This is a genomic window from Pantoea sp. X-Soil-ISGK-259 (genome assembly GCF_059730705.1).
In genome coordinates, this window is sequence record NZ_AP035986.1 from 57,672 (window position 1) to 115,342 (window position 57,671).

The window sequence follows — 57,671 nt, forward strand, 5'->3', positions numbered from 1 at the left end:
GTACCGTCATCGGTATCGCCGATATACATGCCCGGGCGTTTGCGTACCGCATCAAGTCCTTTCAGGACTTTAATACTTGAGGAGTCATAAGAATTCGACATCAACGTTTCTCGCTCATTTTAATCTTCAGGTTGAACCGCTATTTTACCCTGTTCCACGCGGAACATCTTGCCCTTTTCGTCAGTCATGTCGATTACATGCCCGGCAGAAATAGCGCTGACAAACACCTGCGCCTGAGTGGCTTTTAACCGGTCCGCCAGCAGGCGTCGTCGGCTCTCATCCAGCTCAGAAGCAAAGTCATCAATGAGGTAAATACAGCGGCGTCCGCTCTGGCTTGTCAGGAACTCGCCCTGTGCCAGACGCAATGCACACATCAGCAGTTTTAACTGCCCGCGTGAGAGTAAATCTTCCACCGGCGTCCCTTCAGCCCGAATACGAAAATCGGCTTTATGGGGGCCGCTGGCGGTATAGGTCAGCGCACGATCGCGCTCGAAGTTACGTTCCAGCAGTTCGCCGTAATCACTCTCTTTGTCCCAGCCACGCTGGAAGGAGAAGCGCAGTTCAAACTCTGGCAGAAACTGGCTACAGGTGGCGGTGATCTCTGCAGATATTGCCGCACTGTATTCCGCCCGCCACTGGCTAATCTGTTCAGCCAGCGGAACCAGCTCCTGATCCCAGGGACGAATCTGGCTGTAACGTGAGACCTGGCGAAGCGCCGCATTCCGCTGTTTAAGCAGGCGACGCATATTGTTCCATGCGTTGAAAAAGCCGGGCGTGTTATGGAAACAGCCCCAGTCGACATAGGCCCGGCGGTATTTGGGACCGCCATTCAGCAGACTAAAACCTTCAGGCGTGATTAACTGCATCGGCAGCAGCTGCGCCAGCTCTGCGACTTTATGACCATCGCTGCCATCAATACGCACTTTGCTGTCACCGGCCCGGTTTTTGGTCAGCCCGACAGAAATTTCCCGCTCTGCGTTTTCCAGACGCCCGTGCAACACGAACGCCGCCTCGTCGTGACGAATGACGCGACCCGCCTGCAAACTGCGAAACGATCGACCATGCCCCAGCGTATGAATCGCCTCTAAAACGCTGGTTTTCCCACTGCCATTGGCACCCACCAGGAAATTAAATCCGGGGGCCAGTTGCAGGTCGGCCTGCTCGATATTACGAAAATCTTTGATAAGAAGGCGGGTTAAAGCCATGAATCAATCCAGCGTGAAGGGCAATAAAGTTTTTGGACCTGGCGATCAAGTGCGTTAACGGCAAAGCAGGTTTGGCCGACATCCCAGTCACGAGGCCGTCGGCGTCGCCGCTACGTTGCGCCTCGCCAGCGCACAGCCACCGGAGCGTACTGAAGTACGTGAGGATGGCGAGCACTGCCGGGGCACAACATAGCAAGTAAGCCAGGCCGATATATCACACCTACAAGCGCATGGGCATGACGACGTAAGCTGCTGCAGGACTCGCCACATCTTCGATCTGCACGCTCGACACTGAATCCGTCAGCAGCAGGCGGACGTTTTCGCACTTCAGCGCGTTCAGCACATCCAGCACGTAACTGACGTTAAAACCGATCTCCAGTTCCGTGCCGTTATAGCTGACATCCAGCATCTCTTCCGCTTCTTCCTGTTCAGGGTTATTGGCGGTAATTTTTAGCTGATTTTCGGTGATATAGAGGCGAACACCGCGGAACTTCTCGTTAGAAAGGATGGCAGCACGGGCAAAGGCCTGTTTGAGCAGATCGCAGCCCGCTTCCAGCACTTTATCGGGATTCTTCGGCAATACGCGGCGATAGTCAGGGAAGCGACCATCAACCAGCTTAGAGGTAAAGATATAGTCGCCGACGTGCGCGCGGATATTGCTGCCGCCAATCCGGACCTGCAGAGGCGTATCGCCGCCATCCAGCAGACGCAGCAGCTCAATGACGCCTTTACGTGGCACAATCACGGAATGACTCGGCAGTGCCTGACCAATCGGCATGGAGCAAACGGCCAGACGGTGACCATCAGTGGCTACAGTGCGCAGCTCTTCCCCTTCGGTTTCAAACATCATGCCGTTGAGGTAGTAACGCACATCCTGATGGGCCATCGAGAACTGAGTCGCTTCGATCAGCCGTTTCAGGGTCGCCTGCGGCAGGGTGAATTCAACTTCACTCTGCCAGTCATCGAGATTCGGGAAGTCACTGGCGGGCAGGGTCGACAGCGAAAAACGGCTGCGGCCAGAGCGAACCAGCATACGATCGCCTTCCAGCGCCAGCGTGATTTCTGCACCATCCGGCAATCCGCGACAGATATCCAAAAATTTTCGCGCCGGAACGGTGGTGGAGCCAGGCTCATGCGCCTGCGTCAGCGCCACACGTGCGACCATCTCCATTTCCAGATCGGTACCGGTCAGCAGCAGCGAACCTTCTGTAACCTGCAGCAGCAGGTTTCCGAGAATCGGCAGCGTCGGACGACCACCCAGTGGGCCACTAACTTGTTGCAGCGGCTTCAGCAGCTGCTCACGTTCAACAATAAATTTCATAGCGTCAGGAAGATAATGTTCTGATGAGATTAGAGAAATCTTCTTTGATATCGTGGCTCTCTTCACGCAGCTGCTCAATCTTGCGGCAGGCATGAAGCACCGTTGTGTGGTCGCGACCCCCAAAAGCGTCGCCAATTTCTGGCAAGCTGTGGTTCGTCAACTCTTTCGCCATCGCCATCGCCATCTGGCGCGGACGCGCTACCGAGCGCGAACGGCGTTTGGAAAGCAGATCTGCCACCTTAATCTTGTAGTACTCAGCCACGGTCTTCTGAATATTATCGATGGTGACCAGCTTTTCCTGCAGCGCCAGCAGATCGCGCAGCGCTTCACGCACGAAGTCGATGGTGATCGCCCGACCGGTAAAGTTAGCATTGGCGATGACGCGGTTCAGTGCACCTTCCAGTTCACGCACGTTAGAGCGCAAACGCTTGGCAATAAAGAAAGCAACTTCACCCGGCAGACGGATGTCGTTCTCATCCGCTTTTTTCATCAGGATCGCCACACGCGTTTCCAGCTCAGGCGGCTCGATCGCCACCGTTAAACCCCAGCCGAAGCGCGATTTAAGACGATCCTCTACACCGTTGATCTCTTTGGGATAGCGATCCGAGGTGAGGATGATCTGCTGATTGCCTTCTAATAAGGCATTAAAGGTGTGGAAGAACTCTTCCTGTGAGCGCTCTTTATTCGCAAAGAACTGAATGTCATCGATTAATAGCGCATCCACAGAACGGTAGTAGCGTTTGAACTCTTCAATTGCATTGTTCTGCAGCGCTTTAACCATATCCTGTACAAAACGCTCGGAGTGCATGTAAACCACTTTTGCATTGGGTTTGCGGGCAATAATGCCGTTGCCCACCGCATGCAACAGGTGCGTTTTACCGAGACCCGTGCCGCCATACAGAAAAAGTGGGTTATAAGCGCCGCCTGGATTATCCGCCACCTGACGTGCCGCCGCGCGCGCCAGCTGGTTGGATTTACCTTCAACGAAGTTATCGAAGTTATGACGGTTATTCACATTCGAGCGGTAAGTGACGTCGGCCGGAGCCGGGACATTATCCCAGCTGGGACGCATGATCTGCGCCGGGGCCGGACGAATATGGCTCTGTACGGGCATCACGGGCGCGCTGACGCTGGCCATGACGGGCTGGCTGACCGCTGCCGCTTGCTGCTGAACCGGGCGCGTACCTACTTCAAAACGCAGTGCAGGCACGTTTGGACCACAAAATTCATTTAGCAGTGCGTTGATGCTATTAAGGTATTTGTCCCGAACCCAGTCGAGTACGAAGCGATTTGGAGCATACAAGGCAAGCGTATTGTCGTTTAACTCAGCCTGGAGTGGACGGATCCACATGCTGAATTCGGTGGCAGGAAGCTCATCCTGCAAACGGGCAAGACACTGTTGCCAAAGCGTAAGTGACACGGCGGACTCCACTCGTACAAATTCGAAAAGAATAGTAGGCGTTACTCTAAGAAACGTTCATTTTTGACACAGACACTAAGAAAGCGCCTGCGACCGCTATCAGCGGTTTTCCGTCCTGCAATCACCGGAGGATCGTCAGCGGAAGGGCGGATCATAGCGCAAAGCGAGGCAGAGATCTCCCCTTTCTACACAGTTTTGATCCTTTTTATCCACAGGCCAGAGGCGCGCAAAGAAGTTTACGCCAGTTGCGGGAAAAACCAGCAGAGATCTGACGCAATAGATGAAAATTTCGGACGTTATCTCATTTTATCCCCAGGATCCGGTGAGCCGATCGCAATAAGATCCCGCGCGATCCTTGCGCTTTAGTGCGGAGCCCGTATAATTCTCCACCCGACAATGAGCCATCAGGCGCAAAGTCGGGACTCTGCGGGCTGTATGCGGGTTTTCAGGCACTATGACACGCGAAGTAAATTGACTCGGGACTGTACAATTATTACAATCCCGCCTCTTTATTAAAGACACATTGAGGCGTAGGTCGATTTTCTGGCCCGAAACGCGTCACCCAGTGAAAATTTTCAAGTTTAGGTAGAAACCGCCATGAAACGCACTTTTCAACCGTCCGTACTGAAGCGCAACCGTTCACACGGTTTCCGTGCTCGTATGGCAACAAAAAATGGTCGTCAGGTTCTGGCACGTCGTCGTGCTAAAGGCCGTTCTCGTCTGACCGTTTCTAAGTAATAAAGCAAGCCCTGATGGGTAAGCTCGCATTTCCCAGGGAGTTACGTTTGTTAACTCCCACTCATTTCACTTTCGTCTTCCAGCAGCCACAACGGGCTGGCACGCCGCAAATTACTATTCTCGGCCGCCTTAACGCGCTGGGGCATCCCCGCATCGGTCTCACCGTCGCTAAAAAACATGTGAAACGCGCTCATGAACGCAACCGGATCAAGCGATTGACCCGCGAAAGCTTTCGTCTGCGTCAACATGAACTGCCGTCGATGGACTTCGTGGTGGTCGCGAAGAAGGGGGTTGCCGATCTGGATAACCGTATGCTGGCGGAAGCGTTGGAGAAATTATGGCGTCGTCACTGTCGCCTGGCGCGCGGCTCCTGATCGTCCTGATACGCGTCTATCAACGCGGTATCAGTCCATTACTGGGACCACACTGTCGGTTTCACCCGACCTGCTCTCATTACGGAATTGAGGCATTACGCAGGTTCGGCCTGATAAAAGGCAGTTGGTTGACATTAAAACGCGTATTAAAATGCCACCCCTTGAACCCGGGTGGTGACGATCCTGTGCCGCCAAAAACCTTTGATACCAGAGAACATTAACGATGGATTCGCAACGCAATCTCTTTCTCATCGCTTTTCTGTTCGTGACCTTTATGATCTGGCAAGCCTGGCAGACGGACCACGCTCCGCAGCCACAGCAGACGCAGACCACACAGGGCACCAACAGCGTAGCGGGTGATGCCGCCAGTCAGGGTGTACCGGCCAGCGGTCAGGGCCAGACGATCACCGTTAAGACTGATGTCCTGTCATTGAATATCAACACCCGAGGCGGTGATGTTGAACAAGCACAGCTGCTGACTTTCCCGGACAAACTGGGTTCAGACCAGCCGTTCCAGCTGCTTGAAACAACGCCAGCATTCCTTTATCAGGCTCAGAGCGGTTTAACCGGTCGTAATGGCCCGGATAACCCGAACAACGGTGCACGTCCGCTGTTCAACGCTGCACAGAATCACTTCGAGATGGCTGATGGCCAGTCCGAACTGCGTGTGCCGATGACCTATACCGCTGAAAATGGCGTGGTTTATACCAAAACCTTCATCTTCAAGCGTGGCGAATATGCCGTTAATGTCGATTATCATGTCAACAACACCACGCAGCAGCCGCTGGAAGTGTCGTTGTTTGGCCAGTTGAAGCAGACGATTGATCTGCCAAAGCATCGTGATACCGGCAGCAACAACTTTGCGCTGCACACCTTCCGTGGTGCGGCCTACTCCACCAGCGAGTCGAAATATGAGAAGTATAAATTCGACACTATCGCGGACAACGAGAACCTGAACGCGACCACCAGCAATGGCTGGGTGGCGATGCTGCAACAGTACTTTGCGACGGCATGGGTTCCGCGTACCGAAGGCACCAACACCCTTTACACCAGCAACCTGGGTAACGGCGTTGCGGCAATTGGCTATAAATCTGCACCGGTCACCATTGCCGCAGGCGCACAGCAGAATCTGGGTGCAACGCTGTGGGTCGGCCCGGAAATTCAGGACAAGATGGCCGCGATTGCGCCGCACCTTGATCTGACCGTGGATTACGGCTGGTTGTGGTTTATCTCTCAGCCGCTGTTCAAACTGCTGAAATTCATCCACAGCTTCATCGGTAACTGGGGCTTCTCCATTATCGTGATCACCTTCATCGTGCGCGGCATCATGTACCCGCTGACTAAAGCGCAGTACACCTCGATGGCCAAGATGCGCATGCTGCAGCCGAAAATTCAGGCGATGCGTGAGCGTCTGGGTGATGACAAGCAGAAGCAGAGCCAGGAAATGATGGCGCTGTATAAAGCAGAGAAAGTGAATCCGCTGGGTGGCTGTCTGCCGCTGGTGATTCAGATGCCAATCTTCCTGGCGCTCTACTATATGCTGTCAGGCTCGGTTGAACTGCGTCATGCCCCATTCGTTCTGTGGATCCATGACCTGTCAGCGCAGGACCCGTACTACATCCTGCCGATTCTGATGGGCATCACCATGTTCTTCATTCAGAAGATGTCACCGACCACCGTGACCGATCCGATGCAGCAGAAGATCATGACTTACATGCCGGTGATTTTCACCGTGTTCTTCCTGTGGTTCCCGTCAGGTCTGGTGCTGTACTACATCGTCAGCAACCTGGTCACCATTCTCCAGCAGCAGCTGATTTATCGCGGCCTGGAAAAACGTGGTCTGCATAGCCGCGACAAGAAGAAAGCGTAAGCGATTCAGCGCGGGAGTCATCCCGCCCTTAAATAGTCTATTCTCAGGCGGTCAAAGCGACCGCCTGTGTTTTTTGTAGCGAGAGAAAATTTATGAGCCACAGCGATACCATTGTTGCCCAGGCAACACCGCCTGGACGCGGCGGCGTAGGCATTCTGCGCGTCTCTGGCGCCCAGGCGGCAGAGGTTGCCCGCCAGCTGCTGGGTAAACTGCCTAAGCCGCGTTACGCCGATTATCTGCCGTTTACCGATAGTGACGGCAGCGTGCTGGATCAGGGCATTGCGCTGTGGTTTCCTGGCCCCAACTCCTTTACCGGCGAAGATGTGCTGGAGCTGCAGGGGCACGGCGGTCCGGTTATTCTTGACCTGCTGCTGAAGCGCATCGTGGCGCTGCCTGGCGTGCGTATTGCCCAGCCGGGTGAGTTTTCTGAGCGGGCGTTTCTGAATGACAAGCTCGATCTGGCGCAGGCCGAAGCGATTGCCGACCTGATTGATGCCAGCTCTGAGCAGGCGGCACGGTCAGCGGTCAACTCGCTGCAGGGCGCGTTCTCCACCCGCATCAATCATCTTGTGGAAGCCCTTACTCATCTGCGGATTTATGTCGAAGCGGCTATCGACTTCCCGGATGAGGAGATCGATTTCCTTTCTGACGGCAGAATCGAAGCACAGTTGAATACGGTGATCGGCGACCTGGATGCGGTCCGCGCCGAAGCGCGTCAGGGCAGCCTGCTGCGTGAAGGGATGAAAGTGGTGATTGCGGGCCGGCCTAATGCGGGTAAATCGAGCCTGCTGAATGCGCTGGCGGGCCGTGATGCCGCCATCGTTACAGACATTGCGGGCACCACCCGGGACGTCTTACGTGAGCATATTCATATCGATGGCATGCCGCTGCATATCATCGACACCGCCGGTCTGCGTGAGGCCAGCGATGAAGTTGAACGTATCGGGATTGAGCGTGCCTGGCAGGAGATCGAGCAGGCTGACCGCGTGCTGTTTATGGTCGATGGCACCACCACCGATGCCACCGAAGCAGCGGCTATCTGGCCCGATTTTGTCTCCCGTCTGCCGCCGGAACTGCCGATTACCGTGGTCCGCAACAAAGCAGACGTCACCGGTGAGCCTCCCGGTCTGACAGAAATAAACGGTCATTCACTGATTCGTCTGTCGGCACGTACCAGTGAAGGCGTTGATGAACTGCGTGATCACCTGAAGCAGAGCATGGGATTTGCAGGCAACATGGAAGGCGGCTTCCTGGCACGCCGTCGTCATCTCCAGGCGCTGGAGCTGGCGGCAATGCACTTACAGCAGGGCCGAGCACAGCTGCTCGGTGCCCGGGCGGGTGAGTTACTGGCCGAAGAGCTGCGTGTTGCTCAGCAGGCGCTGAGTGAAATCACCGGCGAGTTCACCTCTGACGATCTGCTGGGTCGTATCTTCTCCAGCTTCTGTATTGGTAAATAGCCTCACTGGCCTGATGGCGATACGCTGTCAGGCCTGATTTCCCGCCTCGCGCTATCTTCTGCTATTCCCGCCTCTGCGTTCATTCTTGCTGATAAGTTATTTTGCGACGGCACCGCGTTGTCGTATAACGGTAGACGCGCCGATCTGACGGCGGCTACAGATTGCGGTGAATGATCCCCGCCTCATCCAGCCGCGTCGGGCCGGGCGCAAATCCACAACGTGAACACCCTTGGGCGAAGCTTTTCGCCTGTAACAGGAGAGTTACATGAGTACACCGCTCGACACTGCCGCACTGGACACGCTGTTTAATGACGCCCGCACTCACAGTTACTGGCAGGATAAGCCTGTCGATAACGCCCTGCTGGAACAGCTCTATGCCTTAACGGCACTGGGCCCGACCTCGGCGAACTGCTCGCCAGCGCGTTTTGTTTTCGTAACGTCTGCGGAAGGCAAAGAGAAGCTGAAACCGGCACTCTCTTCCGGCAATCTGGACAAAACCATGAGCGCGCCGGTCACGGTGATAGTGGCCTGGGATCGCGAGTTCTATGAACAACTGCCCGCGCTGTTCCCGCATGCGGATGCGCGTAGCTGGTTTACCGGCAGCCCGGAAGCGGCGAAAGAGACGGCTTTCCGTAACAGCAGCCTGCAGGCAGGTTATCTGATTCTGGCGGCTCGCTCGCTGGGTCTGGATGCCGGTCCGATGTCCGGTTTTGATCCGGCCAAAGTCAATGACGCGTTTTTCCCGGACGGTCAGTATCAGGTTAACCTGCTGATCAACCTCGGATATGGTGACGCATCAAAACTGCATCCGCGTCTGCCGCGACTGAGCTTTGATCAGGCGAGCCGCTTCGCCTGATGCTCTCCGCGTCGCGATTCAGTTCGTGACGCGGATCACCGCATTAACGGCGCAGCATTTTCTGCAGGCGCTTTTGCTGCCAGCGCTGCGTCAGACCATGAAACACAAAGGTCCGCATCGCCCGGACAATCAGCAGCGCTCCCCAGATTGCCGCAACCCAGAGCGACCAGTGATCATCCGGCGCCGTCACATGATTCAGGACGAACAGCAGTCCGCAAACCACCACCGCAGTAATCAGTGAACGGTAAAAGCGTGCTTCACCGGCGATCCTGCTGCGCGCATCAGTAATCCGCTGATCCAGCGCCAGATCCTCGCCGTTCTGCGGACCGGTCAGATCAGCAACGTTCACCTCAAAGACGGCAGCCAGCGCACTCAGGGTTTCCAGTCCCGGCCGCTCACCATTTTCAATACGCTGCACGGTGCGGGTGCTCAGTCCCGCCATTTCTGCCAGCTGTTCCTGTGACCACGCCCGTGCCAGGCGATGTTCTTTAAATCTGTTGATGCTGCTCATTCTTATTCTCCGAAGTAACAGACAGGAAGGAAAAGTGTGCGGCGGAACGTCCGGCAGTAACACGATCCTGACCCGACAGCAGCCTGACACCCGCATGACAGCAGTGTCGCAGCTACGCTGGCTGCCCGCGGGATGGCTAACCAGGCACGCGCATCAAACCCGGTTCTGCTGAGGGTGTCCCCTGATGAAACACCATTCGCCAGTTCTGACCCTCACGACGCCGCTCATCCTATTCTGAATTTAAACTAATGTTCGCGTTGACGGATGCAATGTGTTAAGAAAATTCCTACAATGCTTCTGATGATTATCTGACCATTTTCACGGAGCGACAGATGGCTGGTCATTTTGTACGCTGGACGGGCGACCCCGGCTTCCCGGCGAAAGATATGTGTATTCCCCAGGCGATTACCGACACGGCACAGCAGTTTGCTGACAAACGCCGTGGGCGATTTCTTGCCGCACGAACCCTGCTGGCACAGCTTATGCTGCGGGTTTATGGCATTCAGACACTGCCGCGCCTGATTATCCAGAGCAATGGACGTCCGGTGTTTGCTGACAGCGAACTGCCCGATTTCAGTATCGCCTATGCGGGAAATACGGTGGGCGTCCTGTTGGCCGAAGAAGGAGGACGTGCCGGTCTGGATATGGAGATCGTTCATGCGCGGAGCCGTCAGACGCAGGAGCAGCTGATTCAGGGATTCACCTCGGGCGAGATCGCCTGGATTAATGCCCAGCAGGATGCCATGGAAGCGGTGACGCAGATCTGGACGTTGCGGCAGAGCATTCTCAAGCTGACGGGAGAGGGTGATCGGGGACTGGATTCGCTGCGCCTGTTGCCGGGAGCGGGTCGGCTGCGATCGTCACTTTATCCTGATATCCAGGTGGTGTGCGATGCGGAGCCTGTGCTGGTCTGGTCGTGCGCGCTGTCGTCTGCGACCCAGCGTCTGCACCTGTGGGAGATGGATAGCGACTTTCAGTGGCGCGGATTACGCGAAATCGAGATGGGTAAGCCCAACATCGGGCCTCTTGCCCTGCGGCTGACCAGCCTGCCCAGCGAGCGCAGCCTGCATCCTGAAATGTAAAAAGCCGCAACCCGAAGGTTGCGGCCCTGAATGTGCTTAGTGCCCGTCCACAAAAACAATCTTCAGAACAAACAGCAGCGCAACAATCACTACGCAGGGGCTGATTTCACGCCAGCGTCCGGTGCCCAGCTTCATTACGCAGTAAGCGATAAACCCCAGCGCAATGCCTTCGGTGATGGAAAAGCTGAAGGGCATCATGGCAGCGGTCACAAAGGCCGGAACGGCCTCGGTCAGATCATCCCAGCGCACGCGCGACAGGCTGGCGGTCATTAACACGCCTACGTAAATCAGCGCGCCCGCCGCAGCGTAGGATGGCACCATTGCGGCCAGCGGTGACAGGAAGGTTACCAGCAGAAACAGCAGGCCGGTCACCACGGCCATCAGCCCGGTACGACCCCCAATCGCCACGCCCGACGTGCTCTCGATATAGGCGGTCACGGATGAGGTGCCCGCCAGCGCGCCACTCACCGAACTAATGCTGTCGACATAAAGCGCCTGCTGCATGCGCGGGAAGGTGCCGGTTTCATCGGTCAGTCCCGCTTTATCGGTAACGCCGATCAGTGTGCCGGAGGAGTCGAACAGATTGACCAGCATAAAGGAGAAGATCACCCCCGCCATGCCAATGTTGAATGCGCCTTTAATATCGACCTGACCGACTACAGACGTTATCGATGGGGGTGCTGAAAACAGGCCGACAAACTTCACGTCGCCCAGCATCCAGCCGATGCCGGTGGTGATCACCATTGAGATCAACACCGCTGCGTGGATATTGCGTGATGCCAGAATGGCGATAATAAAGAAGCCGAGTGCGCCCAGCAGGACGCTGTGCGAGGTCAGATTCCCTACCGCCACCAGGGTATCGGGATTTGGTACGATAATGCCGGCATTTTTCAGCCCCATCATCGCGATAAACAGACCGATACCGGCGGTGATGCCAACGCGCAGGCTCAGCGGGATATTGGCAATCATCCAGTAGCGCACCCGCAGCAGCGTCAGGATCAGCAGGCCAACCGCGCCCCAGAAAATCGCGCCCATACCGACCTGCCACGAATAGCCCATCGCCCCGACCACTACAAAGGCGAAGAAGGCATTCAGCCCCATTGCGGGTGCCAGCGCCACCGGCAGATTAGCAAACAGTCCCATCAGAATGCTGCCGAAGGCGGCGATCAGACAGGTGGTCACAAACACCGCCTGGGTATCCATGCCGGCGACGCCGAGGATCTGCGGATTGACGAAGACGATATAGACCATCGTCAGAAAAGTGGTGATACCCGCGATCACTTCGGTGCGCACCGTGGTGCCATGTTCCTGCAGCCTGAAGATGCGCTGCAAAACGCCTTGCTTGCTCATGCCATCCATCCAGAAGAAAAAATCATCGGCGCGTATCCTGGCGATTTTACCGGGGCAATACAATGATTTTTCGCAACCGATTGCCAGTCTCGCAATCTGCGCTGAGTGCGGTAGAGTGTGGAATACACCCCGAATCGAAGGATAGAGTCTGATGTCAGTAGAATGCGTCTTTTTTGATTGCGATGGCACGCTGGTCGACAGTGAGTTGCTCTGTACCCAGGCCTACGTTAACACCTTTGCCCGTTACGGCCTGGCGCTGTCGCTGCAGCAGATGTTTGAAAAGTATAAAGGCGTCAAACTCTACGACATCATTCGTGACGTGGGCGATGCGCATCAGGTAACGCTGCCGATGGAAGAGGTGGAAACAGCTTATCGCGCGGAAGTGGCAAGACTGTTTGATCTGCAACTGCAGCCCATCCCAGGCGCGAAAGCGCTGGTTGAGCAGATAAAAGTGCCGATGTGCGTAGTCTCAAACGGAACCGTAAAAAAGATGCAGCACTCGCTGGGCTTAACCGGCATGCTGCCGCTTTTCGAGGAGCACCTCTACAGCGGCTATGACATTCTGCACTGGAAGCCCGATCCGGAACTGATGTACCACGCTGCAGAACAGATGCAGGTGCCGATTGAGCGCTGCATTCTGGTGGATGACTCCGAAGCGGGCGCCCGCGCCGGTATCGCCGCTGGCATTCCTGTCTACTACTACTGCGCTGACCCGCACAACCCTGAACTGGACCACCCGCTGGTGACCCGCTTCGACGATATGGTGCAGCTGCCTGCGTTGTGGCGCGCCCGTGGCTGGGATCTGGTGTAGCGCTGGCCAGAATATGACACGCACCGTCTGGTTTTTAACCCTGCCTGGCGTGATGGCGCTGGATCTGACCGGCCCGGCTGAGACGCTGCAGCTGGCGGGCGATCGCTTTTCGCTGCGCTATATTGGTCCGCAGCCGGAGGTGGTCTGCTCCACCGGCATGACCATTGGCGGCATTGAACCCTTACCGGAACAGTTGCCAGAAGGGAGCCTTCTGGTGGTGCCGGGCGTCTATGATTCGCAGATCTGTTATGCCACACCACAGGCCGCAGAAGCACGCGACTGGCTGAGGCGCCAGAACGCCGCGCTGTGCGCGCAGACCTTCATGCTGGTCTGCGTCTGTTCGGGTGCGCTGCTGGCGGCGCAGGCGGGCATGCTCGATGATGTACTCTGCACCACTCATCATGATGTGATTGCCCGGCTGAAAGCGGCGGCTCCACGTGCACGGGTGCAGGAGAATCGGGTGTTTGTCGGGCATGAGAATATCTGGACCAGCGCGGGCATCACGGCCGGGATCGACCTGGCACTGCATCTGATCACTCAGCTTTGTGATACGCCCACCGCGCTGGCGGTGGCGCGGGAAATGGTGGTCTGGTTTCGCCGCGCCGGTGACGACCCACAGCTTTCACCCTGGCTGCGTTATCGCAACCACATGCATCCGGCCATTCACCGCGCGCAGGATCTGATGATTGCCCATCCAGAGCATGGCTGGACGCTGACTGAACTGGCCGGACGCACCCACGTCAGCAGCCGCCATCTGGCGCGTCTGTTTCGTCAGCATCTGGGGATCAGCGTGCGGGAATACCATGAGCAGCTGCGGGTTGGCGTGGCGCGCCAGCGTCAGCAGCAGGGTGAGTCTGCCGAAAAAGCGGCGCTGGCGGCGGGGTTTTCATCGGCGCGCCAGCTACGACGCGCCCGCCAGCGTGAAGCCGATCAGCTGACGAAATGACGGGTATCGACGCGTTTCAGTGCCATTCCCAGCAGCAGGCTGCCGCCCAGCGTCAGCCCAAACACCCAGGGCAGGTCGAGCCAGGGACGCGACATATCATCGTAGTGATGCGTGCGCAGATAGTGAATGAAGAGCGCGTGAAAGCCGTAGATTGGCAGTGAATAACGGGCAATCAGCGTTAAACCGGGAAGAGTGCGCTGGTTCAGGCTGTTTTTAAACACGATCAGCAGGCTGATGGCGGCGATAAACACCAGCGGTCCGCAGTAAAGATACCAGGTATCGTTAAACGCGCCGTTGACGATCAGCGCCTTTTTCGTCCCCAGCGTAATACCAATCACACAGGCGATAAACAGTCCGGTAGCCAGCGGCGTCAGGCCGCGCCGGGTCGTATCCATGGTGCCAATCGCCCGTCCCAGCAGTGCATAGAGCAGGTAGTAAATGCTGTCACCGCTGACATAGAGGTTAACCGGCAGGAAATGAAACGGGCCCAGCGACTGACTGACCGTATTGGGGTTGGCGAGCACCGCCAGCACCAGCACCAGTAGCGCCACATAACGCGCCTGCACATTTTTTACCTGAATCAGCGGCGACATCAGATAGATGCCAATTAGCGCAAAGAAGAACCACAGGTGATAGAACACCGGCTTCTGCAGCATCTTCAGGATCGACCGTCCTTCGCTGATTGGCGTCAGCCAGGTGATATAGGCCAGCGAAACCGCGCTGTAGAACAGCAGACAGAGCACCAGCCTGACCATGTGGCGCGGCTGGGCGCTGCGTTCGCCGAAAAACAGATAGCCGGAGATCATAAAGAACAGCGGAACGCAGACGCGTGATGCCGAGTTCAGCAGATTTGCCACATCCCAGGTGGTGCCCGTCACCGCCATCGGCCCGGTGATATACCAGGTGGTGGTGTGAATCACGATCACCATCAGGCAGGCGACCGCGCGTAAATTGTCTATCCAGTAAATCTTCTGCGGCATGGCGTCCTCTTGCGCATCGCTCCGTGCGCCAAAGGGTAGTCAAATGCGACCAGAGCAACAACTGCTGCCAACAGGATTCAGAGGCATCTGTATGCCAGCGCCCTGAATCACTGCGAAAACGTGCCGGTTGCGCCTGGGATTTACGGCTGCACATCGCGCGGTCAAAGGGTATACTGTCGGCCTCTTTTTTTAATCTAACCGAAGCGCGTGCACACTCAACATGCAAAAGTTTGATACCAAAACCTTTCAGGGGCTGATCCTGACCTTGCAGGATTACTGGGCGCGTCAGGGCTGCACCATTGTCCAACCGCTGGACATGGAAGTGGGCGCTGGCACTTCACACCCGATGACCTGCCTGCGCGCACTCGGCCCGGAGCCGATCGCCGCCGCCTACGTGCAGCCATCACGCCGTCCAACCGATGGTCGCTACGGTGAAAACCCGAACCGTCTGCAGCACTATTACCAGTTCCAGGTGATCATCAAACCGTCACCGGACAACATTCAGGAGCTCTATCTCGGCTCGCTGAAAGAGCTGGGTATGGATCCGACGGTGCATGACATTCGCTTCGTGGAAGATAACTGGGAAAACCCGACGCTGGGTGCCTGGGGACTCGGCTGGGAAGTGTGGCTCAACGGCATGGAAGTGACGCAGTTCACCTACTTCCAGCAGGTTGGCGGCCTGGAGTGTAAGCCGGTGACCGGCGAGATTACCTACGGCCTGGAGCGTCTGGCGATGTATATCCAGGGCGTCGACAGCGTTTACGATCTGGTCTGGAGCGACGGCCCGCTGGGCAAAACCACCTACGGCGATGTGTTCCATCAGAACGAAGTGGAGCAATCCACCTATAACTTCGAATACGCCGACGTCGATTTCCTCTTTACCTGCTTCGAGCAGTACGAGAAAGAGGCGCAGCATCTGCTGGCGCTGGAAAAACCGCTGCCACTGCCCGCCTACGAACGCATTCTGAAAGCGGCACACAGCTTCAACCTGCTGGATGCCCGCAAAGCGATCTCGGTAACAGAGCGTCAGCGCTATATTCTGCGCATTCGTACCCTGACCAAAGCCGTGGCTGAAGCTTACTACGCCTCTCGCGAGGCAATGGGCTTCCCGATGTGCAATAACAAAAAGTAAGAGGCAGCCATGACTGAACAAACCTTCCTGGTGGAGATCGGCACCGAAGAGCTGCCACCAAAAGCCCTGCGCAGCCTGGCAGAAGCCTTTGCCGCGCAGGTCACCGCTGAACTGGATGCCGCCAACCTGAGCCACGGCGAGGTCAGCTGGTTTGCTGCACCGCGTCGTCTGGCACTGAAAGTGGCAAACCTGAGCGCCTCACAACCCGATCGGGAAGTGGAGAAGCGCGGTCCGGCTGTTTCCGCAGCGTTTGATGCTGATGGCAACGCCACCAAAGCCGCCGAAGGCTGGGCGCGTGGTAACGGCATTACTGTCGATCAGGCTGAACGCCTTGCCACCGATAAAGGCGAATGGCTGGTTTACCGCGCTCAGGTCAAAGGCGAAGCCGCTCAGGCGCTGCTCCCTGCGATGATTGCGACCGCACTCAGCAAGCTGCCAGTGCCCAAACTGATGCGCTGGGGCGACAGCGATGTGCAATTCGTTCGTCCGGTTCACACTGTGACGATGCTGCTGGGCGATGAACTGATCCCTGGCACCATTCTGGGCATTAAGTCAGACCGGGTTATTCGCGGTCACCGTTTTATGGGTGAAAGCGAAATCACGCTCGACAACGCCGATCAGTACCCTGATGTGCTGGAAAAACGCGGCCAGGTCATTGCAGACTATCAGGTTCGCAAAGCGATGATTAAAGCCGATGCAGAAGCAGCCGCACGTCGCTTAGGCGGCAACGCCGATATCAGTGACAGCCTGCTGGAAGAGGTGACGTCGCTGGTGGAGTGGCCGGTGGTCCTGACCGCGACCTTTGAAGAGAAATTCCTCAAGGTGCCTGCGGAAGCGCTGGTCTACACCATGAAAGGCGATCAGAAATATTTCCCGGTGTATGACAATGACGGCAATCTGATGCCGAACTTCATTTTCGTCACCAACATCGAGTCCAGCGAACCACGCCAGATCATCTCCGGCAACGAAAAAGTGGTACGTCCACGCCTGGCCGATGCGGAGTTCTTCTTTAACACCGACCGCAAAAAGCGTCTGGAAGATCATCTGCCGCGTCTGGAAACCGTCCTGTTCCAGAAAGAGCTGGGCACGCTGCGCGATAAAACCGACCGCATTCAGGCTCTGGCGGGCTGGATTGCCGGTGAAATTGGCGCCGATGTGAATCACGCCACCCGCGCAGGCCTGCTGTCGAAGTGTGACCTGATGACCAACATGGTCTTCGAGTTCACCGACACGCAGGGCGTGATGGGCATGCACTATGCGCGTCACGACGGCGAAGCAGAAGATGTGGCGGTCGCGCTGAACGAGCAGTACCAGCCGCGCTTTGCCGGTGATGATCTGCCGTCAAGCCCGGTTGCCTGTGCGCTGGCGATTGCTGACAAAATGGATACGCTGGCCGGTATTTTTGGCATCGGTCAGCATCCAAAAGGCGACAAAGATCCGTTCGCACTGCGTCGTGCGGCGCTGGGCGTGCTGCGTATCATCGTTGAGAAAAACCTGCCGCTCGATCTGCAAACGCTGACTGAAGAAGCGGTGCGTCTGTATGGCAGCAAGCTGAGCAACGCCCGCGTGGTCGATGATGTGATCGACTTTATGCTGGGTCGCTTCCGCACCTGGTATCAGGAAGAGGGTCACAGCATCGACACGCTGCAGGCCGTTCTGGCGCGTCGTCCGACTCGTCCGGCTGACTTTGATGCACGCATGAAAGCGGTGTCGCACTTCCGTACGCTGGAAGCAGCCTCAGCACTGGCGGCGGCGAACAAGCGCGTCTCTAACATTCTGGCGAAATCGACTGAAACGCTTAATGAGAGTGTGCAGGCGTCGCTGCTGAAAGAGAACGAAGAGATCCAGCTGGCGACCTTTGTTACCGCGCTGAGCAGCAAGCTGCAGCCTTACTTCGCGGAAGGTCGTTATCAGGATGCGCTGGTCGAACTGGCTCAGCTGCGTACTGCGGTAGATAACTTCTTCGATAAAGTGATGGTTAATGCCGACGATCAGGCGGTGCGGGTCAATCGCCTGACGCTGCTGTCAAAACTGCGAGAGCTGTTCCTGCAGGTCGCGGATATCTCGCTGCTGCAGTAATGTGATTAGCGGTGCGAAAAAGGGACGAGCAATCGTCCCTTTTTTTATGGAATTTTTTGGGCCGGGATAGCCTGAGTATACGTATGTTTTTTCGTAAATCCGGGGGTTAAGCGTGACGACCTGAGCGAAGAGCAGCGGCAGACGATCAGCGCTCTGGGGACGCTGGCGGCGGGACTTGCGGGTGGAGTCGTGGGTGACAGTACGGCGGATGTTGTGGCGAGTGCTCAGGCGGGGGAAAATGCGATTGAGAATAACTCGCTCAATGATGGCTGGAACAGCATGTTGTCATCAGGAACAAATGATTACGGACTGACCGTAGGCTCGTGGAATCAGTATGGCAAGGACAATAATCTGACACCAGAAAAAATTCAGGAAGGGATGAATCATATTGCTATTGGTGAAGGGCCTTCCTGGGGGACTGAATATAAGGTTAAACCTAATGGAAAAGTTGAAGTTTCAGGTGGCGTGGGACTTGCTTTGAAAAGAGGATATGAGATTAATAATGATTGCTTCTCTATTTCTACAGGATACACTAAAGAATTTGGTATTAAGGCTGGAGCTTCAATCGGTATTGACTTTGGTCCATATTTCCCGGGATTGTTTGGAGACTTAAATCGTGATTATTCAACTAGCGTCGGTTTTGGTCCCGGTTCTGTAGGAAATGTCTGGCGGGAAAGATGGCATTGGTGTTTCGTTTTCTACTGGACTGGGAATTGGTTTTACAGGTTCTGCTATTGATTCCTATGATAAAAAATAGATATGAACGGTGACTCCACTAAGGAAATATACCGCTATGATTTCGAATGATATTATTTTCAATGTTTCATCCTTTATGTTGTTATGTTTTTTATTGTTATGGGGTGGTTGTTTTTTTATTTTTGTTTATAAAAATCTTGGTGGCGCTAAGGTAGGTAAGGACTCCATGCTTTATTTCAATTATATGTTTTTTAAACGGGATGCTTTATCAAACTGTGCATTGGTTTTTCTTGTTCTTGGATATATGTCTGCAGCGATAGCGGAGTATCGAAGGGGGGCGGATGAATTATTGTTAATGTCTAATTTTTCCGGAGGACTTGCATTTTTTCTTTTTGCATTGTACGGGAAGTATCTCCACCAAGGATTTACTGATGATAAAAGCCCCTTTTATTTCATAAAGGTTTTTTTGACAAAAACAGATCTATCCTTTGGCTCGATTTTTCTCTGGCTATCAAGACTGGCTTATACAGCATGGTTAATTGTAGTTCTTTGCAATTAAAAAGTAATCTTGCATTAGTTGCACTACACTATATTCCTGCCGGAAAAAGGTCGCAGAGCAGTTGCTGGAAATCGGGGTAAAAGCAGGGCCTGCCGGACTGGCCATTAAAGATGTAGCTGATAAAATGCCCTCCAATGACTGGAGCGTCTTGTCACCCTGTAGATAATGGATAACGATGAGATTATTGGGAAGTATCTGAGTTCGTTGCAGGATTAGTATGCCCATTTAAATACTGGTGGTGCTCAACTTGCAGGCACAGAAAACATTGGCAAACTGGTAAATCCAGTTCAGGATGAAAATAAAGGGACGTCGTTAGTTACGCCAGCTAGATCTGGTGAGCAAGTAGCAAGCCATACGGAGAATATTGAAGGCGCGCTGAATACGGATGGAAGTATTACGGAAACATCGATTGCGGAGCAGAATACGGCTTATCTGGCTTATTTATTTGAAGACAGTAAATATGTTCCTGGCCCTAAAGATGCTATAGGCGGCTTGAGAACACCAATGGATTTAAGTGATTCTAAAGCTCAATATTTCTTTAATAAATCAATTCAATTAGGTGAGCAGCGTTAAGTTGGAATGATTTTTTTGCATCTTTCTTTAAATCTGGATAGGTCGGTGGCCTTATCCTGGGTATCAGAATCTGTATAAAAATGTGGTTAAAGAAAAGAAAAAAGCAGAAATTCCCACCTGAATAAACACTCAATCCCGGCCTTTAAATGCCGGGATTTTTTTACCTGCCGATCACTCCTTAGCCAGCCGGATAATCAGTTGGCCCTGTTCGGCGATAATGCTGACTGGCTGGCCTTGACGAATCCCCACTGCTCCAGCCATCGTCCTTTGATGGTCAGTTGAGGTAATGGATTCGGTCTGCCGCCGTTGGGGCGGTAACCGACGATGCTTTTACGTGCTTGGGGTACAGCGGGTTCTGACGTAGAATCTCTTCCAGCCATAATTAACTCCGATTCAGTTAGTTGTGGTCAGCGGGCTGTTGGTGTTCCACCACCTTCAGTCCGCGCTAAAAATCTCTCGTTACGTTCTTCCTTTACTGTTTTCTTCTGTTCACATATATATCGTCTGCTTCGTAAGTCTGCTGAACGCTAAGTAATAGATTGCGAGGCGTCTCTGGCAAACGAATTATTTTTCACTTTGCCATTTCGTTTACATCTTCTTCTCAATATTCTTTTCAGCAACTGCAATCAGCCGCTTATTCATAATAGCGTGGTGATTGTCGGCATCACTATAAGAGTGGAATGGGGATGACAGAGAAAGGGATGACAGGCATGATGACAACACAAATGACACCACACGAGAGTCCGGCCATGAGCACTATCCACTTCAGAATCGATGACGACGTTAAACGACTCGCCATGCGGGCAGCCGAGCGCCAGAAGAAGACGCTGACTGAGGTTATGCGTCAGCGAGCGGAAGAGCTGGCTGCTGAAGAGCGGCAATATCAGGAGGGTAAACATGATGCATGGCTGGAAGAGCAAATAACGGCGGCGTTCAGTCGTTATGATGCCGGTGAAAGTGAGTTCATCAGTAACGATGAAATGAATGCCCGCATGGAAGAGCTGAAAGCGCAGGCCGCGCGGGGAACATTGTGATATCAGCCGTTCAATGGGAAAAACAGGCGCAGGCGGACAGGGAGACGATATTTCGTTATCTGTATCGTGAGGCTGGCGTACGGGTAGCCAGTGCAACAGACGTTAAGTTTATCCGTATGCCCAGTCTGCTTAGCGAAAACCCCCTGGCGGGCACGAAAGTCAGCACAGAAAAACAGCGTAAGCTGGCAGTCCCACGCTTTCCCTTTATCATTCTCTATGTGGCTGAAACAGATGGGGTTCGTATTCTGCGTATACTGCATACATCCCAAAAAATAACAGGCCGCTATCAAAGATAGTCAGCCAGTTACTTGTGTCTCAGAAAGTCAGATATAAGGACGTCCTCAGAAAGAACGGCGCGCTTCAGAGCTGGATTAGACAATTAGCCCCAAAACCGCATCTTTGAATCCAGCCACCTGCCAGCTACAGCACCCATCACGCCGCAGGCGGCGTTGTCCGCGCAAAGCTCTCGCGCTGAAACAGCGTTTCCGCCAGCTTCACCAGCGCCGGTCGTTCGACACACCAGTTTGGCACCACGCGGCGGAAATTGAGATAGCCGATCATGCAGCCGGTGGCGATATCCGCCAGACTGAGCTGGCCGTTGTTCAGCCATTTTCCTTCAGCGGCCACGGCTTCCAGCATGTCGAGGCTGCGCTTAATCTTTTCACGGTTACGCAGCAGGACCTCTTCGGACTGCAAATTACCCGGACGCATCTGCTCGCGAACAATCACCAGCGCAGCATCGCTGACGCCATCTGCCAGCTTCTCCAGCTGACGGATGTTGAGCGACTTAAGCGGATCGGCAGGCAACAGGGCCGGCTCCTCACCGCGCAGTTCCAGAAATTCCGCGATGATGCTGGAGTCGAACCAGATTTGCTTATCGTCAGCGACCAGCGCCGGAACTTTGCCCAGCGGATTGTAGTGCGGCACGTGACTGTCATCGCTGTAAGGCGATGCATTAACGAATTCAAACGTGATGCCTTTTTCCAACAGGATAATCGAAATCTTACGCACAAACGGGCTGGTATAGCTGCCAATCAGTTTCATCAGGTTCTCCGGATTCAGTGACTATTCGCCAGGAAACATAAAAGGATTGAGACTGCTGCGCGCGAAGCCTTCCTGCTCCATTTTTGCATCCAGTATCAGCGACGCCAGGTCATCGGCCACCGGTTCAATGGCCGGATCGTTCTCCTGATAGAGCATCTTCAGATAGGTGCCGCAGTCGCCACAGCTTTCCGCCTTCACGGCTGCTTTCTCGCTGCTGAGCGACCAGTAGTGCAGGTCACGGGACTGTTCGCACTGGGTACATTTGCTGCCCACGACATGCCATTCACTTTCGCACAGATTGCAGTGCAGATAACGCGCGCTTTCATGACTGCCCATATGAACGATGCTGGCGACCGGCATACTGGCGCAGACCGGACAGAACTGACGCTGATTCCCCATTTCAGCGTGTGCCTTACCGGGTATCAGGGCTGCCATCTGCGCCCAGTAGAGCGAGAGTGCTGCCCAGATAAAGGGCGCTTTATCGTTGCTCACCTGTGCATACTCGCCGGTAAACAGCGCACCGGCCAGTGTCTCCAGCTCTGTGGCTGAGGCCTTCTCCAGATTCTCCAGCACCGCCAGCGCCTGACCGCTCATCTCCGGCTTCAGCTCAGCAATCAGCGAGTGCAGCAGCCGTTGCCAGTGTGGATCGCGCGGCAGAGTATGGATGTTCAGCGGTGGCTTGCCCTCGCTGGCGCTCTGCGTCAGTCGGGCATGCAGATCGAGATGCAGAGGATGGTCATACAGCACAATTTCCTGCGCTTCAGCGATCACCGCCGCAAAGCGCAGATAATCGCCGAGTGGATTTTTCGCCGCAAGATCGCGCAGTCGCGCGGCACGACGGCTGTATAAATTTTTCAACCGTGGAAAAAGTAACGGCGGAATCATCTCCTCCGTTGTTTTTTCGCCTTTCTCCAGCGGATCCTGCGGGATTATACGAATACTCATCAGGGGCGTTTTTCCTGTTTTATTGGCGAATTACGCCGCTCACGATATCCACAAGGATAATGCTGTCTGGCTCATTAAGAGCATATTCAGCTTTCTACCCTCGCGGCCAGTGTGCCTCTGACCCATAATGCGGCATAAGCGGGCACCATAATCACGATGATCAGCGTCACTGCCGAAACAGAATGCACAATCAGTGCCAGCCGACTCAGCGGAATGACAAAGGCATCTGAAAAGTACGGTCCCCGGATCACAATGCCGCTGGCAGGCGGCAGTACTAAGCTGATGATAGCAGTCCAGAACAGACTCTTCTGACCAAAGTTCTTTTTACGGGTGTCTCCTGCCTCTTTATTCACTGTAATCTGATGAATCTCTCTGGCCCGTTAAAGGGTAAGGCGACGGATTGGCATGTGTTTCGGGTTCCCCAAAACATCCGCATTAACACTCCAGTGATTTGCAGATTTTCCCGGCGTTAACACATGAAAAAGACCTTTTCTCATGGGGCCGCCAGCAGGCAGGGCGACAGTTATTTTCACTGAAGAAACCGCATCAATTGCCTCGCTGTTTATTTGCGCTCTCGGGGGCTAAAAGGCAGAATCAGGGCGCGTCTATGCTCTGCATTACCGGGCACCGAATGAGATCATCTCTTAACAACAGGTTATATTTTTGAAAGCTATCCAGCCTGATTCAGGCGAAGATTTAACAATTCAAACCGGCGTTAGCAGGACGCAGGTGTGGCAGCGCGCCAGTCTGACCGATGCACAGGATGACTGGCTGGCAGACGAAGTTCCGGTGGCGCTGGTCTATAACGGTATATCACACGTGGTGATGATGACCACGCCCAAAGACCTGGAGGCTTTTGCGCTGGGCTTTTCGCTATCAGAGGGCATTATCGACGCACCTGGCGACATTTTCGGCATGGATATTGTGCCGGGCTGTCACGGTATTGAGGTGCAGATTGAGCTGTCCAGCCGCCGCTTTATGGCGCTGAAAGAACAGCGTCGCGCGCTGGCAGGCCGGACCGGCTGCGGCGTGTGCGGTGTTGAACAGCTGGACCAGATTGGCAAGCCGCTCTCTCCGCTGCCGTTTACCCAGACCTTCGCGCTGGACCACCTGGATCGGGCGCTGGGCCAGCTGAAAGATTATCAGCCGGTCGGACAGAAAACGGGCTGCACCCATGCTGCTGCGTGGATCCAGCCTGATGGTCAACTGGCGGGTGGCTGTGAAGATGTAGGGCGCCATGTGGCACTGGATAAGTTGCTGGGTTATCGCAGTCAGGCTGCGTGGGGACCGGGCGCGGTGCTGGTCTCCAGCCGCGCCAGCTATGAAATGGTGCAGAAGTCTGCCATGTGCGGCGTGGAGATCCTGTTTGCGGTCTCGGCGGCGACCCGCCTGGCGGTTGAGGTGGCTGAGCGCTGCAACCTGACGCTGGTTGGATTCAGTAAACCTGGCCGCGCCACAGTCTACAGCCATCCTCAGCGTCTGCGTTAAACCACCATTACCGCTGGCAATGTCTGCTGCAACGCCTCAAGTGCGGCACCGTTGTCGCCGCCACTGTCAGTAATCAGCAGGGAGATCGCCTGCGGCGGCGCGTAAACCGTGCGGCTGACCACGCCGAGTTTGGTGTGATCGGCCAGCAGATAGCAGGCAGCGGATTGCTGCACCATTGCTCTGGCGATAGCCGCTTCGTGCGGGTGAAAACTGCTGCCACCGCACTCTGCGTCAATACCCACGGGCGACAGCAGCGCGACATCGGCTCGGTAGCGGATAATCTCGCCAACGGTGATTTCGCCGCGCGTCTGTTGCGCACCCGCCGACATCGTCCCACCCAGCAAAATAATCTGATTATTCAACGGCTGGTTTTCTTCTCCAGCGCTCAGTGCCAGCGCGGCCTGCAGGCTGTTGGTCACTATCGTCAGGCCGGAAAGGGCGTGTAACTCCTCTGCCAGCAGCGTGGTGGTGCTGCCCGCATCAAGAAACAGCGTCTGTCCGGGCTGCAGCAATTGCGCAGCGGCGCGGGCGATTGCGCGTTTCTCCCGGGTCTGGGTGCTGCGACGTTCCGTGAGCGGCGGTTCAGCCTGGGTTTCAATGGCCACCAGGCCACCGTGGACGCGGCGTGCCAGACCCAGCGCTTCCATCTCAATGATGTCGCGGCGCGCGGTTTCGCGTGATACCCCCAGCTCCCTGATAATGCGCTCGGTACTGACCTGGTTTAGCCGGGTCAGTAAGGCACGGATGCGATGAAGGCGCGTTTCCTGCAGCATAGAGAAATCCTTATAAAGCGCGAAGAGCATGGATGATACGCCAGTGACGCGAAAGATTCTGTCTGGATCAGAGAGCAAGCTTAGCGCGGCGGCTTGACGGCGTCATGTGTATTTTATTGCTTTTGTGTATTTTGTTGCATTTTAAATTCAGGCAGGCATGATACAGGAGTCCGCTCTTCTTCCTTCATCCTTGTAACGGGAGTCAATATGGCCACGCGTTCCACCATTATGGATACCAACAGTTTTCGTGCTGAACATGCCGATGCGCTCGACAGTGACACACGCAAACTGACCGATAAACGCAGCAAAGTGCTTGGCGAATCCTATCGCCTGTTCTATCGCAAACCGGTTCATCTGGTGCGGGGTGAAGGGCAATATCTGTGGGACGCAGCGGGCGATAAATATCTCGACGTTTACAACAACGTGGCGAGCATTGGTCATTGCCATCCGGCCGTGATTGAGGCGGTGACGCAGCAGATGAAAATGCTGAACACCCACACGCGTTACCTGCATGAAAAGATTCTGGATTACAGTGAAGCGCTGCTGGCAACGACACCTGCGGCGATCGATCGCGCGATGTACATGTGCACCGGATCGGAAGCCAACGATCTGGCGATTCGCGTGGCGCGCGCGTTCAGCGGCGGTACCGGAATTATCGTCAGTAAAGAGGCCTATCACGGCACCAGTGAGCTGACCTCCGGCGCGTCTCCGGCACTGGGCAGTGGACAGCCACTGGCACCGACCACGCGGCTGGTGATGCCGCCAGATGCCTACCGTGTGGATGCGCCCGACCTGGGTGACTGGTTCGCAGACCAGATTCAGCAGCAGATTGATGACATGGCGGCGCACGGCATTAAATTTGCCGGTTTCCTGGCGGACTCGATTTTCTCCTCGGACGGCGTTCTGCCCAATCCACGCGGCTTCCTGAAAAAAGCGATTGAGGTGGTGCATGCCAACGGCGGCATTTTTATTGCCGACGAAGTTCAGCCTGGCTTTGGCCGAACTGGCGACGCGTTCTGGGGCTTTGGTCGCCACGATGTGGTGCCTGATGTGATTACCACTGGCAAGCCGATGGGCAATGGCATTCCGGTTTCCGGACTGCTGGCAAAAAGTGATGTGCTGGCAGCCTTCAGCGATTCGATTCCCTACTTCAATACCTTTGGGGGGAATCCGGTCGCGATGGCGGCGGCGCAGGCGGTGCTGAACGTGATTACCGAAGAGGGATTACAGGAACACAGCCGCGTGGTCGGCGCGAAGCTTCTGGCTGAGCTGCGAACCCTGATGGATCGCTATGAGTGTGTGGGGGATGTGCGCGGTGCCGGACTGTTTATCGGCTTTGAACTGGTCACCGATCGTCACAGCAAAACGCCGGACAAAACGCTGGCGCTGGATTTGATTGAGAAGCTTCGTGAACATCGTGTGCTCACCTCGGTCGCCGGTCCGTATGGGAATGTGCTGAAACTGCGTCCACCACTGGCTTTCCAGGAGAGCGATATCGACTGGCTGGTTGGCGCACTCGACAGCGCCCTGCGCGAGCTGGGTCAGTAACGCGCAGAGCAGGGCCGACGCGGCGTTCAGGCGGGAGGCGTGCTGGCTGATAGCCTGGCATCAGCGTGCTGCTCTCCCTGCCTGGCACGTCTGAAAAGGCAGAGCCAGCATCAGCACACTGTAAAAACAACGGGTTGCTAATGCCGGCTTTCGCAAATCCTTAGGGTTAATAGGGCATTGATTACCCTTTTACGCTACATGAATTTAACTATAATGATTCGACTGCTTACGCGGCACGTCCCGAATTCGTCGTGCTGCTCAAACTAAATGGAGAGGAAGAACATGAGTTATTCACTGCCATCCCTGCCTTACGCATACGACGCACTGGAACCGCATTTCGACAAGCAGACGATGGAGATCCATCACACCAAACACCACCAGACCTATGTGAACAACGCTAACGCCGCGCTGGAAGGTACTGAATTTGCTAATCTGCCGGTAGAAGAGCTGATCACCAAACTGGATCAGCTGCCAGCAGACAAAAAAGGCCCACTGCGTAACAACGCAGGCGGTCACGCTAACCACAGCCTGTTCTGGAAAGGCCTGAAAACCGGTACCACGCTGCAGGGTGACCTGAAAGCGGCTATCGAGAAAGATTTCGGTAGCGTGGAAAAATTCCAGGAAGAGTTCGAGAAAGCCGCTGCGACCCGTTTCGGTTCTGGCTGGGCATGGCTGGTTAAGAAAGGCGACAAACTGGCTGTGGTTTCTACCGCAAACCAGGATAACCCGCTGATGGGTGAAGCGGTTGCCGGCGTTTCTGGCTTCCCGATCATCGGTCTGGATGTGTGGGAACACGCTTACTATCTGAAGTATCAGAACAAGCGTCCTGACTACATCAAAGCGTTCTGGAACGTGGTTAACTGGGACGAAGCGGCAGCCCGCTTCGCTGCTGCTCAGTAAGTTAACAAAGCGTAAACGCAATGAAGATAAACCGGTGAAATTTATTTCGCCGGTTTTTTTTATCTCTATTTTGTGTATTCCAGATTCGGACCCGAAGTCATCAGATATGAGTTTTAATGTTATTCCGCATTAACCTGCCGTTGATATTGACTATGTTATTTTCAGTGACATTCTTGTTTAACTCATTGTGTGTCGCTGACTATGTCAATTATAACTACTCAGGAAAATACGACCGAATCCTCTGCTTCTCTTTTTTTTCAGTTAATTAGCGGGAAATATGTTCCGGATAAACTCTGGAAAAGTAAACGTTTCCGCCTGAAATTTGTGTTAAGAACCTTAATATCGCCACTGACGACGCTGCATTATCTGGACGCGTTGTCGCATTTACCGCAACTCCCGCTGCTGATGAGCACGCAGGGATTGTTGCCCGCTAAGCTGCACCGGCCCTATCTGCGTTCAGGACTGAGCATTGCAGCACGTGCGCAGGCGATACTTGATCATTACAGCCTGATGAATAATCTGGAAAATCCTATGCTGCGCCAGCTGTTGCAAAGCGCTACGGATAATCCACTGGCCACACTGACCGGTAAAAATGGCGAAAACTTTATCCTCTCGTGCAGCTCTGGTTATTTCGACCGGGAAGGGGAAGTGACAATGGTATTGCGTTATAACGACGAAATTATTGCGTCGCTCTCATTTTCTATTCTCAACGAAAATAGCCAGCGCACCCTGTTAATTGGTGGACTACAGGGGCCGCGGAAACATATCAATAATGAGATGATCCGCGAGGCGACCAAAGCGGCTCACGGTCTCTTTCCAAAGCGTCTGTTAATGGAAGCGGTATTTATTGTTGCGAAGCAGTGCGGTGTGGAAAATATTCTGGCGGTAGGTGATGAGACACATGTCTTCCGCAGTCTGCGTTATCGCCATAGCAAAGGGGATAAGTTCTTTGCCAGCTACAGTGAATTCTGGCTGTCGCTGAGCGGTGAAGCGCGCAAAGATGGGATGTTTACTCTGCCGCTGAGCCTGCCGCGCAAGACACTGGAGGAGATCGCCAGTAAGAAGCGGGCAGAGTATCGCCGTCGCTATGAACTGCTGGATGCGCTGGCGGAGCAGGTGTACGCCGCCGCTTGCGAACGCAAAGCCGATGTCGATCAGGCAGCTGCCTGATCGACTCCGTCAGAATGCGCTTTTAGCGAAGCCGGTCATCGCTGTCAGACCCATCTCACGTCCCAGCGCGGTCATTGGATGCACCACCACCAGGCCGCGCACGCTTTTTTTCAGCGCGCCCAGATTTGCCTGCTCTTTCTTGGTAATTTCGCGGCTGAAGCCCATTTTCTGCAGCTTCTGCGCTTCGGCACTGAGTTTTTCAACCCGCTGACCGCGCAGGCGCTCAATCTCAATGACCAGCGCTTCTTTCTCTTTCAGCAACGCGCCCAGTTTCTCGACATCACCCGATTCAAGTAGCTGCGGTTCTTTGCGGTTCAATGCGTCCAGCTTATCGCTGAGAAGTTTGATTTCGTTCTTTTCTTGCTCTTTCATGACAACAACTCGTTGAGGAAAACAGGGCAAGGATACACCAAATCTGGCGCATATTCCCGTTCAGGTTAAGACGAAAAAGGCGCCGTGATGGCGCCTGACAGGATCAGCTACCGGACTTTTTAAACGCCTGCTTCATACTGATGCGCGCGATCAGCTCGGTGAGTGACAGGACCATGGTGGAGCGCACCATCTGCAGATAGCGCTGCTGCTGCATACTGCGCAGCTCGGGATCTTCAGTATTAAACACCGGCGCGGGTGGCCAGGCCGTGACACAGTGCAGTTCCCCAAACGGGCCGAGAATCTCGTCGTCAGTAAAACGATAATCGCCGTGGTCGTGATTCAGCTCTTCGCGCAGTGCCAGCAGCAGTTCACCATCTTCATATTCGTGCCGGCTGATGACGCCAAGTCCGTAAATCAGCTTCAGGCGAACCGAGAGTTCGCCCAAAGGGCCATTACCCAGCAGCAGCGGTTCTACGGCATATTTAACCGCATAGTCATCTTTGCGGAACACCTGCAGCACCAGCAGATTGACGGCTTCAGCCAATAGCTCAACGGCGGCGATCAGAAAGCTTCTCACCGAACGACCGGCGTTCAGGCGCTCAAGCACCCGGTTCTCAAAAGCCTGCTTCTCTTCCATTATTGCCTGCATGGGTTCAATACCGCCGTTGGGCGCAGGCGAACTGCGCCCGGCTTGCGTCACTAACACGTGCGCATTATGCCATAGCGTGCCAGGCGCTCACCACAGAAGCCACCACTTCGCTGTCGGCATCCAGTCCTGAAATCTCAGCCAGCGTAGCCTGCGGGCCTTTTTCTGCCAGCAGCGCGGCCAGTTCCTGTGCCTGCGGGTCCTGATCGCTGTGATAGTGCATGGCAGCAGCAATACCCTGCACCAGGCTGGCGTGCGGTAAACCATACTCCAGTGTGCCCAGCGTGGGCTTAATCAGGCGATCGCCCGCGCTGAGTTTACGCAGCGGCTGACGGCCTACGCGCTCAACATCATCTTTCAGATAAGGATTTTCAAAACGACCCAGAATTTTCTGGATATAGGCCGCATGTTTTTCCGCGTCAAAACCGTAACGTTTAATCAGTACCGCGCCACTCTCTTCCATTGCGCCTTTCACTACGGCCCGGATTTTTTCATCAAGGATGGCGTCACGAATGGTCTGGTGACCCGCCAGCTGGCCGAGGTAGGCGGTAATGGCGTGACCGGTGTTCAGGGTGAAGAGTTTACGCTCAACAAAGGCCATCAGATTGTCGGTCAGTTCCATGCCAGGAATGGCTGGCAGGTCACCTTTAAACTGGGTTTGATCGACGATCCATTCGCTGAAGGTTTCAACGGTCACTTCCAGTGGATCGGTGCTGCCTGCTTCAGAAGGGGGCACGATGCGATCGACAGCGGAATCCACAAAGCCGACATGCTCTTCCAGCCAGGCGTGATACTGCGCCGGCAGCGCCTTCAGCACATGCTGTTTTAGCTGGCTGGTGCCGCGCACCATATTCTCACAGGCGATGATATTTAATGGACGGGTGTTACCGTTGTCGCTGCGTTTTGCCAGACCTTTTGCCACACTGGCGGCAATACGCTCCAGAATCTGCGGACCCACGGCGGTGGTAACAAGATCGACGTCAGAGACCAGGGTGATGATCTCATCGCTGGTGCTGTTTACGGCACTGACGCCTTTAACGGTTTCCACTTTGGCCTGTTCGCCAACCACATGAACGGGATACTCATGACGCGCGTTCAGTGCATCCAGCACCGTCTGATTCACATCAGCAAAAACCAGTTCGATACCTGCATCAGCCAGTAATTTGCCGATAAAGCCGCGACCAATGTTTCCTGCTCCGAAATGTAACGCTTTCATAATTTTTGACCCATATCAAATGACGATGGGGCGGGCAAACCCGCCCCAGGAAATCGGGACGGGCATGACCGCCCCAGGGAAAGAATTGCTCTGAATTACGCGACGGCAGGCTTGCCTGACAGCAGATCCAGCACTTCCTGCACGCGGGTGGTGTTCGCCAGCTTCTCAATCACGCTGTCATCATCCAGCGCATTGGTCAGGCTGGTAATCACCTGAATGTGCTCGTTATTACGGGCAGCAATACCAATCACCAGGCGCGCGACGTCATCTGGCTCTTCGCCAAACAGGACGCCTGCCGGATACTGACAGAACACCACGCCAGTTTTCAGCACGCGATCTTTCGCTTCAACGGTCCCGTGCGGCACCGCAATCGACTCACCGAGGTAGGTCGGCGTCAGTTTTTCACGCGCCAGCATCGCGTCAACATATTCTGGCTCTACATAACCGCCTTTCACCAGCTGTTCACCAGCAAAACGAATCGCCTGTTCTTTGTTGCTGGCGGTCAGGCCGAGGAAGACGTTATCTGCACCCAGTTTAAACAGGTGTGCGTTGCCTTCATCGTAACTGTCAGAGAGCGCAGTGGTGACCGTTTGACGATGCACGTCGCTGCGATTAGCGGCAACCAGACGTTCGGTCAGCGTGCTGTAGAGCGCACTGTCGAGGAAGTTATTCAGCGAGATGTGCTGCGCATGCGGAGCCTGGCGAATAGCACGCTCGGTCAGATCACGATGGGTAATCACCAGATCGACATCGCCTGGCAGGGCATTGATCGCGGTATTCGTCACCGACACATTGCTCAGACCTGCATCCTGCACTTTCTTACGCAGAACACCTGCACCCATGGCGCTTGAGCCCATACCGGCATCACAGGCGACGATAATTTTGCGCACGTGATGCAGCTCGACGCTCATCGCATCGCTGGCGACGGGTGCACCCGCCACGCTCTGGCCTTTCGACTGCGCTTTCATCTCATGCATGCGCTGAGTCGCGGCTTCGATATCGTCATCTTCTTTAACCTTGCTGGTTTTCAGCAGGATAGCGGAAACTACGAAGGAGACGGCGAAAGCGGCAGCAATGGCAGCGATGTTCGCAAAGTAGGCACCCTTTGGTGTCATCGCCAGCACCGCCAGGATTGAACCCGGTGAAGCAGGCGAGACCAGGCCACCGTTCAGCACGGTCAGTGTGAAGACACCCGTCATGCCTCCCAGGATGACCGCCAGCAGCAGGCGAGGCGCCATCAGCACATACGGGAAGTAGATCTCATGGATGCCGCCAAGGAAGTGGATAATTGCCGCACCGCCTGCAGACTGTTTAGCACTACCACGACCAAAGAACATGTAGGCCATCAGCACGCCCATACCCGGACCCGGGTTGGCTTCGATCAGGAAGAAGATCGACTTGCCCGCCTCACTGGCTTGCTGGATACCCAGCGGTGAGAAGATCCCGTGGTTGATGGCGTTGTTCAGGAACAGGATTTTTGCCGGTTCCACGAAGATTGAGGTCAGCGGCAGCAGGTTGTTCTGCACCATCAGATTCACGCCTGCGGCGAGAATGTGTGACAGACCTTCTACCAGCGGACCAATCGCCAGGAACGCCAGCAGTGCCAGAATCATCCCGATAATACCGGCCGAGAAGTTGTTAACCAGCATCTCGAAGCCGCTTTTGATTTTGCCGTCAATCGCCCGGTCAAACGACTTAATTGCCCAGCCGCCCAGTGGACCGGCAATCATTGCACCGAGGAACATCGGCATATCCGCACCGACAATCACACCCATTGTCGTAATTGCACCGACCACACCGCCACGATCGCCGCCCACCAGACGCCCACCGGTAAAACCGATCAGCAGTGGCAGCAGGTAGGTGATCATTGGGCCAACCAGTTTGGCCAGCGTTTCGTTCGGGATCCAGCCAGTTGGAATAAACAGCGCGGTGATGATACCCCAGGCGATGAACGCCCCGATGTTTGGCATCACCATATTACTCAGAAAGCGACCAAAGCTCTGTACTTTGACCTTCACTGATGAGGACATAAACCCACCCCTTATTGAGACGCGCTGCAATAGGAGAGCGCGTTTGTTTTTGTTTAGCCACCCCGACTCGCAGCCGGTGGTATTACTGTATGCACGCGGACTCTATCACGCGAATTTGGCACTGCGTAGCACGCGGGAAAAGTGTGATCTACATCACTGATTAAGGGTGGTGGCAGGGGTGATTAGCGTGACATTGATCACATTTTTATAACGGTTACGTGTTGTTTTGCCTGGTTTTTACGCGTGATAGCTGATTATCTGTGAGTTTGATCACACTAAAAGGGCGGGGGTTTGTTATATAAATGTGACTCAGATCACAAACTATTTTTGGTCGAAAATGCGCCAGATCACACTTCATTCGACAGGCTATCGGATGAGATTAGAAAAGGCGTGGAGACGGGCAGGCGACCTACGCCTGCCCATAAAGCAGATTTAATGCAGGCCACCCTGAACGGCCGCTTGTGCCTGAGGAAGCGCCTGTGCATTCGCGGATAACGTGCTCATTATCGCGTTGTATTGTGAAGCCTGATCCTGCGTCGGGAACTGCACGCCGCCATCATTGAAGCTGACGCGGGTACCCTGAGTTTGCAGGAATTCGCCGGTCTGCACGGCAGCCTGGCTCAGCGCCTGAAGTTTAGGCAGCAGCGGAATCAGCTGATTGGCGGGTACCGTCACCACTTTGTTATAGGCGGTGTCGTAGACTTTTTTCAGATCATCCGTCTGCTTTAGGGCCGCTTTGCTGCTGTCCGCCTGCATTTTTGCGCTCTCAATCTGCTGGGTAACAATGACCAGTGCGCTCGTGGCCTGACGCAGGGAATCACGACGGCTGAGATAATCCTGCGGAACGCGAATGGCAGACAGTTCATCCACCACCGGACGCATCCCCTGTTCAACGGCTTTGTTCGCCTGCTGCGAAAAGCCGTACATGATGGCGTAATCGCTGGCGAAGTTGCCAAAGCTTTGCTTCTGGTTTTCGCTGAGACTAGGGAGATGCTCGCCACTGCGCATCACGGTATTCTGGAGGAAATCAATAAATGCTTTACGCTGCTCGCCTTCTTTGTCACCGCATGCGGTGAGTTGCAGCACGATGAGCGCGCCAGCGAGCATAATGCCGCCGCGTGCCATAAGGCGTGTAAGTCCTGAAGCCATTGGGTCAACTCCTGTCGGTAGTACTGTCTGATGTCCAGGTAGGAATGGCCTAAAGAATAGAACAAACCGCCGTCACGGCACAATGTGAAACCGCCTGTGAAGCAGAGGCTTTCTTAAACGCCGGTGATACAACGGGATCGCCCGCACGTCAGAGCGCGATACGTTTCCTGCCATCATGCGTTAACCTGAACGTCAGTTTAGCGGTATGGCGATCACGGCTGCAGCCTTAAAACACCACCGCCTGACCATCTTTGCGACTCTCGCTGGCTGCAATATAGAAACCCTGCGGATCGCGCACTATCGCCTGCGCGCCACCAAAGTTGTAATTGCTCAGGGGATCTTCCAGTACCACATTGTGCCCCATGCGGCGCAGCGTGCTCAGGGTATTGCGATCGAGTGTCGATTCAAACACCACCTCGCGTCCCTGTACCACCCGCCAGCGCGGCGCATCAATCGCAGCCTGCGGATTCTGGCGGTGCAGCATAATTCGCAGCGCCAGCTGGACATGACCCTGCGCCTGCATCGGGCCACCCATCACACCAAACGCCATCAGCGGCTGACCCTGCTCATCCAGCGCAAAGGCCGGGATGATGGTGTGAAAAGGGCGCTTACCGCCTGCCACCACGTTAGGATGGTCTGGATCGAGTGAAAAGCCCGCCCCACGGTTCTGCAGGCTGATGCCGGTGTCGGGCACCACCACGCCGGAGCCAAAGCCCATGTAGTTAGACTGAATGAATGAGACCATCATACCGCTGGCATCAGCCGTCGCAACATACACCGTGCCGCTCTGCTGCGGTGATCCAAAGCGGAAATCTCCCGCTTTGTCAGGATCAATCAACGCTGCCCGCTGGCGGATATACTCTTTACTCAGCAGTAACGCTGCCGGGAACTCGAGATGATCTTCATCGGTGACATAACGCTCCAGATCAACCAGTGCCAGTTTCATCGCCTCAATGGAGAGATGCAGCCACTGCGGCGAATCAGGCGCATAACGGTTGATCTCCCACGCTTCCAGAATGCCGAGCGCAATCAATGTCGCAATGCCCTGACCGTTAGGCGGCAACTCCTGCACCGATCCCCCGGCAAACGGATGTGACAGCAGGGTAACCCAGTCGGCGCGATGGTTTTTCAAATCGTCCAGCGTCAGCGCCGCGCCATGTTCACGGGCAAAGGCTGTCATCTTCTGCGCCAGTGCACCGCGATAAAAACTTTCACCCTGTGTCTCAGCGATCGTCTGCAGGGTCCGGGCCTGAGCCGGATTGCGGAATAACTCGCCCGCACGGGGTGGACGGCCCTGCGGCGCAAAGCAGTCGATGAAGCCAGGCTGATCCCGTAGCTTGTCATAGCCTCGCTGCCACAGCTGACCAATCAGCGGTGATACCGGAAAACCGTTGCGCGCATAGTCAATTGCGGGTTGCGCCAGTGTGGTCAGCGGTAGGGTCCCGAAGCGCTGCGCCAGCGTGACCCACGCCGAGACGGCACCCGGGACGGTAACGGACTCCCAGCCGGTTTCTGGCATTGCACTCAAACCGGCGAAGCGCTCAGGATGCCACGCGGCGGGCGAACGGCCTGAGGCGTTTAATCCATGCAGCTCGCTGCCGTCCCAGACAATGGCAAACGCATCGCTGCCGATGCCGTTTCCGGTTGGCTCCAGCACAGTTAAGGCGATGGCGGTAGCGACAGCGGCATCTACAGCATTTCCGCCCTGCTGCAGCATCCGTAAGCCCGCCTGCGCCGCCAGCGGTTGTGAGGTCGCCACGGCATTGCGTCCCATCATCGGTACGCGATGAGAAGGGTATCCGACGTCAAAATCTGTTTCTCGCATCGCTCTTCATCCTTTCAGGTGGCAGGTCTCTTTTTACCCGTCATGAGTGCGCAATCACAAGGCTGCACTTTTAGCGCGCATCAGCGCGATTAAGGACGGCTGACTGCACCGGCATGAGGCATCTGCCGTTTCGTTAGAGTGACTGTTGATTTCGCTGACGATATGGCGGCGTTCAGAATAAAATATTTCTCCGCACGTCGCTGTGAGCCGCCGCGCGCCAGGGCTCAGCGGCAAACCAGGACTATTCTTAAATTAATCAGAACTGTGAATATAAGTGTTCATGAAGTAAACCATTGGCGTATATTTTGCAATCACTACCTGAAGAGGTGTAATGCCTCACAGAAATGAGAATGTGCCCGCCAAAAGCTTGATGGCATCCACATAAATAGCAAACACCATTTGATTTTTTTGCCCGCTGTGCAGGCGCAAAAATCAACCGCCTCAGTAGGTTAGAAGCGCTGGAGCGTTTTCGGCACACGTTAGTTAAAAAAATAATTATAAATTGCGCGGCAAATAGTCAGGTCTCTATCCATACTTAGTCTCCCGGCATTTGTTGCATTGTTCTGACACCTTTATAAGCAGTGCACCGCAGGCTGTGTCCCGTAATGGTTTTTCTCATAACAAAAACAAACCCTTGCGGGATCCAGCCTGAACAGGCCCGGTTTCAGAGTCCTGACTTCAGGCTCGTACCTCTCTACTTTCACGTGCTTCATAGTGAGTTTTTAAGGAGTTCTCTATGGAATTAAAAGACCCGATGTTTGAATTGCTCAGCAGCCTTGAGCAGATTGTTTTGACACGTGATGATCGCGCCGCCGAGTTACTTATTCAGCGTCAGCAACCCGCCCAGCCAGAGCCACAGCGTCTGCGCGAAATGACCGGCATGCAGGTTGATGAGTTTGCTAAAGTGATGGGCGTGAGCGTATCTTCCGTGAAAAGCTGGGAAGCCCGGCGTACCCGTCCATCCGCGACGGCGCAGAAACTGATGAAGTTATTACAGGCCAATCCCTATCTGGGACGCCAGTTGCTTGAATAATCAGGCATCATGAAAACACCCGCCGCTGGCGGGTTTTTTTATGCGTGTTTTATGCTGTATTTAGCGGCCTGTTTGACAAACCAGCTCTCCGGCACGCTGTAGGGCGGCTCCCGCAACCGGGCAAGCCCGCTTTCTATGATCGTCGAAGCCTGCTGCCACAACTGTGCATCGCCCTGCTTCAGCAACGCAATCTGTATCTGCTTTTCCACCAGGTAGACCCGCGCAAAGTCAGGATCAAAACGTACAATCGCGCGGGTATTGTCGATGATGTCCGCCAGCTTGATAGTCTGGGCCTCAGGACTGGCGCTGGCCGTATGGCGAAAGTGCGCAAGCTTCCGGGCCGCCCGATTTTTCGCCGTAGCCGGTGCGCTATCGGTCAGCATCTCCACCAGGCTGGCCACGCGCGCGCCAAAGTGGGCTTCGATATCGCTCTGGGTCGTGGAGGTATCTTCTACGGTATCGTGCAGCCAGGCTGCCGCTAACAATGCCTCGTCATGGCTGACGCTGCGCACCAGTTCCACCACCGCGGCCGGATGAACAATATAAGGCTCATCCGTATATTTGCGGCGCTGACCGGCACTGGCATGTGCCTCGGTGGCGAATCGACGCGCCTGTTCTTCCAGTGAATCCAGCATGCTTTTACCCCTGACTAAAAGTTTGCTTGCAATTATCTAGCGCGCTATATATATTGAACACCATGAACTGTGATCAAGATGACAAAAAAGTGAAAACGATGCCACTGTTGGTCGATCAGCAACTCTGCTTTGCGCTTTATTCTGCCAATCTGGCAATGAATAAAGTGTATCGCCAGTTGCTGAGCCAGCTCGACATTACCTATCCACAATATCTGGTGATGCTGGTGTTGTGGCAGAAAGATGATGTTACGGTGTCAGAGATTGGCGAGCAGCTTTTTTTAGACTCGGCAACATTAACGCCACTGCTGAAGCGACTGGAAAGCGCGGGTCTGATTAACCGGCAGCGTACCCGTCAGGATGAACGGCAGGTTGCAGTAACACTGACCGAGGCTGGCCGTGCGCTGCGCGTTAAGGCTGAAGCCATTCCTGAAGCGGTTAAATGTGCCACTGCCTGTGACGATGATGCCCTGCTGGCGCTGAAATTACAGCTTGATGGATTGCGTGATAACCTGATTCAGTCACGATAAATATTGCCGACGGGTGCATTGCACCCGTTGAACCTCACCGCCTGATTGCGGTTAAATAAGTAGCAGGCGATTAAATAGTGTAACGGAGAAATGTCATGTCTTTAGAACAAGTGGTTTACCGCGCCAAAGCCAAAGCTACCGGTGGTCGTGATGGTCGTGCAACCTCTTCTGACGGTGTACTGGACGTTAAACTGGGCGTGCCAAAAGAGATGGGCGGTGCAGGCGGCGAAGTGACCAACCCTGAGCAGCTGTTTGCGGCGGGCTATTCTGCCTGCTTCATCGGTGCGATGAAGTTTGTTGCGGGTCGCGACAAAATCGCGATGCCAAAAGATGCGTGGATTGAAGGTGAAGTAGGTATCGGCCCGATCCCCAACGGCTTTGGCATCGAAGCGACGCTGAATATTCACCTGCCGGGAATGGATGAAGCAGAAGCGCAGAAGCTGGTGGATGCGGCACACATCGTGTGTCCTTACTCAAACGCCACTCGCAACAACATCGACGTGACGCTGAACATCATTCGCTAAGCATGCTGCGGGCCTGAATTATCAGGCCCGCACTTTTGCCTGTTATTCAATTCCACACTTCCGTCTCACTGCGTCAGCATGTCCGGTTAATCCTCCGCGCTGTGTACAAAAAATGTGCTAATCAGGTCGACAGCGATTATTATCTGGTCTATGAAACGCCCTCATGCTTTACTGAGCCACCTCGCGTTATAGCCTATAAATCCGTTCAGAATTTTCCTTCATCTTGTCCGGTCCGCTTATTCAGCGAACTCTGCCGCGTTTCGGCAGTCACATAAAAGATTTGGTTAAGCGCTTCACACCGGAGAAACACCTTTTTTCATGAATTATATTAAAACCCTGACTCAGCAGAAGTTATCGTTACTGCTGGCGCTCTACCTCGGTATCTTACTGAATTTACCAATTTTCTATCGTCGTTTTGATGGTTTTCTTTCGCACTCTACGATAACGAACTGGCTGACTGCGGCGACTGAAGTGGTGGCCATTGTGCTGCTGACTTTCTTCCTGATGCGGCTGCTGTCGCTGGGTGGAAAGTGGTTTTATCGCGTGCTGGCCACGCTGATAGTGCTGATTTCCGTTGCCGCTGCTTATTACATGGCATTTTTTAACGTCGTAATTGGCTACGGCATTGTGGCTTCGGTGATGACCACTGATACCGATCTTTCTAAAGAGGTGGTTGGCTACCATTTCATTCTGTGGATGGTGCTGGTCAGCGCGCTGCCGCTGCTGATGATCTGGCGTAATAAGCTGAGCATGACGTTGAATGAGCAGCTGCGCACGCCGGGACAGCGTCTTAAACCCTCCGTGATCATGCTGCTTTGCGTGGCGCTGGTCTGGTTGCCGATTCGCTTTCTGGACAAACTGCAGAAGCAAAACGAAGAGATTACCAACGTCGATCTACCGAGCTACGGCGGTGTCGTGGCACACTCTTATCTTCCATCAAACTGGCTTGCAGCTGTAGGACTCTTTGCCTGGACCCGCGTGGATGAGACGCTGAATAGCGAGGAATTGCTGGATCCGGCGAAGAAGTTTACCTACGTCGCGCCTGCCGGACTGGACGACACCTATGTGGTGTTTGTGATTGGTGAGACCACCCGCTGGGATCACATGGGGATGCTGGGCTACGAGCGTGACACCACGCCAAAGTTGTCGAAAGAGAAGAATCTTGTGGCGTTCCGGGGCGAATCCTGTGATACCGCGACCAAGCTGTCATTGCGCTGCATGTTCGTACGCGAAGGCGGCACCATGGATAACCCAGGTCGTACGCTGAAAGAGCAGAACGTGTTTGCGGTGATGAAAGAGCTGGGCTTCACGTCTGAGTTGTTTGCGATGCAGAGCGAAGTCTGGTTCTACGACAACATCAATGCCAACAACTTTGCTTTCCGTGAGCAGATTGGTTCAGAGAAGCGTAATCAGGGCAAAGCGGTGGATGACATGCTGCTGGTGCCGGAGATGAAAGCGTCACTGGATCGTTTTCCGAAAGGTAAGCATCTGATCGTGTTGCACACTAAAGGGTCGCACTACCTCTATTCACAGCGTTATCCGCGCAGTTTCGCGAAATATCAGCCGGAATGTATGGGCGTGGATGAGACCTGCAGCAAAGCGCAGTTGATTAACGCTTATGACAACTCGGTGCTGTATGTCGATAGTATGCTGGATAGCGTGCTGGATCAGCTGCGTGATAAGAAGGCGATCGTTTTCTATGCCTCTGATCACGGTGAGTCGATTAGCGAGAATATGCATTTGCACGGCACGCCGCGCGAGATGGCGCCACCTGAGCAGTTCCGCGTGCCCATGATGGTCTGGGCCTCCGATAAGTATCTGGAAGACAGTCAGAACCGCAGCAACTTTGAGCGTTTGCAGGCGCAGCAGCGCGTAGGCCGCACTCATCGCCATGTTGAGTTGTTCGACACCATTCTGGGCTGTCTGGGTTATACCTCGCCAGATGGCGGTATTAACCCCGCCAACAACTGGTGTCAGGCACCGGCAAAAGGTCAGGCTAAAGCGCTGTAATAGTGAGCGAAAAGGGCAGGGCAGGTGGTTGATTACGGGTAACCGCGTGCTTTCCAGGCGATTGGCGGCAAAAGCATAAAAAGCGGTTGACGCTGATCGGGGGTAGCAGTAACATGCGCCCCCATCGGCGAGTAGCGCAGCTTGGTAGCGCAACTGGTTTGGGACCAGTGGGTCGGAGGTTCGAATCCTCTCTCGCCGACCATATTTAAGAAAACCTGTCTGAAAAGACAGGTTTTTTTTCGTCTGTAATAAATGAGGATGAGAACCTCCGAAGGAGGTTTGAGCCGAGCGTAGCGAGACAACGTTGCTTCAGCAACGGCCCGAAGGGCGCTGCTCGAAGAGCAGAGTAATCCTCTCTCGCCGACCATATTTAAGAAAACCTGTCTGAAAAGACAGGTTTTTTTTCGTCTGTAGAAAAGTGATTTGCAGGCAAAGAATTAGCGCTGTGCGGGGTTCAGACGGCTGAAAGATCTAAACCCGAGTGAATCTGACAGCAGCGCATAAATTCAAGGCGGAGGGAACACGGGCAGAGGAGGAAAGCGTCCCACGCCATGGACGGCGTGGGACGAGCGTCCATGGATGGTTTAAGCGACTTTCCGATCTGCCCGTGTTCCTGAGGCAGATCTCAATCTGACCGCTAAGCATTCACACTCTTATCAGCTGAGCGGGCTTCAGGGAGCATACGCCTTCCGCAAAGACGCAAAAGACGCCATCCCTGGCATGCTCAGCGCGGCCGATTACGCACCTCATCCCTGAGGTGCGCCCGTGGCCGGGCCAACGCATTGCGTTGCTCAAAAACGCTCCCGGCGTTTTTGTCCCTGGCCCGCGATGCTTTGCTACAGGCGTATGCTCCCTTCGCTTCACGTCTGGCAAACGCATCAGGTACTTACATGGGCGCTTCAGAACGCCTGAGAAATCCAAATCATTTTTGTTACCTTCCAAAAAGTTCCAGTAAACCCCATCTTCCGCGCGTTCCACTTACTGACAATAATTATCCCTTCTTTCCCGCTGGCAGGCCTTACCCCATAAGCGATGCGATCATAATTCGCGACACATTCTTCTTATGACCGAAAGCGGCAACATGCTGATTTCTTATGCTTCTTTACCAGCATATTCCGCTGGATGAACGTCATAACGCACGGTGAATCGTTCAGTTATTCAACATTTGCCGGTAAAAGTTTTAAGTTTTTTAGCGGTGAGAATCACTAGCGATAGAGCAGGCTTCCAGCACAATACACGGAATTCAGGTCAGCTCTGCTGTGCATTGTATGGCATTTGGACAGAAACGGTTTTTATTACCGTTGCATGCGATTCCTCACACTCTGTGTAAATAAGTAACCGTTGTATTGACGTTCTTTGCAACTGTTGACAAATTGATGCGTCAATAAATGCGCAGTTACGGAATTTTCTGAATGCATACCCTGCATCTGAAAAAACAAAAAATCGTAGCGCGCGTTAACCACCTGTTCGGTGGTACGCCTGAACCGCATAAAAAAATCAGAGGTCAGGCAATACACACAACATCACATCACAATGGAGCAAACGCATGATCAACTCCCTGGCTAAATCCGGGATGCTGAAGGTCGGTCTGAGCCTGATTGCTATGACTGTCGCCGCCGGTGTTCAGGCAAAAACCCTCGTTTACTGTTCTGAAGGTTCTCCGGAAGGCTTTAACCCGCAGTTGTTCACTTCGGGCACCACCTACGATGCCAGCTCACGTCAGATCTACAACCGACTGGTTGAGTTCACCATCGGCACCACCGAACTGCACGCTGCACTGGCAGAGAAGTGGGATGTCAGCGAAGACGGTAAAACTTACACCTTCCACCTGCGCAAAGGCGTGAAGTGGCAGACCACTAAAGATTTCAAACCGACGCGTGACTTCAACGCGGATGATGTGGTGTTCACCTTTGAGCGTCAGCTGGATAAAAACAACGCCTATCACGGCGTCTCCGGCGGCAGCTACGAATATTTCGAAGGCATGGATATGCCTAAGCTGATCAGCAAAATTGAGAAAGTGGACGACAACACCGTTCGCTTCGTGCTGACCCGTCCTGAATCGCCGTTCCTCGCCGACCTCGGCATGGATTTCGCCTCGATTCTGTCGAAAGAGTACGCAGACAACATGCTGAAAGCGGGTACCCCGCAAAACGTCGACCTGAACCCGGTCGGTACCGGTCCGTTCCAGCTGCTGCAGTACCAGAAAGATTCGCGCATCCTTTACAAAGCTAACCCGAATTACTGGGGCACCAAGCCAAAAATCGATCGCTTAGTCTTCTCCATTACCCCGGATGCTTCAGTGCGTTACGCCAAACTGCAGAAGGGCGAATGCCAGGTCATGCCTTATCCAAATCCGGCTGACATTGCGCGTATGAAGCAGGACAAGAACATCAACCTGTATGAGCAGGCGGGCCTGAACGTCGGCTATCTGTCATACAACGTTGAGAAAAAACCGCTGGATAACCTGAAAGTACGTCAGGCACTGACCATGGCGGTCAACAAAAAGGCGATTATCGACGCCGTTTATCAGGGTGCAGGTCAGCCTGCTAAAAACCTGATCCCACCAACAATGTGGGGCTATAACGACGCGGTGAAAGACTACGCATACGATCCTGAGAAAGCCAAAGCGCTGTTGAAAGAAGCGGGCATGGCAGACGGTTTCTCAATCGACCTGTGGGCAATGCCGGTTCAGCGTCCTTACAACCCGAACGCACGCCGCATGGCTGAAATGATTCAGAGTGACTGGGCGAAGATTGGCGTCAAAGCCAAAATCGTCACCTACGAGTGGGGCGAATATCTGAAGCGCGCCAAAGCGGGCGAGCACCAGACCGTCATGATGGGCTGGACCGGTGACAATGGGGATCCGGATAACTTCCTGGCTACCCTGTTCAGCTGTTCAGCGGCTAAAGATGGCTCTAACTACTCGCGCTGGTGTGATAAGTCCTTCGAGGACCAGATCCAGCCCGCTCGTGCGACTGCCGATCAGGCGAAGCGCATCGAGTACTACAAACAGGCTCAGGTTGTGATGCATGACCAGGTACCGGCGCTGATGATCGCGCACTCAACGGTATACGAACCGGTCAGCAAGAAAGTCTCCGGGTACAAAGTCGATCCGCTGGGCGGACACTACTTTGCTCAGGTAGACATTAAAGAATAATTGTCGCCTTTTCCGGGGCGGCTGCGCGTCGCCCCGGCTTTATCTCCCTGTTTTACTGGAAACGGTAGAGGCGCAGCCAGTCTGCGTCGCGGTCGGGCCTACCCGATCGTCAGATGTAAGCAATAATAACCCTCGCGGCGACGGTCGCGCGGACAAGAGAGAACCCGGATTATGCTGCAGTTCATACTCCGACGTCTGGGCCTTGTTATCCCAACGTTTATCGGCATTACATTACTCACCTTCGCGTTTGTTCACATGATCCCCGGCGATCCGGTGCTGATCATGGCGGGCGAGCGCGGTATTTCTCCTGAACGTCATGCACAGTTAATGGCACTGTTAGGGCTGGATCAGCCGCTGTGGAAACAGTACCTGCACTACATTAACGGCGTATTACATGGCGACCTGGGCATTTCACTTAAAAGCCGCATCCCGGTCTGGGATGAGTTTGTTCCGCGCTTCAAAGCGACGCTGGAACTCGGTATCTGCGCCATGATATTTGCCGTGGCCATTGGCATCCCGGTAGGGGTTCTGGCGGCGGTGAAGCGCGGTTCGATTTTCGATCACACCGCTGTGGGAATCTCACTGACCGGCTACTCCATGCCGATCTTCTGGTGGGGCATCATGCTGATCATGCTGGTTTCGGTTCAGTTCAACCTGACACCCGTTTCCGGGCGGGTCGGCGACACCGTCTTCCTGGATGACAGCATGCCACTGACCGGCTTTATGCTCATCGACACCTTCTTCTGGGGTGAGCCGGGCGACTTCCACGATGCGGTCATGCACATGATTCTGCCTGCCATCGTGCTCGGTACCATTCCGCTGGCGGTGATTGTGCGTATGACGCGGTCGGCGATGCTTGAAGTACTGGGTGAAGATTACATCCGTACGGCGCGCGCTAAAGGCCTGACGCGGATGCGTGTGATCGTGGTGCATGCGCTGCGAAACGCCATGCTGCCGGTGGTCACGGTAATTGGTCTGCAGGTCGGCACGCTGCTGGCCGGGGCGATTCTTACCGAAACCATCTTCTCATGGCCGGGTCTGGGTCGCTGGCTGATTGAAGCGTTGCAGCGCCGTGACTATCCGGTGGTGCAGGGCGGCGTGCTGCTGACCGCAGTACTGATCATCGTGGTCAACCTGCTGGTTGATCTGCTGTATGGCGTGGTTAACCCGCGCATACGTCACAAGAAATAAGGGGGCATCATGTCTGTTGTTGATCCCGGCAGCGTTACCGTTGCACCCACGCCGATGACCCCGTTCCAGGAATTCTGGCACTACTTTAAACGTAACAAAGGCGCCGTTGTGGGCCTGGTCTACATCATCATTGTATTGCTGTGCGCTATCTTTGCCGATGTACTGGCCCCGCATGCACCTGCTGAGCAGTTCCGCGATGCGCTGCTGCATCCGCCGGTCTGGCAGGAAGGCGGTAACTGGAGCTACATCCTGGGCACCGACGACGTGGGCCGCGATGTGCTGTCGCGTCTGATGTACGGTGCGCGCCTGTCACTGCTGGTGGGCTGTCTGGTCGTGGTGCTGTCACTGATTTTCGGCGTGATATTTGGCCTGCTGGCCGGTTATCTCGGCGGCGTGGTCGATGCCATCATCATGCGTGTAGTCGATATCATGCTGGCGCTGCCAAGTCTGCTGCTGGCGCTGGTGCTGGTCGCCATCTTTGGCCCCTCAATCGTCAACGCCTCCATCGCGCTGACCTTTGTGGCACTGCCGCACTATATCCGTCTGACCCGCGCGGCGGTGCTGGTCGAAGTGAACCGCGACTATGTCACCGCTTCCGGCGTGGCCGGTGCGGGTATGCTGCGCCAGATGTTCGTGAATATTCTGCCTAACTGCCTTGCACCGCTGATCGTGCAGGCGTCATTAGGTTTCTCCAACGCCATTCTCGATATGGCGGCGTTGGGCTTTCTCGGTATGGGTGCGCAACCGCCAACGCCGGAGTGGGGCACCATGCTCTCCGACGTTCTGCAGTATGCGCAAAGTGCCTGGTGGGTAGTGACCTTCCCTGGATTGGTCATTCTGCTTACCGTACTGGCATTTAACCTGATGGGCGATGGTTTGCGTGATGCCCTCGACCCGAAACTCAAGCAGTAAAGAGGCACCGAGATGGCGTTATTAAATGTAGACAAACTATCGGTGCATTTCGGCGACGATAAAGCACCGTTCCGTGCGGTTGACCGCATCAGTTATCAGGTAGAGCAGGGCCAGGTTGTGGGTATCGTGGGCGAGTCTGGCTCCGGTAAATCAGTCAGTTCGCTGGCGATCATGGGGCTGATCGATTTCCCCGGCAAAGTGATGGCTGAGAAGCTGGAGTTCAACCAGCGCGACCTGCAACACATCTCCGAACGCGAGCGCCGCCAGCTGGTGGGTGCAGAAGTGGCGATGATTTTTCAGGACCCGATGACCAGCCTGAATCCCTGCTACACCGTGGGTTTCCAGATTATGGAAGCGATCAAGGTGCATCAGGGCGGCAATAAACGCACGCGGCGTCAGCGGGCAATCGACCTGCTGAATCAGGTCGGTATTCCCGATCCTGCGTCACGTCTCGATGTCTATCCGCACCAGCTGTCGGGCGGCATGAGCCAGCGTGTGATGATTGCGATGGCGATCGCATGCCGGCCAAAGCTGCTCATCGCCGATGAGCCGACCACAGCGCTCGACGTGACTATCCAGGCACAGATCATCGAACTGCTTCTGGAGTTACAGCGGCAGGAGAACATGGCGCTGATTCTGATTACGCACGATCTGGCGTTAGTGGCAGAAGCGGCTCACCACATTATCGTGATGTATGCCGGTCAGGTGGTGGAGAGCGGCAAAGCGACCGATATTTTCAAAGCGCCGCGCCATCCCTATACGCAGGCGCTGCTGCGTGCGTTGCCAGAGTTTGCGGCTGATAAAGCGCGTCTGGCCTCGCTGCCGGGCGTCGTGCCGGGTAAATATGATCGCCCGGTTGGCTGTCTGCTGAATCCACGCTGCCCTTATGCGACTGACCTATGTCGTCAGGAAGAACCTGAACTGCGCACTATTCCAGGACGCCAGTCCAAGTGTCACTATCCGCTGGACGATGCCGGGAGACCCACTTATGAGTCATGAAATTAAGAAAGATCAGTTTCTGTTACAGGCGATTGATCTGAAGAAGCACTACCCGGTGAAGAAGGGACTGTTTGGTCAGGAGCGTCTGGTCAAGGCACTTGATGGCGTCTCTTTTGATCTGGAACGCGGTAAAACGCTGGCAGTGGTTGGCGAGTCAGGCTGTGGTAAATCCACGCTGGGCCGACTGCTGACCATGATTGAAACCCCGACCGAAGGGCAGCTCTACTGGCACGGTCAGGATCTGCTGAAACACGATCCTCAGGCGCAGAAGCTGCGTCGTCAGAAAATCCAGATCGTGTTCCAGAACCCGTATGGCTCACTCAATCCGCGTAAAAAAGTGAGCCAGATTCTGGAAGAGCCATTGGTCATCAATACCACGCTTACCAAAGCGGAACGTCGCGAGAAGACGCTGGAGATGATGGCGAAAGTCGGCCTGAAAACTGAACATTATGACCGCTATCCACACATGTTCTCCGGTGGACAGCGCCAGCGTATCGCGATTGCGCGCGGGCTGATGCTCGATCCGGACGTGCTGATTGCTGATGAGCCGGTTTCGGCGCTCGACGTGTCGGTGCGTGCTCAGGTGCTGAACCTGATGATGGATCTGCAGCAGGATATGGGCCTCTCATACGTCTTTATCTCGCACGATTTATCCGTGGTAGAACACATAGCCGATGAGGTAATGGTGATGTACCTCGGCCGTTGCGTAGAAAAGGGCAGTAAAGAGGCGATTTTCGCTAATCCGCGCCATCCTTATACCCAGGCTTTACTGTCAGCGACACCGCGTCTTAATCCTGACGACCGTCGTGAGCGTATTAAGCTGACCGGCGAGCTGCCAAGCCCGCTGAATCCGCCACCAGGCTGTGCCTTTAATGCACGCTGCCATCGGCGTTTCAGCACCTGTGTACAGCTGCAGCCAAAGTTGAAAAACTATGGCGGGCAGGAAATTGCCTGCTTCGCGGTTGATCAGGATGAGAATCAGCCGGTTGGGGTGGCAGAAAACGTCAGCTGAGCAATCACCTTGCCTCCAGCCGAAGGCTCCTTTCTGGAGCCTTTTTTTATCTCAATTCAGTGGCAAGCCGTGCCGCTGGCGGTTCCGCACTCATATTCTGATTATTTACCTCCTTTTTTCTTTACCACTTTTAACCTGTTTTTTTCTGGTGATATTTTCAGCGGAAAAAGATAAATGCCATCAATCCCTCATGGCAGCGAGCGGCTTTTTGCTGCACCTGAAATGGCCTTGTCGCTGTTAAATACGCTGTGTGGTATGAGTCCTTCTGGCTGGGCCATTCGTTGCCACAGCGGCTATTTCCGAAAAATTCTAAAAAATATCCAGACAATTTAACTTAAATTTAATTTATTAATTATCTGGGGTTATACGCTGAGAATGGCCTTTAGTCGGCAGGGTTTAATCTTTATGATTAAACTATTTTATTGAATTTGCTCTTTTTGTAATCAGGTTTTTCTGACTGACATTCAAGGGATGTGTTATATTCCAGGAAAATTCCCCCCTTGTGGCAGGCCACGGTCAATGAAGAATAATTACGATGATTTGCAGCGTTTTAAAGAGAAAACGCAAACGCTCGACATCGACTTTAAAGATATGTCTGGCCAGACGCAGGAAGCGGCGGAACACAGTAAATGGGCATTGATTCGTCAGCTGGCGAAAGAAGAACAGCAGACGCCATTGGGCAGCGGTCAGCGTATCGACCTGCCTCAACCTCAGCCGCTGCGCGGTGATGAGTTCACTGCTCCTCTGCCTGACGCTCCTGCACGACCTGCGACCCTGAATGTGCAACCGGCAATGGCTGCCCGCACGTCGATTCTCGATAGCCTGTCAGGCAGCAGCCTGACAGCAACCAGTGCCGCTGAACGCGGTCCTTCGTCGCTTTTTCCGCTACCGCCGCCACCACGACCACAAGTGGCTGAGCCTGTTGCTGCCCTTCGTGCAGAGCCCGTCCTGCGCGCCCCGGTGGCGGATCGACAGCCTGTCATCTCGCCCTCCGCCCCCCATTCTGAACCCGAACGGTTTGGCGCGCTGTTCCGCTCGCGCGATGTGACTCTGCCGAAAGAAACCTTACTCAAACCGTTACTGGAGAAGATTGCGTTATGCCGTTAGTTTGTGTGTGCTCGCCGAAGGGAGGCGTGGGAAAAACGACGCTGGCGGCGAATCTGGCCTGGAGTCTGGCACGTTCCGGTAGCAAAGTTCTGGCGATTGATTTTGATGTGCAGAATGCATTGCGTCTGCACTTTGGCGTGCCGCTTCATGATGGTCGTGGATTTGTAGCGCGCTCAGAAGAGCAGGCGGACTGGAGCCAGTCAATTCTCACCACCGGCGGCAATATTTTTGTCCTGCCTTATGGCGACGTCACCGAGCCCCAACGTGAACGGTTCGAAGAGAACCTGATGAAAGATCCCCACTTTATTAAACGCGGTCTGGATACGGTGCTCAATTATCCCGGCCTGGTAATTGTGGCTGATTTTCCGCCTGGTCCCGGTCCTGCCCTTAAAGCAATGACGGCGCTGGCCGATATGCATTTAGTGGTGATGTTAGCGGATACCGCGTCAGTGTCGTTATTACCGCAGATTGAAGAGAACCGGATGACCGGTAAACCGCTCAATAATAAGCAGGGTCACTATTTTATCCTGAACCAGTGCGACAACCGCCGGAATATTAATCGCGATGTCACCGCATTTATGCAGCAGCGTCTGGGCGATAACTTACTGGGCGTGGTTCACCGTGATGAAAGCGTGGGTGAAGCCAATGCTTCCCAGCAGTCTGTTTATGATTTCAGCCCGGCTTCGGCAGCGGCATTTGATATTGAACTGATCGCGAAGCGTGTCAGCAGCATTCTGAATATCACCGTGGGTAATGGCGAAGTTCAGGCTCCCATCCGCACAAACCACTATTAGCCGACTTCTGCAGGCGACTATCTAACACAGCTCTTCTCAGGGTGAATCATGAGTAAAATCGGGTTTTACCTGCTGCTGCTGGTGCTTGCACCCGTTGCCGCGGTGATCATCATTACGCCAATGGACAGCCAGAAACAGTATATTTTTGGTCTGATCAGCATTGGCATGATGTTTTTATTGGGTTTCAGCAAGAGCCGCAAAATAACTGTGGTGATGGTGATTCTCTCTGCCTTGATGTCCAGCCGCTATATCTGGTGGCGCACTACTGAGACGCTGCACTTTAATTCCGAAGTTGAGGCTATTTTAGGGATTGGCTTATATCTGGCGGAGCTTTACGTCTGGCTGATCTTAATTCTCGGCTTCCTGCAAACCACGTGGCCCTTAAAACGCACGATTGAACCTTTGCCAGACGATACCAGTCTGTGGCCGACGGTTGATATTTATGTGCCTTCCTATAATGAAAGTCTGGATGTGGTGCGCGACACTGTACTGGCCGCGCAATGTATCGACTACCCGCGTGACAAACTTAAAGTTTATCTGCTGGATGATGGTAAGCGCAGCGAATTTGCCCGTTTTGCGGCAGATGTCGGGGTAGGGTACATCACCCGAGACGACAACAAACATGCTAAAGCGGGTAACCTCAACCATGCGATGAAGATCACCAAAGGTGAGCTGATTTGCATCTTTGACTGCGACCACGTGGCGACCCGTACCTTTCTGCAGGCAACGGTGGGGCCGTTCCTGAAAGATTCGAAGCTGGCGCTGCTGCAGACACCACACTATTTCTATTCTCCCGATCCCTTTGAGCGTAACCTGCGCGCCGCGCGCAGCATTCCAAACGAAGGCTCACTCTTTTATGGCCCGGTTCAGCAGGGCAACGACAACTGGAATGCCACCTTCTTCTGTGGCTCCTGTGCGGTGATCCGTCGTTCAGCGCTGGAAGAGATTGGCGGCTTTGCTGTTGAAACTGTCACCGAAGATGCGCATACCGCCCTGAAAATGCAGCGGCTGGGCTGGGGCTCCGCCTTTCTGGCCATTCCGCTGGCTGCCGGTCTGGCAACCGAGCGTCTGGGCCTGCATATCATTCAGCGTACCCGCTGGGCGCGCGGCATGACGCAGATTTTCCGCGTTGATAACCCGCTGTTTGGTCGTGGCCTGAAATGGCAGCAGCGTCTTTGCTACCTTAATGCCATGCTGCACTTCCAGTTTGGTCTGCCACGCGTTGCCTTCCTGACTGCGCCGCTGGCCTACCTGCTGTTTAACCTGAATATTATTCATTCCTCGGCGTCGCTGATCTTCGCCTACGTGCTGCCGCACCTGGTCATGTCGCTCTATGTTAACTCCCGCATGAATGGCCGTTTCCGTTACACCTTCTGGGGTGAGATTTATGAAACGGTAATGTGCTTCCATCTGGTGATCCCGACCCTCCTGACCCTGCTTTCGCCAAAGCATGGGAAGTTCAACGTCACCGATAAAGGCGGCGTGCTGGATCAGGGCTTCTTCGATTTCCATATCGTGCGTCCGCACGTGATTGTGGCGCTGCTGCTGGGCATCGGAATTGTGGCGGGTGTGGTGCGTGCCGTGATGCATGACTATTTTGGTGTCGATCCCTACGTTATCGCACTCAACGTTGGCTGGGCGATCTTCAGCCTGATCATTCTGATGGCGGCGATTGCCGTGGCGCGCGAAACCAAACAGGTGCGTAAAACTATCCGCGTAGATGTGCAAATCCCGGCGATTATTCACTACGCCAGCGGCATTTCATCACGCACCCAGACCAGCAACCTTTCGATGGGCGGTGCGCAACTCGACGCGCCAGATGGACGCCATGAAACGGATGAGATTGAAGAGATTGATCTGATGCTGAAATCTGGCGCCATCACCATTCCGGTCAGTAAGATTTCTGGCGATGATGAGAGTATCCGGCTGCGCTTTGAGGCGATGCCGCTGGCGCGTCGCCGCGAACTGGTCCGTGTGGTACTGGCGCGTGCGGATGCCTGGATTCAGCCGGAGTATAAGCAGGACAACCCACTGATTTCGCTGGGCACCATTATCCGTACCGTATTTGAGCTGTTCTGGCTGACCTGGAAGGGCCGCCACGATAAACGTAAAAATGTCGATCCGGTGGCTGCCGCGGCGAAAGAGGATGGCGTGGCATGAAGATCCTGACGCAAACTTTGCTGGCCAGTTCACTGACCGCAGCGTTATGGCTGACGCCCGCTGGCGCGGAAACGCCGGCAGTTGTTGATAACAGCAGCAGTGCCCCGTTAAACAGTCCTGCGCCGACGCCGTATGGTGCCGTTTCTGCTATGCAGCCAGCCGATGCAGCAGCCAGTGCGCCGGTAAACAGTTCAGCGCCGACACCGCCTGATGCCGTTTCTGCTTCGCAGCCAGCTAATGCAGCGGGCAGTGCGCCAGCGACAAATCAGGCGCCGGTCAGTGATGCCGCGCCTGCGGCACCGATGAATAATAGTGCCACGCCGACAGCCGGTTCAGCCCAGGTGACGGCCCCGGTCAGCGGTGGCGAGTCTGCCACGCAGTCAGTGCCATCAGCGGCCCCGGCTACCCAGGCTACAGAATCGGCTTCGGCTTCTGCGCCACAGAGTGCCGCACCGGATGCGACACCAGCAGCCACGACCCCATCCTATGCACCCGCTGGTGATACAACATCAGCATCTCAGGCGTCAGCGACCGGTGAGGCTTCTGCGCCGGCCGCCGCACCCGTGACGAGCACCGGTGCCGTGACCCAGGACAGCAGCGCGCTGTCCGCGGTGCCACTGCCACAGGGACTGAGCAACGCCGATCCGGCGCTGGAAGCGGCTGCCAGTGCGCTGCCCTACGCGCCAGGCCAGGCGACGATGCCGGTTGCAGAACCGCAGCTGCCGATTACCGCAGCCATCAATCAGCCCATCAGCAGCACGATCTCAGTGGCTCAGATGGGCCAGTCACGTGGCATTACGTTGACCGGCGGCCAGTTACAGTCGGGCATCACCTTTACCCTGCCCAGCGATGAAGTCATTACCAATGCACGACTGAATCTGACGCTGCGCGTCTCTGCCGCCCTGGCCGCACGCAATACGTCGCTGCAGTTGATGCTGAATGGTCAGCCACTCGGCACACTGCCGCTGGGAGCCACTGACAGCGACGTCAGTGACTATGAGCTGGATGTTCCCGCGGCGATGGTGGTGTCGAGCAACAACCTGAGTTTTAAAATTAACGATGCGGACAAATTGCTGTGTGAGAAAGAGAGCGCGCAGCAGTACCAGGTCACCATTCTGCCGAAGACCTCGCTGCACCTTGAGGGGCAGCAGCTTAATATCGGTACCAGTCTGCGCAATTTTCCGCGTCCCTTCCTGGATCCTCAGCGGATGACGGCGTCCACTATCACGATGGGCTTTGCCAGTAACCTCTCACCCGATGCGGTCAGCGCGGCGGCACTGGTCGCTTCCTGGCTCGGTATTCAGAGTGATTATCGTGGCATCCGCTTCCCGGTAGTACGCGGCGAACTGCCGGAAAACAACGGTATCCTGTTTGGTCATCCTGGCGATCGGATCGGTACCCTGACGTTCCCGGCCAGTAATGGCCCGATGTTGCAGGTGGTGGATAATCCCAACAACCCGGTTTACAAATTGCTGCTGGTGAGTGGCAACAATGAAGAGCAGTTGCGTCAGGCAGCGAACCGGCTGACGACGCAGCCATTCGCGACCGATGAGAGCCAGCTGCAGGTTCCTGTACAGACCATTGGCAACCGCAAACCTTACGATGCACCACGCTGGATTAACACCGACCGACCGGTACGTCTGAGCGAACTGCTGCGTAAGGATCAGAGTCTGACCAGCAGTGGCATCTGGCATGATGCGCTACGCGTTAACTTCCGCGCTGCACCTGACCTGTTCCTGTGGGATGGAAAAACGGTGCCGGTCAACCTGCACTATCGCTTCCCGTCGGAAAGCTGGATTGATGAGGACAACTCGTTTCTCAACGTCATGCTTAACGGTACGTTCCTGCGCAACCTGACGGTGAATAAAGTCGGGCTGCTGGAAAACGTCTGGCATCGTTTAGGCGGTGACGCGCGTCAGGAGCAGTATCAGCTGAATCTCGAACCCTATCTGATTTATGGCGACAACCAGCTTGCACTCTACTTCAATATTAAACCGCGAGCCGATGCGCCCTGCGGTGTACTCCTGAACAACAACATTAAGAGCCGGATTGAAGAGGACTCATGGATCGATCTGAGCCATACCCGTCACTTCAGCATGCTGCCAAACCTCTCTTACTTTGTGGGTGCCTCGTTCCCGTTCTCGCGTCTGGCCGATTTCGGCCAGACCACGCTCCTGCTGCCGGAAACGCCCAGCAATGCCGAGCTATCGACGTTGCTGGATCTGGCGGCGCGTGCCGGTAACGCTACGGGGGTGGCACTGACGCAGAATCAGGTGCTGTTTGGTCTGCCCAACGGCGGCACCAACATGGCGCGCTTACAACAGAGCGATCTGCTGGCGGTCAGTACGACCGGCAACAGCGCCTTTAATCAGGCGATGCTGGCAGCATCACCGTATGACGCCACGAGCAGCACTTTTGGTGTGAAAGAGCCCGATACGCTGGAAAAATTACGCGGCTGGCTGACGGGCGACTGGAGTCTCCAGCAGCTGGATGCCGACCGTTATTTCTCCTCCAACGAGGCGTGGCGAGGCTTCCTCAGCTACCGATCGCCGTGGAATCGCGATCGGCTGGTGGTGATGACGGTGGCAACCAGCGACGATCAGCTGCTGCGACTGCATAACGATTTGAGTTCGGCGCAGATTAACGCCGGAATTCGGGGCGATACCGCGATTATTACCGATGAAAACGGTATTCGCAGTTTCCGCGTCGGGGCGCAATTCCCCAGCGGCGAAATGCCCTGGTACATGATGGTGGTGTGGTATGCCAACCAGCATTCGGTGCTGCTGGCGCTGGCGGCGATGCTGCTCTCTGCGCTGGTGGGCAGTGCGGCCTGGGTGATGCTGAAGCGTCATGCGTGGCGGCGTCTGAACCCAAAGCAAGATCGTGATTCCGGCAGGAAGTAAGGATAATAATAATGAAAAATAATCTGTTGAGTGCCGGTATTCGTAAGGCGTTGCTGCTGGGCAGCGCGCTGGCTCTGTCACCGCCGCTTCTGGCGGCGGAAAGCACCAATCCGGCGCTGCAGGCGCTGTTCGATCAGGCCTCTTACTGGCATCAGAAAGCGCATGATGATCTGGCGAAAGCCTCGCTGCAAAAGGTGCTGATGGTTGAACCCGGCAATACCCAGGCACTTTATCTGCTGGCACTTTATTCACAGCAGGGCGGCGATAATGCCGCCGCGGCGCAGTATCGCGCCCGGCTTAGTCAGGTCTCTCCCAACGATCCGCACCTCGGCGAACTGGACAGTGCACGCCAGCTGCAGACCATTCCACAGGCGCAGCTTTCGTTGGCGCGTCAGCAAGCGCGCAGCGGCAATATTCCGGCGGCGTTACAGACCTGGCGCAATACCTTTAGCGGCAATGAGCCACCACCCAGCGTCGCGGCAGAATATTATCTCACTATGGCGGGTGACCGGACGCTGCTGCCGCAGGCGGTTGAGGCGCTGCGCCAGTTTGCGGCTCAGCACCCGCAGGATACGGGGGCGAAGCTGGCGCTGGGTAAGGCGCTGACTTATCAGGAACAGACCCGTCGCGAAGGCATTGAGATGCTGAGCGCGCTGGCGAGTGGTAATCAGGATGCCGATCGCTCACTGCGTCAGGCACTGCTATGGCTTGGCCCTCAGCCGTCAGATGCGGCACTCTATCAGACCTGGCAGCAGCGTCACCCGCAGGACTCAGCGGTAATCGACTACTACCGTAAAAATGTCGGTGGCGCAGAAAAAGGGGCCGGATTCAGCGCGCTGAACAGCGGTGACGTTGGTGGAGCGCAGGCCAGTTTTGAAAAAGTGCTGGGCGCCAATCCGCAGGATGCTGATGCGTTAGCGGGTATGGGCTATGTGGCCGAGCGTGCCGGACATTATCAGGAAGCGGCAGATTATCTGCAGCGCGCTGCACAGCTCGGCGGCGATCAGGGTGCTTCACGTCAGCAACAGGCGGACGATGCGCGCTTTTATGCACAACTGGCCAGCGCCCAGCAGGCGCTAAAAAGCGGGGACACTGCGCAGGCGCTGACCTTAAGTGAACCGCTGGTGCAGGCTGACGGTGAGAAAGGGCTGGCCGCCAGGCTGTTCCGCGCCGACGTGCTGCGCCGCACCAATCAACCGCAGCAGGCAGAGCAAATTTACCGCAGCATTCTGCAAAGCGATGCGAATAACCGCAGCGCCAAAGAAGGACTCTTCTACGTTCTGCGTCAGCAGAATCGGAATGCCGAAGCCAGTACGCTGCTGGGCGCGCTGCCGGACAGCGTGCGTCAGAGCGTTACGCCACGGGCCAATGAAGCCGATGCGTTGCGTCAGCAGGCGAAGCGTCAGCTTGCCGCTGGCAACAACGCCGCGGCCATCGCGACGTTGCAGCAGGGCGTTCAGCGCTATCCCTCGGATGGCTGGCTGCGGCTCGATTTAGCGCGGCTTTATCGTCAGCAGGGCGATACGCTGCTGGCGGCCAACGTAATGCAACCGGTGATGCGCAACGGGGCCAGCACCAGCGAGCTGTATGCTGGTGCGCTCAATGCCAGCGAAAGCGGCGGCTGGCAGCAGGCCAGCGCCTTGCTGGCGCGCATTCCCGCTAATGCTAAAACGGAGGCGATGCGTGAACTGGCGCAGCGGGTGAATTTTAATCTGCAGATGAGCACCGCCGATCAATACCTGGCACAGGGCGCGACGGCAGCAGCAGCCAATACCCTGAAAGCGCTCGCGGTCACGCCACCGACCAATCCGGTTGATGCCGGAAACCTGGCGCAGAAGCTGGCGCAGGCGGGCGATCTCACCAGCGCCGTTTCGGTGGTGCAGGCTAACCTGCAGCGCGGCGTGCAGGGCAATGCTGGCGATTATGCTGCACAGATGGCAGTGCTGAATCAGGCGGGTCTCGGCAGTGAGGCGCAGCGCTTCCTCAGTAACCCGGAACTGCAGGCGCGCAGTACGCCGACGCAGCTGGCGGGTATTCGCAACGGCTATCTCATTAACGAAGTGGATCGCCTGCGGCAGCAGCGCCAGTACGCGGTGGCGTATGACAAGCTGATTGGCGCACTACAGCAGGATCCGCAGAACCGTGATCTGATGTTTGCGATGGCCCGTCTTTACCAGGACGGCAAGATGAACCGGGATGCGGGTGTGGTCTATGACTACCTGATGACCCAGGATACACCGACGCAGGATGCGCGCGTCGGGGCCATCAACGTCGCGCTGGCGCAGAACAATCTACAACGCGCTAACGAGCTGAGTCGCGGCCTCAACACCACCACGCAGACGCCGGATCGACTGCTGCTGCTGGCGCGAGTCGCGGAAGCCAATGGCGACCATTCGCAGGCGATGGCATATCTGCGTTCAGCACGCGGGCAGCTGATTGGCCTGCAGGGTGCACAGCCTGGCAGCGTGCCGAGCGTGGGCGGCCTGGCGCTGGCGGATAATCCGTTTATCAACCGTAATACCTCACCAGTGGGACGTTCGCCGTCCAGCTACGGCACTGTGCTGCCGTGGCAGGCGGCACCTGTGGGCATTGCAACGGGCGTCACAG

At 55.2% G+C, this 57,671-nt stretch carries 49 protein-coding genes, 1 tRNA gene, 1 other RNA gene and 4 pseudogenes (2 of these 55 cut by a window edge); 36 read left to right on the forward strand and 19 right to left on the reverse strand.

Annotated elements, in window-relative coordinates:
- The 4 genes from gyrB to dnaA form a co-directional block, all read right to left on the reverse strand.
- Nucleotides 1-101, reverse strand: partial view of a DNA topoisomerase (ATP-hydrolyzing) subunit B gene (gene gyrB / locus AC6I77_RS00260; protein ID WP_140034180.1) — the start only. Its footprint begins 2,308 nt before the window's first position; the window shows 101 of its 2,409 coding nt (coding positions 1-101); its start codon is at nucleotides 99-101; the stop codon falls past the left edge of the window.
- Nucleotides 102-119: 18 nt separating this feature from the next.
- Entirely contained in the window at nucleotides 120-1,205 is a 1,086-nt protein-coding gene (gene recF, locus AC6I77_RS00265; protein ID WP_003849644.1) for a DNA replication/repair protein RecF, read from the reverse strand.
- 220 nt (nucleotides 1,206-1,425) lie between these two features.
- Nucleotides 1,426-2,526 carry a DNA polymerase III subunit beta gene (gene dnaN, locus AC6I77_RS00270; RefSeq protein ID WP_003849646.1) on the reverse strand — a complete coding sequence of 367 codons (1,101 nt, stop codon included), beginning with the start codon at nucleotides 2,524-2,526 and terminating at the stop codon, nucleotides 1,426-1,428.
- A gap of 4 nt (nucleotides 2,527-2,530) precedes the next feature.
- On the reverse strand, nucleotides 2,531-3,946 hold the full coding sequence (gene dnaA / locus AC6I77_RS00275; RefSeq protein WP_003849649.1) for a chromosomal replication initiator protein DnaA: 1,416 nt from the start codon (nucleotides 3,944-3,946) through the stop codon (nucleotides 2,531-2,533).
- Between the two features lie 597 nt (nucleotides 3,947-4,543).
- Here dnaA and rpmH point away from each other — a divergent pair.
- The 6 genes from rpmH (at nucleotide 4,544) to AC6I77_RS00305 (ending at nucleotide 9,241) form a co-directional block, all read left to right on the forward strand.
- Nucleotides 4,544-4,684: a 50S ribosomal protein L34 gene (gene rpmH, locus AC6I77_RS00280; RefSeq protein WP_003849659.1), complete on the forward strand. Its 141-nt coding sequence runs from the start codon at nucleotides 4,544-4,546 to the stop codon at nucleotides 4,682-4,684.
- A 14-nt stretch (nucleotides 4,685-4,698) separates the two neighbouring features.
- On the forward strand, nucleotides 4,699-5,058 hold the full coding sequence (gene rnpA, locus AC6I77_RS00285) for a ribonuclease P protein component (RefSeq protein WP_008926396.1): 360 nt from the start codon (nucleotides 4,699-4,701) through the stop codon (nucleotides 5,056-5,058).
- Nucleotides 5,022-5,279 (forward strand): membrane protein insertion efficiency factor YidD, encoded by a 258-nt coding sequence (gene yidD, locus AC6I77_RS00290; RefSeq protein WP_008926397.1) that lies wholly within the window; start codon nucleotides 5,022-5,024, stop codon nucleotides 5,277-5,279. Before rnpA ends, yidD begins: the two co-directional genes overlap by 37 nt.
- A gap of 2 nt (nucleotides 5,280-5,281) precedes the next feature.
- Nucleotides 5,282-6,928 carry a membrane protein insertase YidC gene (gene yidC / locus AC6I77_RS00295; RefSeq protein WP_003849663.1) on the forward strand — a complete coding sequence of 549 codons (1,647 nt, stop codon included), beginning with the start codon at nucleotides 5,282-5,284 and terminating at the stop codon, nucleotides 6,926-6,928.
- A gap of 92 nt (nucleotides 6,929-7,020) precedes the next feature.
- Nucleotides 7,021-8,385, forward strand: a complete 1,365-nt coding sequence (gene mnmE / locus AC6I77_RS00300; protein WP_182630222.1) for a tRNA uridine-5-carboxymethylaminomethyl(34) synthesis GTPase MnmE — start codon at nucleotides 7,021-7,023, stop codon at nucleotides 8,383-8,385.
- 265 nt (nucleotides 8,386-8,650) lie between these two features.
- Entirely contained in the window at nucleotides 8,651-9,241 is a 591-nt protein-coding gene (locus tag AC6I77_RS00305; protein WP_003849667.1) for a malonic semialdehyde reductase, read from the forward strand.
- 43 nt (nucleotides 9,242-9,284) lie between these two features.
- Here the strand turns inward: AC6I77_RS00305 and AC6I77_RS00310 are convergent, their stop codons facing one another.
- Nucleotides 9,285-9,752 carry a helix-turn-helix domain-containing protein gene (locus AC6I77_RS00310; protein ID WP_039658651.1) on the reverse strand — a complete coding sequence of 156 codons (468 nt, stop codon included), beginning with the start codon at nucleotides 9,750-9,752 and terminating at the stop codon, nucleotides 9,285-9,287.
- Nucleotides 9,753-10,084: 332 nt separating this feature from the next.
- Here AC6I77_RS00310 and AC6I77_RS00315 point away from each other — a divergent pair, with 332 nt between their 5' ends.
- Nucleotides 10,085-10,834: a 4'-phosphopantetheinyl transferase family protein gene (locus AC6I77_RS00315; protein WP_003849671.1), complete on the forward strand. Its 750-nt coding sequence runs from the start codon at nucleotides 10,085-10,087 to the stop codon at nucleotides 10,832-10,834.
- 36 nt (nucleotides 10,835-10,870) lie between these two features.
- Here AC6I77_RS00315 and AC6I77_RS00320 read toward each other — a convergent pair whose 3' ends face one another.
- On the reverse strand, nucleotides 10,871-12,184 hold the full coding sequence (locus tag AC6I77_RS00320) for an NCS2 family permease (protein WP_008926398.1): 1,314 nt from the start codon (nucleotides 12,182-12,184) through the stop codon (nucleotides 10,871-10,873).
- 151 nt (nucleotides 12,185-12,335) lie between these two features.
- On the opposite strand from AC6I77_RS00320, the gene yieH reads away from it, so the two are divergent.
- Nucleotides 12,336-12,995, forward strand: coding sequence for a 6-phosphogluconate phosphatase (gene yieH / locus AC6I77_RS00325; RefSeq protein ID WP_154926841.1), 660 nt, complete (start codon nucleotides 12,336-12,338; stop codon nucleotides 12,993-12,995).
- A gap of 13 nt (nucleotides 12,996-13,008) precedes the next feature.
- Nucleotides 13,009-13,941 carry a GlxA family transcriptional regulator gene (locus AC6I77_RS00330; protein ID WP_140916057.1) on the forward strand — a complete coding sequence of 311 codons (933 nt, stop codon included), beginning with the start codon at nucleotides 13,009-13,011 and terminating at the stop codon, nucleotides 13,939-13,941.
- Here AC6I77_RS00330 and AC6I77_RS00335 read toward each other — a convergent pair.
- On the reverse strand, nucleotides 13,926-14,921 hold the full coding sequence (locus AC6I77_RS00335; protein WP_003849679.1) for an acyltransferase: 996 nt from the start codon (nucleotides 14,919-14,921) through the stop codon (nucleotides 13,926-13,928). The two genes, AC6I77_RS00330 and AC6I77_RS00335, sit on opposite strands and share 16 nt — an antisense overlap.
- A 220-nt stretch (nucleotides 14,922-15,141) precedes the next feature.
- Between AC6I77_RS00335 and glyQ the strand changes: the two genes are divergently transcribed.
- The 5 genes and pseudogenes from glyQ to AC6I77_RS00360 all read left to right on the forward strand — a co-directional run.
- On the forward strand, nucleotides 15,142-16,053 hold the full coding sequence (gene glyQ, locus AC6I77_RS00340; protein ID WP_003849680.1) for a glycine--tRNA ligase subunit alpha: 912 nt from the start codon (nucleotides 15,142-15,144) through the stop codon (nucleotides 16,051-16,053).
- A 9-nt stretch (nucleotides 16,054-16,062) separates the two neighbouring features.
- Complete coding sequence (glyS, locus tag AC6I77_RS00345; protein WP_039658644.1) at nucleotides 16,063-18,132, forward strand: glycine--tRNA ligase subunit beta; 2,070 nt, start codon at nucleotides 16,063-16,065, stop codon at nucleotides 18,130-18,132.
- A 99-nt stretch (nucleotides 18,133-18,231) separates the two neighbouring features.
- Nucleotides 18,232-18,939 (forward strand): annotated as a pseudogene (locus AC6I77_RS00350) (polymorphic toxin type 25 domain-containing protein); the annotation flags it as partial.
- The gene (locus AC6I77_RS00355) at nucleotides 18,926-19,387 is read left to right on the forward strand and encodes a hypothetical protein (protein WP_033761724.1); all 462 of its coding nucleotides are present in this window, start codon (nucleotides 18,926-18,928) and stop codon (nucleotides 19,385-19,387) included. The pseudogene AC6I77_RS00350 and the gene AC6I77_RS00355, both read left to right, overlap by 14 nt.
- A gap of 37 nt (nucleotides 19,388-19,424) precedes the next feature.
- Nucleotides 19,425-19,546, forward strand: a pseudogene (locus AC6I77_RS00360) (VENN motif pre-toxin domain-containing protein); the annotation flags it as partial.
- Between the two features lie 585 nt (nucleotides 19,547-20,131).
- On the opposite strand, the pseudogene AC6I77_RS00365 reads toward AC6I77_RS00360, so the two are convergent.
- Nucleotides 20,132-20,340, reverse strand: a pseudogene (locus AC6I77_RS00365) (SymE family type I addiction module toxin).
- A 369-nt stretch (nucleotides 20,341-20,709) separates the two neighbouring features.
- Here AC6I77_RS00365 and AC6I77_RS00370 point away from each other — a divergent pair.
- Together AC6I77_RS00370 and AC6I77_RS00375 are read left to right on the forward strand one after the other, a co-directional pair.
- Nucleotides 20,710-20,994: a damage-inducible protein J gene (locus tag AC6I77_RS00370; protein ID WP_033743358.1), complete on the forward strand. Its 285-nt coding sequence runs from the start codon at nucleotides 20,710-20,712 to the stop codon at nucleotides 20,992-20,994.
- Entirely contained in the window at nucleotides 20,991-21,290 is a 300-nt protein-coding gene (locus tag AC6I77_RS00375; protein WP_039658643.1) for a type II toxin-antitoxin system RelE/ParE family toxin, read from the forward strand. Before AC6I77_RS00370 ends, AC6I77_RS00375 begins: the two co-directional genes overlap by 4 nt.
- Before the next feature lie 136 nt (nucleotides 21,291-21,426).
- Here AC6I77_RS00375 and AC6I77_RS00380 read toward each other — a convergent pair whose 3' ends face one another.
- The 3 genes and pseudogenes from AC6I77_RS00380 to AC6I77_RS00390 all read right to left on the reverse strand — a co-directional run.
- Nucleotides 21,427-22,038, reverse strand: a complete 612-nt coding sequence (locus AC6I77_RS00380) for a glutathione S-transferase (protein WP_003849694.1) — start codon at nucleotides 22,036-22,038, stop codon at nucleotides 21,427-21,429.
- A gap of 21 nt (nucleotides 22,039-22,059) precedes the next feature.
- Nucleotides 22,060-22,983 (reverse strand): formate dehydrogenase accessory protein FdhE, encoded by a 924-nt coding sequence (gene fdhE / locus AC6I77_RS00385; RefSeq protein WP_003849696.1) that lies wholly within the window; start codon nucleotides 22,981-22,983, stop codon nucleotides 22,060-22,062.
- A pseudogene (locus AC6I77_RS00390) lies at nucleotides 22,983-23,360 on the reverse strand (cytochrome b family protein); the annotation flags it as partial. The pseudogene AC6I77_RS00390 and the gene fdhE, both read right to left, overlap by 1 nt.
- A gap of 286 nt (nucleotides 23,361-23,646) precedes the next feature.
- On the opposite strand from AC6I77_RS00390, the gene fdhD reads away from it, so the two are divergent.
- Complete coding sequence (fdhD, locus tag AC6I77_RS00395) at nucleotides 23,647-24,471, forward strand: formate dehydrogenase accessory sulfurtransferase FdhD (RefSeq protein ID WP_039658642.1); 825 nt, start codon at nucleotides 23,647-23,649, stop codon at nucleotides 24,469-24,471.
- Here the strand turns inward: fdhD and AC6I77_RS00400 are convergent.
- Nucleotides 24,468-25,244 carry a DeoR/GlpR family DNA-binding transcription regulator gene (locus AC6I77_RS00400; RefSeq protein ID WP_003849703.1) on the reverse strand — a complete coding sequence of 259 codons (777 nt, stop codon included), beginning with the start codon at nucleotides 25,242-25,244 and terminating at the stop codon, nucleotides 24,468-24,470. The genes fdhD and AC6I77_RS00400 overlap by 4 nt on opposite strands.
- 207 nt (nucleotides 25,245-25,451) lie before the next feature.
- Here AC6I77_RS00400 and AC6I77_RS00405 point away from each other — a divergent pair, with 207 nt between their 5' ends.
- The 3 genes from AC6I77_RS00405 to AC6I77_RS00415 all read left to right on the forward strand — a co-directional run bounded on the left by AC6I77_RS00405 (nucleotide 25,452) and on the right by AC6I77_RS00415 (nucleotide 28,862).
- Nucleotides 25,452-26,792, forward strand: a complete 1,341-nt coding sequence (locus AC6I77_RS00405) for an aspartate aminotransferase family protein (RefSeq protein WP_003849706.1) — start codon at nucleotides 25,452-25,454, stop codon at nucleotides 26,790-26,792.
- A 282-nt stretch (nucleotides 26,793-27,074) separates the two neighbouring features.
- Nucleotides 27,075-27,692 carry a superoxide dismutase [Mn] gene (gene sodA, locus AC6I77_RS00410; protein ID WP_008926407.1) on the forward strand — a complete coding sequence of 206 codons (618 nt, stop codon included), beginning with the start codon at nucleotides 27,075-27,077 and terminating at the stop codon, nucleotides 27,690-27,692.
- Nucleotides 27,693-27,893: 201 nt separating this feature from the next.
- Nucleotides 27,894-28,862, forward strand: coding sequence for a VirK/YbjX family protein (locus tag AC6I77_RS00415; protein WP_078805060.1), 969 nt, complete (start codon nucleotides 27,894-27,896; stop codon nucleotides 28,860-28,862).
- Between the two features lie 9 nt (nucleotides 28,863-28,871).
- Here the strand turns inward: AC6I77_RS00415 and AC6I77_RS00420 are convergent, their stop codons facing one another.
- The 6 genes from AC6I77_RS00420 to AC6I77_RS00445 all read right to left on the reverse strand — a co-directional run bounded on the left by AC6I77_RS00420 (nucleotide 28,872) and on the right by AC6I77_RS00445 (nucleotide 36,100).
- Nucleotides 28,872-29,234, reverse strand: a complete 363-nt coding sequence (locus AC6I77_RS00420) for a YibL family ribosome-associated protein (protein WP_008926409.1) — start codon at nucleotides 29,232-29,234, stop codon at nucleotides 28,872-28,874.
- A 103-nt stretch (nucleotides 29,235-29,337) separates the two neighbouring features.
- The gene (gene mtlR / locus AC6I77_RS00425; protein WP_181162247.1) at nucleotides 29,338-29,883 is read right to left on the reverse strand and encodes a mannitol operon repressor MtlR; all 546 of its coding nucleotides are present in this window, start codon (nucleotides 29,881-29,883) and stop codon (nucleotides 29,338-29,340) included.
- A gap of 64 nt (nucleotides 29,884-29,947) precedes the next feature.
- A complete protein-coding gene (mtlD, locus tag AC6I77_RS00430) occupies nucleotides 29,948-31,096 on the reverse strand; it encodes a mannitol-1-phosphate 5-dehydrogenase (protein WP_003848038.1) in 1,149 nt (382 codons plus the stop codon).
- A gap of 95 nt (nucleotides 31,097-31,191) precedes the next feature.
- The gene (locus AC6I77_RS00435) at nucleotides 31,192-33,126 is read right to left on the reverse strand and encodes a PTS mannitol transporter subunit IICBA (RefSeq protein ID WP_003848039.1); all 1,935 of its coding nucleotides are present in this window, start codon (nucleotides 33,124-33,126) and stop codon (nucleotides 31,192-31,194) included.
- A 432-nt stretch (nucleotides 33,127-33,558) separates the two neighbouring features.
- Entirely contained in the window at nucleotides 33,559-34,275 is a 717-nt protein-coding gene (locus tag AC6I77_RS00440; protein WP_497816670.1) for a DUF3053 domain-containing protein, read from the reverse strand.
- Between the two features lie 226 nt (nucleotides 34,276-34,501).
- Nucleotides 34,502-36,100, reverse strand: coding sequence for a gamma-glutamyltransferase family protein (locus AC6I77_RS00445; protein ID WP_003848043.1), 1,599 nt, complete (start codon nucleotides 36,098-36,100; stop codon nucleotides 34,502-34,504).
- A gap of 736 nt (nucleotides 36,101-36,836) precedes the next feature.
- Between AC6I77_RS00445 and AC6I77_RS00450 the strand changes: the two genes are divergently transcribed.
- On the forward strand, nucleotides 36,837-37,133 hold the full coding sequence (locus AC6I77_RS00450) for an HTH-type transcriptional regulator (RefSeq protein WP_003848045.1): 297 nt from the start codon (nucleotides 36,837-36,839) through the stop codon (nucleotides 37,131-37,133).
- A 38-nt stretch (nucleotides 37,134-37,171) separates the two neighbouring features.
- Here the strand turns inward: AC6I77_RS00450 and AC6I77_RS00455 are convergent, their stop codons facing one another.
- Entirely contained in the window at nucleotides 37,172-37,768 is a 597-nt protein-coding gene (locus tag AC6I77_RS00455) for an HD domain-containing protein (RefSeq protein WP_008926412.1), read from the reverse strand.
- Between the two features lie 62 nt (nucleotides 37,769-37,830).
- Here AC6I77_RS00455 and AC6I77_RS00460 point away from each other — a divergent pair, with 62 nt between their 5' ends.
- From AC6I77_RS00460 to AC6I77_RS00530, 15 genes are all read left to right on the forward strand, one after another.
- Nucleotides 37,831-38,295, forward strand: coding sequence for a MarR family winged helix-turn-helix transcriptional regulator (locus AC6I77_RS00460; RefSeq protein WP_003848049.1), 465 nt, complete (start codon nucleotides 37,831-37,833; stop codon nucleotides 38,293-38,295).
- A gap of 95 nt (nucleotides 38,296-38,390) precedes the next feature.
- Nucleotides 38,391-38,819: an organic hydroperoxide resistance protein gene (locus AC6I77_RS00465; RefSeq protein ID WP_003848051.1), complete on the forward strand. Its 429-nt coding sequence runs from the start codon at nucleotides 38,391-38,393 to the stop codon at nucleotides 38,817-38,819.
- 318 nt (nucleotides 38,820-39,137) lie between these two features.
- Nucleotides 39,138-40,829, forward strand: coding sequence for a kdo(2)-lipid A phosphoethanolamine 7''-transferase (gene eptB / locus AC6I77_RS00470; RefSeq protein ID WP_286862776.1), 1,692 nt, complete (start codon nucleotides 39,138-39,140; stop codon nucleotides 40,827-40,829).
- A 125-nt stretch (nucleotides 40,830-40,954) separates the two neighbouring features.
- Nucleotides 40,955-41,031 (forward strand) — tRNA-Pro (locus AC6I77_RS00475).
- Nucleotides 41,032-41,066: 35 nt separating this feature from the next.
- Nucleotides 41,067-41,196, forward strand: a non-coding RNA gene (locus AC6I77_RS00480) — RtT sRNA.
- Between the two features lie 1,179 nt (nucleotides 41,197-42,375).
- On the forward strand, nucleotides 42,376-43,986 hold the full coding sequence (gene dppA, locus AC6I77_RS00485) for a dipeptide ABC transporter periplasmic-binding protein DppA (RefSeq protein ID WP_003852001.1): 1,611 nt from the start codon (nucleotides 42,376-42,378) through the stop codon (nucleotides 43,984-43,986).
- A gap of 171 nt (nucleotides 43,987-44,157) precedes the next feature.
- Nucleotides 44,158-45,177 carry a dipeptide ABC transporter permease DppB gene (gene dppB, locus AC6I77_RS00490; RefSeq protein WP_003852000.1) on the forward strand — a complete coding sequence of 340 codons (1,020 nt, stop codon included), beginning with the start codon at nucleotides 44,158-44,160 and terminating at the stop codon, nucleotides 45,175-45,177.
- Nucleotides 45,178-45,186: 9 nt separating this feature from the next.
- Complete coding sequence (dppC, locus tag AC6I77_RS00495) at nucleotides 45,187-46,089, forward strand: dipeptide ABC transporter permease DppC (protein WP_003851999.1); 903 nt, start codon at nucleotides 45,187-45,189, stop codon at nucleotides 46,087-46,089.
- Between the two features lie 12 nt (nucleotides 46,090-46,101).
- A complete protein-coding gene (dppD, locus tag AC6I77_RS00500; protein ID WP_003851998.1) occupies nucleotides 46,102-47,088 on the forward strand; it encodes a dipeptide ABC transporter ATP-binding protein in 987 nt (328 codons plus the stop codon).
- Nucleotides 47,078-48,100: a dipeptide ABC transporter ATP-binding subunit DppF gene (gene dppF / locus AC6I77_RS00505; protein WP_003851997.1), complete on the forward strand. Its 1,023-nt coding sequence runs from the start codon at nucleotides 47,078-47,080 to the stop codon at nucleotides 48,098-48,100. Before dppD ends, dppF begins: the two co-directional genes overlap by 11 nt.
- A gap of 519 nt (nucleotides 48,101-48,619) precedes the next feature.
- The gene (gene bcsO / locus AC6I77_RS00510) at nucleotides 48,620-49,207 is read left to right on the forward strand and encodes a cellulose biosynthesis protein BcsO (protein ID WP_039658637.1); all 588 of its coding nucleotides are present in this window, start codon (nucleotides 48,620-48,622) and stop codon (nucleotides 49,205-49,207) included.
- Nucleotides 49,198-50,001 carry a cellulose biosynthesis protein BcsQ gene (gene bcsQ / locus AC6I77_RS00515; RefSeq protein WP_039658636.1) on the forward strand — a complete coding sequence of 268 codons (804 nt, stop codon included), beginning with the start codon at nucleotides 49,198-49,200 and terminating at the stop codon, nucleotides 49,999-50,001. Before bcsO ends, bcsQ begins: the two co-directional genes overlap by 10 nt.
- A gap of 48 nt (nucleotides 50,002-50,049) precedes the next feature.
- Nucleotides 50,050-52,161, forward strand: coding sequence for a UDP-forming cellulose synthase catalytic subunit (gene bcsA, locus AC6I77_RS00520; RefSeq protein WP_497816671.1), 2,112 nt, complete (start codon nucleotides 50,050-50,052; stop codon nucleotides 52,159-52,161).
- A complete protein-coding gene (gene bcsB, locus AC6I77_RS00525) occupies nucleotides 52,158-55,064 on the forward strand; it encodes a cellulose biosynthesis cyclic di-GMP-binding regulatory protein BcsB (protein WP_497816672.1) in 2,907 nt (968 codons plus the stop codon). Before bcsA ends, bcsB begins: the two co-directional genes overlap by 4 nt.
- 11 nt (nucleotides 55,065-55,075) lie before the next feature.
- Nucleotides 55,076-57,671, forward strand: partial view of a cellulose biosynthesis protein BcsC gene (locus tag AC6I77_RS00530; RefSeq protein ID WP_497816673.1) — the 5' portion only. Its footprint extends 1,220 nt past the window's final position; the window shows 2,596 of its 3,816 coding nt (coding positions 1-2,596); its start codon is at nucleotides 55,076-55,078; its stop codon lies beyond the right edge, outside the window.

Coding starts and splice junctions, on each gene's coding strand:
- AC6I77_RS00415 (WP_078805060.1), top strand. CDS start 27,894: ATGTCAATTATAACTACTCAGGAAAATACGACCGAATCCTCTGCTTCT.
- AC6I77_RS00455 (WP_008926412.1), bottom strand. CDS start 37,768: ATGCTGGATTCACTGGAAGAACAGGCGCGTCGATTCGCCACCGAGGCA.
- fdhE (WP_003849696.1), bottom strand. CDS start 22,983: ATGAGTATTCGTATAATCCCGCAGGATCCGCTGGAGAAAGGCGAAAAA.
- recF (WP_003849644.1), bottom strand. CDS start 1,205: ATGGCTTTAACCCGCCTTCTTATCAAAGATTTTCGTAATATCGAGCAG.
- AC6I77_RS00440 (WP_497816670.1), bottom strand. CDS start 34,275: ATGGCTTCAGGACTTACACGCCTTATGGCACGCGGCGGCATTATGCTC.
- AC6I77_RS00405 (WP_003849706.1), top strand. CDS start 25,452: ATGGCCACGCGTTCCACCATTATGGATACCAACAGTTTTCGTGCTGAA.
- dnaN (WP_003849646.1), bottom strand. CDS start 2,526: ATGAAATTTATTGTTGAACGTGAGCAGCTGCTGAAGCCGCTGCAACAA.
- AC6I77_RS00465 (WP_003848051.1), top strand. CDS start 38,391: ATGTCTTTAGAACAAGTGGTTTACCGCGCCAAAGCCAAAGCTACCGGT.
- yieH (WP_154926841.1), top strand. CDS start 12,336: ATGTCAGTAGAATGCGTCTTTTTTGATTGCGATGGCACGCTGGTCGAC.
- rpmH (WP_003849659.1), top strand. CDS start 4,544: ATGAAACGCACTTTTCAACCGTCCGTACTGAAGCGCAACCGTTCACAC.
- AC6I77_RS00330 (WP_140916057.1), top strand. CDS start 13,009: ATGACACGCACCGTCTGGTTTTTAACCCTGCCTGGCGTGATGGCGCTG.
- mtlD (WP_003848038.1), bottom strand. CDS start 31,096: ATGAAAGCGTTACATTTCGGAGCAGGAAACATTGGTCGCGGCTTTATC.
- dppB (WP_003852000.1), top strand. CDS start 44,158: ATGCTGCAGTTCATACTCCGACGTCTGGGCCTTGTTATCCCAACGTTT.
- dppD (WP_003851998.1), top strand. CDS start 46,102: ATGGCGTTATTAAATGTAGACAAACTATCGGTGCATTTCGGCGACGAT.
- mtlR (WP_181162247.1), bottom strand. CDS start 29,883: ATGCAGGCAATAATGGAAGAGAAGCAGGCTTTTGAGAACCGGGTGCTT.
- dppC (WP_003851999.1), top strand. CDS start 45,187: ATGTCTGTTGTTGATCCCGGCAGCGTTACCGTTGCACCCACGCCGATG.
- AC6I77_RS00445 (WP_003848043.1), bottom strand. CDS start 36,100: ATGCGAGAAACAGATTTTGACGTCGGATACCCTTCTCATCGCGTACCG.
- yidC (WP_003849663.1), top strand. CDS start 5,282: ATGGATTCGCAACGCAATCTCTTTCTCATCGCTTTTCTGTTCGTGACC.
- AC6I77_RS00335 (WP_003849679.1), bottom strand. CDS start 14,921: ATGCCGCAGAAGATTTACTGGATAGACAATTTACGCGCGGTCGCCTGC.
- AC6I77_RS00315 (WP_003849671.1), top strand. CDS start 10,085: ATGGCTGGTCATTTTGTACGCTGGACGGGCGACCCCGGCTTCCCGGCG.
- AC6I77_RS00420 (WP_008926409.1), bottom strand. CDS start 29,234: ATGAAAGAGCAAGAAAAGAACGAAATCAAACTTCTCAGCGATAAGCTG.
- eptB (WP_286862776.1), top strand. CDS start 39,138: ATGAATTATATTAAAACCCTGACTCAGCAGAAGTTATCGTTACTGCTG.
- AC6I77_RS00400 (WP_003849703.1), bottom strand. CDS start 25,244: ATGCTGCAGGAAACGCGCCTTCATCGCATCCGTGCCTTACTGACCCGG.
- AC6I77_RS00355 (WP_033761724.1), top strand. CDS start 18,926: ATGATTTCGAATGATATTATTTTCAATGTTTCATCCTTTATGTTGTTA.
- dppA (WP_003852001.1), top strand. CDS start 42,376: ATGATCAACTCCCTGGCTAAATCCGGGATGCTGAAGGTCGGTCTGAGC.
- mnmE (WP_182630222.1), top strand. CDS start 7,021: ATGAGCCACAGCGATACCATTGTTGCCCAGGCAACACCGCCTGGACGC.
- AC6I77_RS00460 (WP_003848049.1), top strand. CDS start 37,831: ATGAACTGTGATCAAGATGACAAAAAAGTGAAAACGATGCCACTGTTG.
- bcsB (WP_497816672.1), top strand. CDS start 52,158: ATGAAGATCCTGACGCAAACTTTGCTGGCCAGTTCACTGACCGCAGCG.
- AC6I77_RS00435 (WP_003848039.1), bottom strand. CDS start 33,126: ATGTCCTCATCAGTGAAGGTCAAAGTACAGAGCTTTGGTCGCTTTCTG.
- AC6I77_RS00450 (WP_003848045.1), top strand. CDS start 36,837: ATGGAATTAAAAGACCCGATGTTTGAATTGCTCAGCAGCCTTGAGCAG.
- AC6I77_RS00380 (WP_003849694.1), bottom strand. CDS start 22,038: ATGAAACTGATTGGCAGCTATACCAGCCCGTTTGTGCGTAAGATTTCG.
- glyQ (WP_003849680.1), top strand. CDS start 15,142: ATGCAAAAGTTTGATACCAAAACCTTTCAGGGGCTGATCCTGACCTTG.
- dppF (WP_003851997.1), top strand. CDS start 47,078: ATGAGTCATGAAATTAAGAAAGATCAGTTTCTGTTACAGGCGATTGAT.
- bcsO (WP_039658637.1), top strand. CDS start 48,620: ATGAAGAATAATTACGATGATTTGCAGCGTTTTAAAGAGAAAACGCAA.
- sodA (WP_008926407.1), top strand. CDS start 27,075: ATGAGTTATTCACTGCCATCCCTGCCTTACGCATACGACGCACTGGAA.
- bcsA (WP_497816671.1), top strand. CDS start 50,050: ATGAGTAAAATCGGGTTTTACCTGCTGCTGCTGGTGCTTGCACCCGTT.
- AC6I77_RS00370 (WP_033743358.1), top strand. CDS start 20,710: ATGAGCACTATCCACTTCAGAATCGATGACGACGTTAAACGACTCGCC.
- AC6I77_RS00320 (WP_008926398.1), bottom strand. CDS start 12,184: ATGAGCAAGCAAGGCGTTTTGCAGCGCATCTTCAGGCTGCAGGAACAT.
- AC6I77_RS00310 (WP_039658651.1), bottom strand. CDS start 9,752: ATGAGCAGCATCAACAGATTTAAAGAACATCGCCTGGCACGGGCGTGG.
- rnpA (WP_008926396.1), top strand. CDS start 4,699: ATGGGTAAGCTCGCATTTCCCAGGGAGTTACGTTTGTTAACTCCCACT.
- bcsQ (WP_039658636.1), top strand. CDS start 49,198: ATGCCGTTAGTTTGTGTGTGCTCGCCGAAGGGAGGCGTGGGAAAAACG.
- yidD (WP_008926397.1), top strand. CDS start 5,022: ATGGCGTCGTCACTGTCGCCTGGCGCGCGGCTCCTGATCGTCCTGATA.
- glyS (WP_039658644.1), top strand. CDS start 16,063: ATGACTGAACAAACCTTCCTGGTGGAGATCGGCACCGAAGAGCTGCCA.
- AC6I77_RS00305 (WP_003849667.1), top strand. CDS start 8,651: ATGAGTACACCGCTCGACACTGCCGCACTGGACACGCTGTTTAATGAC.